Source organism: Leclercia sp. UBA7405, assembly GCF_037152215.1.
Classification (GTDB): domain Bacteria; phylum Pseudomonadota; class Gammaproteobacteria; order Enterobacterales; family Enterobacteriaceae; genus Enterobacter; species Enterobacter pneumoniae.
Genome location: NZ_JBBCMR010000005.1, coordinates 1 through 57,671, shown reverse-complemented (window position 1 = coordinate 57,671; position 57,671 = coordinate 1). Strand labels below are relative to the sequence as shown.

Sequence of the window (57,671 nt, the reverse complement as noted above, 5' to 3'; positions counted from 1 at the left end):
TGCTGATCGCCCGCGATCACGGCCTGCTCTGGGATCAAAAAAACCCCTTCCCGATGATGCTGCTGCTGGACGACAAACGAATGGTGCAGGTAATTAACGGCCAGCCGCCGCAGACCGTCACCGCTGAAAATAACCCGCAGATGTTCCAGTTTAACCACCTGCTGCGCGCCCTGTTCCAGGCGGACCGCAAGGTGCTGGAAGAGAACTTCCGCATCGCTTTCAACGATCTCGGCAACGGGCGCTGGTCGCTGGTGTTAACCCCAACGACGACCCCGCTGGACAAAATTTTCAGCACGCTGGATCTGGGCGGTGCCACCTTTCTGGAGTCGATTCGTCTGAACGATAAGCAGGGCGATCGTACCGATATCACCCTTTCTCAACATCAACTGACGCCTGCCAGCCTGACCGATGACGAACGCCAACGCTTTGCCGCACCGTAAATCCCTGCGCCCGGCGCTGGCCTGGGCCGCACTCTGCCTGGTGCTGCTGGTCATGCTGTTGTCGCTGCTGCCCGGCGCGCGGCTCAACAGCAGCGTGCTGGCGATGCTGCCCAAACAGACGCTGGGGGCGATCCCGCCGGCGCTGAATGACGGCTTCATGCAGCGCCTCGACCGCCAACTGGTGTGGCTGGTCAGCCCCGGCAAACAGCCCGATCCCAGGGCTGCACAGCAGTGGCTGAACCTGCTGCAGCGGTCATCGGCGCTGAACGAGGTAAAAGGCCCCATGGACGCCGCCGGGCAGAAAGCCTGGGGGGCTTTTTTCTGGCAGCACCGTAATGGGCTGATAGACAGCGCCACCCGCGCCCGCCTGCAAAACGGCGGCGAGGCCCAGGCGCAGTGGATCCTCTCTCAGCTCTACTCGGCTTTTTCCGGCGTGAGCGGTAAAGAGTTGCAAAACGATCCGCTGATGCTGATGCGCGGCTCCCAGCTTGCGCTGGCGCAAAACAGCCAGAAGCTGCGCCTGATGGACGGCTGGCTAGTGACCCAGGACGCCGTCGGTAATTACTGGTATCTGCTGCATGGCGAGCTGGCCGGTTCGTCGTTTGATATGCAGCAGACCCACCAGCTGGTCACCACCCTGCATGACCTGGAAGAGAAGCTGAAAGGCCAGTATCCGCAGGCACAGTTGCTCTCGCGCGGCACGGTCTTTTACAGCGACTATGCCAGCCAGCAGGCCAAACGTGATGTCTCCACGCTCGGGGTAGCTACCCTCCTTGGCGTGATTCTGCTGATCGTGGCGGTGTTTCGCTCTCTGCGTCCGCTCTTGCTGTGCCTGATCTCCATTGGCGTCGGCGCGCTGGCAGGAACAGTGATCACGCTACTGCTCTTTGGCGAGCTGCATCTGATGACGCTGGTCATGAGTATGAGCATTATTGGTATCTCGGCGGATTACACCCTCTACTATCTGACCGAGCGGATGGTACACGGCGAGCATGACTCCCCCTGGCAGAGCCTGGCAAAAGTGCGTAACGCGCTGCTGCTGGCGCTGCTGACCACCGTGGCGGCTTACCTGATCATGATGTTGGCCCCCTTCCCGGCCATTCGCCAGATGGCGGTGTTCGCCGCCGTGGGGCTGAGCGCCTCCTGCCTGACGGTGATTTTCTGGCATCCGTGGCTTTGCCGCGGCCTGCCGGTATGTCCGGTTCCGGCGATGGTGTTGATGCTGCGCTGGCTGGCCGCGTGGCGCCGCAATAACAAACTCTCCGTAGGGCTGCCGATCGCGCTGGCGCTGGTCTCCGTCGTCGGTATAGCGACGCTTCACGTGGATGATGACATCTCCCAGCTGCAGGCGTTGCCACAGTCGATTCTGGCGCAGGAGAAAAGCATCACCGCGTTGACCGGACAGAGCGTGGATCAGAAATGGTTTGTGGTGCATGGCGCCACTGCACAGCAGACGCTGGAGCGTCTGGAAGCCTTTACGCCGGCGCTTGCGGCGGCGAAGACGGCGGGTGAGATTTCAGGCTACCGCACCCTTCCCCTCAACTCGCTGGCGCGACAGAAGCGCGATCTCGCGCTGTTGCAACAGGCCGCCCCGGCCGTCACCAACGTGCTGAATGGGGCGGGGCTGGCCACGGTTAGCCCGGATTTGAGCGCCATGCCCGTGCGGGTGGACGAGTGGCTTAACAGCCCGGCCAGCGAAGGCTGGCGCTTACTGTGGCTGACGCTGCCCAACGGTGAAAGCGGAGTGCTGGTGCCGGTGGATGGTGTGAAAGAGAGCGCCGCGCTGGACCAGCTCGCCAGCCAACATCCGGGCGTGGTGTGGGTCGACAGAAAAGCCAGTTTCGACACGCTTTTTGCGCTCTATCGCGCCGTGTTAACCGGGCTGCTGTTGGTGGCGCTGGGGGTGATTGCCTGCGGCGCGATGCTGCGTCTTGGCTGGCGTAAGGGGTTGATAAGCCTGGTGCCGTCGCTACTCTCGCTCGGCTGCGGCCTGGCGGCGCTTTCCGCGACGGGCCACCCGGTAAACCTCTTCTCGTTACTGGCGCTGGTGCTGGTGCTGGGAATCGGGGTTAACTACACCCTCTTCTTCAGTAATCCGCGCGGCACGCCGCTGACCTCCATGCTGGCGATTGTGCTGGCGATGATGACGACATTACTTACCCTCGGGATGCTGGTCTTTAGCGCCACGCAGGCGATCAGCAGCTTTGGCATTGTGCTGGTGAGCGGGATCTTTACCGCCTTCCTGCTTGCCCCGCTGGCGATGCCAACGAAAAAAGAGAGAAAACGATGATGACCTGGTTATTCCGCGCCGCCGCACTGGCCGCCGCGCTGCTGCTGGCGGGCTGTAGCCACTCCACAGACTCTGCCGAGGGTTCGCGCCCGCAGGCCTGGCTGCAACCCGGCACCAAAGTCACGCTGCCCGCGCCGGGCATTACGCCTGCGGTAAGCGCCCAACAGCTGCTAACCGGTACGTTCAACGGCCAGAGCCAGTCGTTGCTGGTGATGCTAAACGCCGATGCCCATAAGGTTACCCTCGCCGGGCTCTCGTCGGTAGGCATTCGTCTGTTCCTCGCCACCTACGACGAAAACGGGATCCACACCGAGCAGTCCATCGTGGTGCCACAGTTACCGCCCGCCAGCCAGGTGCTGGCCGACGTGATGCTGAGCCACTGGCCGCTCAGCGCCTGGCAGCCACAACTGCCAAAGGGCTGGACGCTACAGGACAAAGGCGATCGCCGTGAACTGCGCAATGCCAGCGGTAAGCTGGTGACGGAGATTGTCTACCTGCAACGTAAAGGTAAGCGCGAGCCAATCAGCATTGAGCAGCACGTGTTCAAATACCACATCACCATTCAATATCTGGGTGACTGAGATGATCTACATATCTGCCGTTGGCATGGTCAACGCGCTGGGTAATAACCCCGACGAGATTGCGGCTAACCTGATCCGCGGCATCGCTCCCGGCATGCACACCCGCGCAGGATGGCTTCAGGGACAGGATGCCATACTGGGCGGCGTGGAGGGCGAATTGCCCCCCATACCGGACGACTTTGCGCCGCACCGCACCCGTAATAATCAACTTCTGCTGGCGGCGCTGGCGCAAATCCAGCCTGCCGTCGACGATGCTATTGCCCGCGTCGGTCGTGACCGCGTGGCGGTGATCCTCGGCACCAGCACATCCGGGCTGGATGAGGGCGATGAGCATGTGCGTCTGTCACTCAACGGTGAGGCCAGCCTTCGCTGGCAGTACTCGCAGCAGGAGTTGGGCGATCCTTCCCGCTTTCTCGCAAACTGGCTGGCGCTGGAAGGGCCTGCCTATACCCTCTCTACTGCCTGCTCCTCCAGCGCCAGAGCTATCATCAGCGGGCGTCGCCTGATCGAGGCAGGACTGGTGGATGTTGCCATTGTCGGCGGGGCCGATACGCTAAGCCGCATGCCGGTGAATGGTTTTAACAGCCTGGAGTCGTTCTCGCCCACGCTGTGCGAGCCTTTTGGTCGCGATCGCCACGGCATCACCATTGGCGAAGCGGCTGGCCTGATGGTGCTCACCCGCGAGCCGCAGCCGGTGGCCCTGCTGGGGACGGGTGAATCGAGCGACGCGTACCATATTTCTGCGCCGCATCCGCAGGGTGAAGGCGCTATTCGCGCCATTCAGCAGGCGCTGAACGATGCCGGACTGACGACTGCAGACGTGGGCTACATCAACCTTCACGGTACCGCCACGCCGCTCAACGATCAGATTGAGTCGCAGGTGGTCCATGATCTCTTTTCCGACAGCGTGCCCTGCAGCTCAACGAAACATCTGACCGGGCACACCCTGGGCGCGGCGGGCATTACCGAAGCCGCCCTCAGCTGGCTGATCCTTACCCGCGACCTGCCGCTGCCGGCGCAAGACTTTAGCCGCTACGCCCCCGATCCCACCTTACCGGCGTGCGGCCTGCTGCACCATGCGGTCGCGCTCGAGAAACCGGTGATTTTGTCCAACTCGTTCGCCTTTGGCGGCAACAATGCCAGCATCCTGCTGGGGAGAGTGTCATGAGTTATCTATTGCCGGTGGACTATCTGCCGCACGACGCGCCCATGCTGCTGCTTGAAACGGTGGAACAGGTCACCGACGAGTCTGCCGTCTGCCGCGTCACGGTAAATCACACAGGGGTACTGGCCCCGTTTCTGAATGCCGATGGTGCCTTACCGGGCTGGTATGCCCTGGAGCTAATGGCGCAGACCGTTGGCGTCTGGTCCGGCTGGCATCGTCAGCAGCAGGGGCAAAGCACCATTTCGCTCGGTATGGTACTGGGCGCCCGTGAGCTGGTGTGCGCCGCGGGCCTGTTTGCCGCCGGTCAAGAGCTGGCTGTCACGGTCAAACTGCTGATGCTGGATGAGCGGTTCGGCAGTTTTGAATGCACCATCACTGCGGGCGAGGCGTTGCTGGCCACGGGCCGGGTCAATACCTTTCAGCCTACACAGGAAGAGTTAACATCACTATTCAGTCAGGGAGCACGCACATGAGTCGTTCCGTTCTGGTCACCGGAGCCAGTAAAGGCATTGGGCGGGCTATCGCCCTGAAACTTGCCGCCGATGGGTTTACCGTTGGCGTGCATTACCACCGCGACGATGCTGGCGCGCAGCAGACGCTGGAAGCCATCCAGCAGGCGGGCGGCAGTGGCCGTGTTCTCTCCTTTGACGTGGGTAATCGCGAACAGTGTCGCGACGTACTGGAACGCGAGATCGACACCTTTGGTGCCTGGTACGGCGTGGTCAGCAACGCCGGGATCACTCGTGATGGCGCCTTCCCGGCGCTAAGCGAAGATGACTGGGACAGCGTGATCCACACTAACCTCGACAGTTTTTACAACGTTATTCACCCCTGCATTATGCCGATGATTGGTACCCGCCGCGGAGGGCGCATTATCACGCTATCGTCAGTTTCCGGCGTGATGGGCAACCGTGGCCAGGTCAACTACAGCGCGGCCAAGGCGGGGATTATCGGGGCCACAAAAGCCCTGGCCATTGAGCTGGCGAAACGAAAAATCACCGTCAACTGCATTGCCCCTGGGCTGATTGATACCGGGATGATCGAGATGGAAGAGACCGCACTCAAAGAGGCGATGTCCCTCATCCCCATGAAACGTATGGGCCAGGCGGATGAAGTTGCCGGGCTGGCCAGTTATTTGATGTCAGACATTGCGGGCTATGTTACCCGCCAGGTCATTTCCATTAACGGAGGGATGCTATGACGCGTCGCGTAGTGATTACAGGCATGGGCGGCGTCACCGCCTTTGGTGAGACCTGGCAGTCGGTCTCGGCTCGCCTGCAGGCCTATGAGAATGCGGTACGCAAAATGCCGGAGTGGCAGGTTTACGCGGGTCTGCACACCCTGCTTGGCGCCCCCATTGACGATTTCACGCTACCGGAGCACTACACCCGTAAGCGTATCCGCGCCATGGGCCGCGTGTCGCTGATGTCGACCCGCGCCACCGAACTGGCGCTTGAGCAGGCAGGTCTGATTGGCGATGCGGTGCTGACCAACGGGGAGACCGGCATTGCCTATGGCTCCTCAACCGGCAGTACCGGTCCGGTGAGCGAGTTCGCCACCATGCTGACCGAAAAGCACACCAATAATATTACCGGCACCACCTACGTGCAGATGATGCCGCACACCACGGCGGTCAATACCGGGCTGTTCTTTGGCCTGCGCGGCCGCGTGATCCCCACCTCCAGCGCCTGCACCTCCGGCAGCCAGGCTATTGGCTACGCGTGGGAAGCGATTCGTCACGGTTACCAGACGGTGATGGTCGCAGGCGGCGCCGAAGAGTTGTGCCCCTCTGAGGCGGCGGTCTTCGACACCCTGTTCGCCACCAGCCAGCGCAACGACGCGCCCAAAACGACACCCTCCCCCTTTGATGCCTCGCGCGACGGTCTGGTGATCGGCGAAGGGGCAGGTACGCTGATTCTGGAGGAGCTGGAGCACGCCAAAGCGCGCGGAGCGACGATTTACGGCGAGATCGTTGGCTTTGCCACCAACTGCGACGCCGCGCATATCACCCAGCCGCAGAAAGAGACGATGCAGATTTGCATGGAGCAGTCGCTGAAAATGGCAGGCTTAAGCCCGCTGGATATGGGGTATATCTCAGCCCACGGCACCGCGACCGATCGGGGAGATATGGCTGAAAGTCTGGCAACGGCTGCTATTTATGGGGATAACGTGCCGATTTCGTCGTTAAAAAGCTATTTTGGCCACACGCTGGGGGCCTGCGGCGCGCTGGAAGCCTGGATGAGTTTGCAGATGATGCGTGAAGGTTGGTTCGCGCCGACGCTCAATTTAAGAGAACCGGATGAGCAATGCGGCGCATTAGATTATATTATGGGTGAAGCCCGTCATATTGATTGCGAGTATCTGCAAAGCAATAATTTCGCCTTTGGCGGCATTAATACTTCTCTTATCATCAAACGCTGGGCTTAACCTATGTACCAGTTTTTACTGGGAAAGATTTCAACACTAAGCGCCGATCCTCTGGCATCAGCGCTGTCAGACCAGGCGCCGCAAGGCGCACGTCATGCAGCCTGGCTGGCGGGCAGGACGCTGCTCACCCGGGCATTATCCCCTGCCCCATTACCGGAGATTGTCTTTGGCGAACAGGGAAAGCCTGCGTTCGTCGATGCCAAACCCTTCTGGTTCAATCTGAGCCACAGCGGTGATGATATCGCCTTGCTGCTGAGTGACGAAGGCGAAGTGGGCTGTGATATCGAAGTGGTGCGCCCACGCGATAACTGGCAGGCACTGGCCAATGCCGTCTTTAGCGTGGCCGAACACCGGGAGCTAGAAGAGGAAGCGCCAGAGGCAAAACTGTCTGCTTTCTGGCGCATCTGGACGCGCAAAGAGGCGATTGTGAAGCAGCGCGGCGGCAGCGCCTGGCAGATTGTCAGCGTGGATAGCACCTACCATTCCGCCCTGAGCGTTAGCCACTTCCAGTACGGTGCACTCAGTCTCGCCGTCTGTACGCCTACCCCCTTCCCCCTGCATGATGGAGCGCTACAGGTCGTATAGCGCGCTTTATTTCAGGTTCGCTGGAAAGTCTGCCGGCAGCTCGCTGGCAGCACAGGCGATCACCGCATCGTTATCCGCCCCGCAGTCGCGAACAAAGGTGATAGTCGCGAACTCATCGATCACTTCCGTCGGATAGGCCGGGCCCGCTTCACGGTATTCGGCCATCAGCGGCAGGTGGTCGTTCTGGAAGCAGACGGTTTTTTCCGGGTTATTCATCACCCAACGCGGGAAGAAGATCGTGCCGTGGAACAGTTTATCCCCGAGGTTCACTATCAGGCTTACGTCAGTACCGGTCGGTTCAGTCCAGGAAATTTTATAAATACTCTCGCCGACGCGGACAATGTAAGCATGTTGGTCTTTTACCCAGCGATTCGCCACGATCCCGCTATGAATACGGTAGTCGAGGGTATGGTCGTTTTTGACATAAATCTCGTAGTTCCAGCCGTTATCATAGGTATAAACCAGATGTTTACCGACGAAACCGCTCAAATCAAATTTATCAAACTGGCTCATAATGATTCTCCTCTGTTTCAATGAGGTCATCTTACGCCTGCAAAAATTGGATGAATAACGCTATGATTTAATCAAATTCATTCAAAAATTAGATAGGTTATGCATAAAACGACCCTTGAACAGTGGGCCCTGCTTGAACGCGTGATTGCGTTAGGCAGCTTTGCGCGGGCCGCCGAAGAGACTCACCGCAGCCAGTCTTCCGTCAGCTACAATCTAGCACTCTTACAAGAGCGGCTGGGCGTGGCTCTGCTGGTACAGGAGGGCCGTCGGGCCGTGCTGACGCCCGAAGGCGAACTGCTGCTAAAACAGGTGAAACCGTTGCTGAAGGCCTTCACCTGGCTGGAAAACCACGCCACAACGCTACGAAACGGGATGCGCACCCGGCTGGATCTGGTGGTAGACAGCATCTTCCCTCGCCGCCATCTTTTTGCCATTCTGCGTCAGTTTCAACAACGCTACCCGCAAACCCAGGTCCATCTGACCGAAATTCTCGAAAACGCCGGCGAGGCGATGGCCGAAAGCGAAGCCGACGTGATGGTCTTAACCCGTCGTCAGGATGTGACCGGGCGCGGCGAGTGGCTCATGAATATTGATTTTGTGGCCGTGGCGCATCGGGACCACCCACTGTTTGCCCTTGACGCGCCGCTCAATGATGAGATGCTGCGTCCGTGGCCTCTTATCCAGATAGCGGGACAGGACCATGCCGCCCCTGCGGGTGGTGAAGCCTGGACCTTCTCGACCATCGATGCCGCCATCGAAGCGGTGATGTACCAGGTGGGATATGGCTGGTTGCCAGAAGAGCGCATCCAGCCGCAGCTGGAAAGCGGCGTTTTGAAGGTACTCCCCCTGAGCCACGGCTTACGCCGCGCCACGCCGCTTCATCTGATCGTGAAACGCACCCTCACCCCGCTCGATGAACAGGTCGATACCTTACTGCGCCTCTTCAGCCAGCCGTCATAACGCTGAACTGCTACGCTTATGGGTCTGAACTTCAATCATGACAAGGAGCAGACCGTGAAAATTGATCTTACGGGGAAAGTGGCGCTGGTAACGGCTTCTACCGGTGGAATTGGCTTCGCCATTGCCAGAGGACTGGCCGAAAGCGGTGCCGAAGTGATCATCAATGGCCGCAGTACCGAATCAGTCAACAAGGGGATTCAGCAGTTACAGCAGGTGATACCCGGCGTAACGGTACGTGCGGCGGTTGCTGATCTGAGCACCCAGGAAGGGGTAGAGGCGGTTCTGCGGACGGCATCGAACGTTGATATTCTGGTCAATAACGCCGGCATTTACGGCCCGCAGGATTTCTATGCAACCGACGATGAAACCTGGGATCGCTACTGGCAGACCAACGTGATGTCTGGCGTGCGTCTTTCACGCGCCCTGCTGCCCGGCATGGTGCGCAAGGGCTGGGGCCGGGTGGTGTTTATCTCCTCCGAGTCCGCCTGCAATATTCCGGCAGATATGATCCATTACGGGGTGAGCAAAACGGCGCAGCTGTCGCTGGCGCGCGGGCTGGCGAAATTTGTGGCCGGTAGCGGCGTAACGGTCAACAGCGTGCTGCCAGGGCCGACGCTCTCTGACGGCTTTGCCGACATGATGAAAGATGAGATCGAGAAGACCGGCAAATCGCTCGAAACGCTGGCGAAAGAGTTTGTGATGGCCAACCGTCCCAGCTCCGTGATTCAGCGTGCCGCCACGGTAGAGGAAGTGGCGAACATGGTGGTGTATGTCTGCTCGCAGCAGGCTTCGGCCACCTCCGGCGCGGCGCTGCGCGTGGACGGCGGCGTAGTGGATGACATTATCTGATCCTGAGCGCAATCGGGCTGTAAAAAACGCCCGTCGGTTTAAGAAATAGTCGGTTAAAACAGGTAAACTGACGGGCAGAAACTTTTCTATCGCTAAGACGTAGTTATGACCAATATGATTGCCGACGAGACCACGGCAAAGTCCACCGTGCTCTCTGTCTTCGACTTTGATGGAACATTAACCCATCACGACAGCTTTATTCCCTTCCTGCGCTTTGCTTTTGGCAAACGCTATTTTGCGGGTCGCCTGGTGCGCATGGCGCTGCCCACGCTCCACTGTGTGCGCCGCAAACTGACCCGCGATGAACTGAAAGAGGTGTTAATCAAAACCTTCCTCACCGGGGTAGATGAACACTGGTTACGTCAGCAGGCGGAAGCATTTTGTGAAAAGTACTGGAAAAAGCTGATGCGTCCGCAGGGCGTGCTGGCGGTTGCCGCGGAAGTGAACGCTGGCGCTGAGGTGACGATCTGCTCTGCCTCTCCGGCGCTGGTATTGCAGCCGTGGGCCGACAAGCTCGGTATTAAACTGATTGGCACCCAGCTGGAAGTGAAAGAGGGCAAGCTGACCGGAAAGATTACCGGCCACAATTGCCGCTGTGCACAGAAGGTCGCCAGACTGGAGAAGGTATATGGCGATCTCACCCAGTACCATCTGCGCGCCTGGGGCGATACCCGTGGCGATCACGAGCTGCTGGCTGCGGCGCAAGATCCGCACTGGCGGCACTTCCATCCGGCGCGCGCGCGCAGGAATTCGCCCATCAAAAATTAAGCTCCTTTTGGGCAGAGACGAAAACGGCAACCCAGAGGTTGCCGTTTTGCGTTTAACTTGCGTTCCGTTTCCCGGGGAACAACAGACTCGCCACAATACCGAGCGCCAGTACCCCCAGTACCACAAACAGGCTGGCGGTTGCCCCAATGCCATAGCCGTGATGCCAGAAATGGTCGGTGGCGTTAAGTCCCAGCTTAAAGGCCACGAAGAACAGCAGCAGCACCACCGCTTTTTCCAGGTGCACCAGATACTGCTTCAACGCTTCCAGCACAAAGTAGAGCGTACGCAGGCCGAGGATGGCAAACATCATGGCGCTGTAAATAATCAGCGGTTCGCGGCTTACGGCGATAATGGCCGGCACCGAATCGAACGCAAACATCACATCGGAAAGCTCAACAACTGCCACACAAAGCAGCAGCGGCGTGGCATAGCGCTTCGCCTTCTTCACGCGTCCGACCATCACCTCCTGGTTTTCCGGTTTTTCCAGTTCAGCATCCACCTCTTTCTGCGTCAGAAGAAACTTGTGGCTGCTGATCTTTGGCCAGACGGGATAGAAGCGTTTCACCAGACGGTAGGCCAGATGGTTGGAATAATCTTCCACTTCATCCTGCTCTTCGCCACGTTTAAGCATCATTACCGCCGTCCAGGCAACGATGAGTGCAAAAACCACCTCCACGTAGGGCCCCAGGCTCAACAGGCTGGTGCCGATTGCCACGAAGATCCCACGGAACACGATCGCCCCTAACACGCCCCAGTAGAGCACGCGGTGGCGATACTTATCCGGCACGCCGAACCAGGCGAAGATTGCCATCATCACAAACAGGTTATCGACCGAGAGAACCTCCTCGAGGGCATAACCGGTGAGGAACAGACTGGCCATTTCCGCGCCGTGGTGAACATAGAGAAAACCGGCGAAGGCCATCGCCATCATGACCCAGAAGATGGACCACATCGCGGCGCTTTTTAACGAGATCGGTTTGTCGTGACGGTGCATGAAGAGGTCGATAAACATCGCCCCGACAGCCATCACAACAAAGACAACAACGGTTTCCGTAGGGAAACCGAGATGAGCAGATGCCATATACAACCCTTTTTGAGAACCAGACACACCATGCAGCAAAGAAAAGGGCGGACCGTTAAATGGTCTCTTTACCCTTAATAAAATAAAAATCCCGCTCGGGGGCGGGAATTCACTACCCTGCATCATTCAAGCTGCAGACTAAAACGCTTGTGCTGGCCTTAAAAGACAAGCTCCGGGGAGGAGCCGGGTAACAAAGCCAACGCAGCTGCAGCTTGAAGGATAACGGGTATATTTTATCTCACAACGGGGCGTCTGGCAGGTTTTACTTTTCCGCCAGCGCCTGCGCGCAGGCCCAGGCGCTGGCCCATGCCCACTGGAAATTGTAACCGCCCAGCCAGCCGGTAACGTCCATCACTTCGCCAATAAAGTAGAGGCCTGGCACATTACGGGCTTCCATCGTTCTGGAAGAGAGTTCATGGGTGTCTACGCCGCCGAGGGTAACTTCTGCGGTGCGATAGCCTTCGGTGCCGTTAGGCTGCACTCGCCACTGCGTAAGGGTATCGACAAGCGTTTGTTGATCGCGGCTGTTGAGCTGTTTTAACGTGGTATCAGGAATCTGGCCCAACAAGATCAGGCACTCCACCAGCCGTTTCGGCAAGTGAATGGCAAGGGTATTTTTGAGGCTCTGATTCGGATGCGCCGCACGCTGCTCATCGAGAAACGCCGCCAGGTCGCACTCCGGCAGCAGGTTCACCGTTACGAACTCTCCGGGCAGCCAGTAGCTGGAAATTTGTAATACCGCCGGACCGGAAAGACCACGGTGGGTAAAGAGCAGATTTTCACGAAAAACGGTGCCGTCTTCGGCGGTGATCACCGACGGCACCGAAACGCCAGAGAGGGTTTGCAACTGCTCGAGCAGCGGCTTATGGAGAGTAAACGGCACCAGCCCGGCGCGGGTCGGTAAAACTTTCAGGCCAAACTGCTCAGCGATTTTGTAACCAAATGGCGACGCCCCCAGCCCCGGCATCGACAGGCCGCCGCTGGCAATGACCAGACTCGCCGCCTGAACGGTTTCACCGTTCAGTTGCAGGGTGTAGCCCTGCTCATCGCGGGTTACTTCTAACACTTCGGTACGTAAACGGAGAGTAACGCCGCCTTTATTACACTCAGCGACTAACATATCGACAATCTGCTGCGCAGAATCGTCGCAAAACAGCTGACCGAGCGTTTTTTCATGCCAGGCGATATTATGTTTACCTACAAGGTCGATAAAGTCCCATTGGGTGTAGCGCGCCAGGGCAGATTTGCAAAAATGACGGTTCTGGCTGAGATAGGCAGCAGGCTCAACATAAAGGTTAGTAAAATTGCAGCGGCCACCGCCTGACATCAGGATTTTACGCCCAGGTTTTTTGCCATTGTCCAGCAGCAAAATGCGACGCCCTGCCTGTCCGGCCATTGCCGCACAGAACATTCCCGCCGCACCGGCACCAATAATGATGGCATCAAACCTTTCCACGTCTTAATCCTCCAGATTCACAGGGCGCGAATTGTAAAGTTTCGTCGGTGGCCCTACCAGCGTTAATAACCTGATTTTTATTCATTTCGTTGAAATGTAATAAAATATTGTTTTAGTGCTACGCTTAATTCAGTCAGTAAATCAAAAAAAAGCTATATTTCACTTTGCCCGTTGCGCATTTGTCCTGGATAATGCGCCGCGTTCATGTCCCCAAGATGGCGTAACGTCCTATGCTACATTTGTTTGCTGGCCTGGATCTGCATACCGGGCTTTTATTATTGCTTGCTCTGGCATTTGTTTTGTTCTACGAAGCGATTAACGGCTTCCATGACACGGCGAACGCAGTGGCAACGGTTATCTATACACGTGCTATGCGCTCGCAGGTTGCGGTTGTCATGGCGGCGGTGGCTAACTTCTTTGGCGTTCTGCTTGGAGGTCTGAGTGTAGCTTACGCAATCGTGCATATGCTGCCAACGGATCTCCTGTTGAACGTCAGCTCCGGCCATGGCCTTGCCATGGTATTCTCCCTGCTGTTTGCCGCAATTATCTGGAACCTCGGTACCTGGTATTTTGGCCTGCCAGCCTCCAGTTCACATACCCTGATTGGCGCGATTATCGGTATTGGTTTAACCAATGCACTGATGACGGGCACCTCGGTGGTGGACGCGCTGAACATCCCCAAAGTCGTGGGTATTTTCGGCTCCCTGATTATCTCTCCTATCGTTGGTCTGGTGGTCGCAGGTGGCTTGATTTTCCTGCTGCGTCGTTACTGGAGCGGCACCAAAAAACGGGCCCGTATCCACCTGACGCCGGCCGAGCGTGAAAAGAAAGATGGCAAGAAAAAGCCACCATTCTGGACACGTATCGCCCTGATCATTTCTGCCATCGGCGTTGCGTTCTCTCACGGCGCTAACGACGGTCAGAAAGGTATTGGTCTGGTGATGCTGGTCCTGATTGGCGTGGCACCGGCGGGCTTTGTGGTGAATATGAACGCCACGGGCTACGAAATCACCCGTACGCGCGATGCGGTCAACAACGTGGAAACCTTCTTCCAGCAGCGTCCTGAGCTGCTGAAACAAGCGACCGGCGTGGATCAGTTAATCCCTTCTCCGGACGCGGGGGCAACTACGGCACCGGGTGAGTTCCACTGCCACCCGGCTAACGCGGTAAGCGCGCTGGAACGGGCGAAAGGCATGCTGACGGATGTCGAAAGCTACGACAAACTCTCTGTCGAGCAACGTAGCCAGCTGCGCCGCATTATGCTGTGCATCTCCGACGTGACCGACAAAGTGGGCAAGCTGCCTGACGTGAACGCTGACGATAAACGTCTGCTGAAGAAACTGAAAGGCGACATGCTGAACACTATCGAATACGCGCCAATCTGGATCATCATGGCGGTCGCGTTAGCGTTGGGCGTGGGTACGATGATTGGCTGGCGCCGCGTGGCGACCACAATCGGCGAGAAGATCGGTAAGAAAGGCATGACCTATGCGCAAGGGATGTCCGCGCAGATGACCGCCGCCGTTTCTATCGGTCTGGCGAGTTATACCGGTATGCCGGTCTCTACAACCCACGTACTCTCTTCGTCCGTGGCAGGTACCATGATCGTTGATGGCGGCGGTTTGCAGCGCAAAACCGTGACCAACATCCTGATGGCCTGGGTGTTTACCCTTCCGGCGTCTATCCTGCTCTCTGGCGGTCTGTACTGGATCTCTCTGCAGTTCCTCTAATCGCAGGCAGAGACAAAAAAAGCGGGTCAGGAAACTGACCCGCTTTTTTTATGGCTGTCGGTTTACAGAAAACCTTACAACCCTAAGAAAATCCTGAACATTTTTTGTACATCATTGCCCATGAAGAGTATTTATCATTCCGGTCAGGATATCTTGTTGATGGGTGCGGGATGGGCTCAGGGAAGAGCAGGAACCTCAAAACCCGAATGGGGAAAATGGTACGAAAAACCACCTTACGGTGACGATCCGACAGACCAGCGTAATATTCGAGAAGGGATAAATTATGCCATTCAGAGCGGCTATTAGATGGCTTCATCGATTTACCACACTGGCGCTGCTCATTATGGTTATCGGATTCGCATGGCTAAACCAGAAGCCCAATCCGCGAACCAGCGATAAACTTCTCCGTACATATGAGATTTCAAATAGCGTCTGGCTTTATATGACTGTGAACAACCAGGGAGGCGCAACCGTACCTACGATTTATCGATATTATTTGTCGCAGCCGTTACAGGGTAAAAACGCTGACATTGTCCAGGAGCTAGCGACAAAATCGCCAGTTCTGGAAGGGACAGGCAGCATTTCTGAAGCGCGGATAAACGATAAAGGTGAGGTAGCCATTACCTACAGTGGCCACGTGTTTTCTTTGCATGAAAACGTATCTGAACTTCGGTTCACGATAAAACCATCATCTTAGGAATAAAGGCGAGGTCACCCCCGCCTTTCCTGCGTTCAGTGCCAGATCATCAACGCAATCATACTCACCACCACCAGGCCACACAGCGCACTGGTTAAAATGAACTGACGACGCAGGCGCTCGCAGCGCCGGATAAACTCTTCATCATGATGATCGCGGTAACGCTGGTAGTAGATATACCCCACCAGACGCATCTGTTTGCTGGGCTGTCCATGCGAGGTGAAGAACCCTCCACCGTCCACATACTGATAAAGCAATGGATCGCAACCACGAAGAACGACCAGTAGCGCGCGTAGCGATGAGAAGTAGCGCGCCATATTTACGATGCAAACTACACATAACGCCCAAAATAATGCGACGGTGCTAATCATACCTCCTCCCCGGCGACACGCCCACGAAGCAACGCTTCGGGACTACCGCTCCCCGATACCCTGACAGACCGCTCAGTGAAAGAGTCACACGAAACCGGACGGGTTAACGTTTTAATATCCGACCGGCTTAATCAATAGTGTAGGAGATCCGTTAATTTTTTTGCCACAAGGTTAATCGTTATCAACACCAATGCTTGAAAAATTTGTTCAACTGGGCCGTAATGAGAGCAGGTAGACAGCGGCTGAATGCGCTGGTCATCGATCACTTAAGGAAGGAGTAACACTATGGCTTACAAACATATTCTTATCGCAGTCGATCTCTCCCCGGAGAGCAAAGTGCTGGTCGATAAAGCCGTATCCATGGCACGTCCGTATAATGCGAAAGTTTCCCTGATTCACGTCGACGTTAACTACTCCGATCTCTATACCGGCCTTATCGATGTCAATCTCGGGGATATGCAGAAGCGTATTTCTGAAGAGACTCACCACGCCCTGAGCGAGCTTTCAACGAATGCGGGTTACCCGATTACCGAGACCCTGAGCGGTAGCGGCGACCTCGGTCAGGTGCTGGTTGATGCGATTAAGAAATACGATATGGACCTGGTGGTTTGCGGTCATCATCAGGACTTCTGGAGCAAGCTGATGTCTTCCGCGCGCCAGCTGATCAATACCGTGCACGTGGATATGCTGATTGTTCCGCTGCGTGACGAAGAAGACGAGTAAATAAAACGTTTGCCCCTCTCCCACAGGAGAGGGAATGATCGAGCCCCTCTCCCCGTGGGAGAGGGGTTGAGGTGAGGCCATCAGACCGCACTATACGTCCGGCGTACCAGAATAAATATCAAACCGATGCCCTTTCGTGGTCACCGCGTTGGTGGTCGCCACATCCGCCAGCGGCGGTGCGTAGTCCGGGCGTTTCACCACCACACGCTTTGTCGCCAGCAGCCGGGCAGGTGCCAACAGCCCATCCGCATCCAGATCCGGTCCCACCAGCGACTGAAACACCCGCATCTCTTTCTTCACCAGCGCACTTTTCTGCTTATGCGGGAACATTGGGTCGAGATAGACCACCTGCGGGCGTGGTGCGATATCAGTCAGCGCCGTCAGGCTGGAGGCGTGGATCAATTGCAGGCGCTCTTGCAGCCATGGGCCAATCTCCGGGTCCGCATAGCCGCGCGCTAATCCGTCGTCCAGCAATGCTGCCACTACCGGGTTACGCTCCAGCATTCGCACTCGACAGCCCACCGAGGCCAGCACAAACGCATCGCGTCCTAGCCCTGCCGTGGCATCCACCACGTCCGGCAGATAACTGCCTTTGATGCCGACCGCTTTGGCAACCGCTTCGCCGCGACCGCCGCCAAATTTGCGCCGGTGCGCCATCGCCCCGCCGACAAAATCGACAAATATGCCGCCGAGCTTCGGTTCGTCGCGCTTGCGCAGTTCCAGATGCGTTGTCGTCATTACCAGCGCCATCGGGTTTTCATCATCGTGCTCCAGCCCCCAGCGGGCGGCCAGAACAGATAAGGCGCCGTCTCCGGCGCCTGTTTCATCGAGCAAACAAATTTTCACTGCGGCAATTAACCCTTAATACCGTAATGCTCCAACATCGCATCCAGCTGCGGCTCACGGCCACGGAAGCGTTTGAACAGCTCCATCGGCTCTTCGGAACCGCCACGGGTCAGGATGTTGTCGAGGAACGACTGCCCGGTTTCGCGGTTGAAAATCCCCTCTTCTTCAAAGCGGGAGTAGGCATCCGCCGCCAGCACGTCGGCCCACAGGTAGCTGTAGTAACCCGCTGCGTAGCCGCCCGCAAAGATGTGGCTGAACGCGTGCGGGAAGCGACCCCAGGTTGGCCCCGGAATAACGGCGACCTGCTTTTTAATCTCGGCCAGCGTTTCAAGGATTTTCGCCCCCTGCTCCGGGCTGAACTCGGCGTGCAGACGGAAATCGAACAGGCCGAACTCCAGCTGGCGCAGAATAAACATCGCCGCCTGGTAGTTTTTCGCCGCCAGCATTTTATCCAGCAGTTCTTTCGGCAGCGGTTCGCCGGTCTCATAATGGCCGGAGATAAATGCCAGCGCGTCCGGCTCCCAGCACCAGTTTTCCATAAACTGGCTCGGCAGCTCGACCGCATCCCACGGCACACCGCTGATACCGGCGACACCCGCGGTTTCGATGCGGGTCAGCATGTGGTGCAGACCGTGACCGAACTCGTGGAACAGGGTGATCACTTCATCGTGGGTAAAGAGCGCCGGTTTGCCGCTCACCGGACGGTTGAAGTTACAGGTCAGGTAGGCAACCGGCTTCTGCAGAGTACCGTCCGCTTTACGCATCTGGCCCACGCAGTCATCCATCCACGCCCCGCCGCGCTTGTTTTCACGCGCATAGAGATCGAGGTAGAAGCTGCCGCGCAGTTCATTTTTCTCGTCATACAGCTCGAAGAAACGCACATCCGGATGCCAGACGTCGATATCTTTGCGCTCTTTGGCCGTGATGCCGTAGATACGCTGCACCACTTCGAACAGGCCATTGACGGCTTTGTTTTCCGGGAAGTACGGGCGCAGCTGCTCATCGCTGATGCTGTAGAGATGCTGTTTCTGTTTTTCGCTGTAGTAAGCGATGTCCCACGGCTGCAGTTCGTCCACGCCGAACTCCGCTTTCGCGAAGGCGCGCAGCTGGGCCAGCTCTTTCTCACCCTGCGGACGGGCGCGTTTGGCGAGATCGGTCAGGAAGTCCAGCACCTGCTGCGGGTTCTCCGCCATTTTGGTGGCGAGAGATTTGTCGGCATAGCTTTCAAAGCCCAGCAGCTGCGCCAGCTCGTGACGCAGGGCAAGGATTTCGGCCATCACCGGGCTGTTATCCCATTTACCGGCATTCGGCCCCTGATCGGACGCACGCGTGCTGTAGGCGCGGTACATCTCTTCACGCAGAGCCTGGTTGTCGCAGTAGGTCATCACTGGCAGGTAGCTCGGGATATCCAGCGTCAGCAGGAACCCTTCCTGCTCTTTCGCTTCGGCCTGGGCTTTTGCTGCGGCCAGCGCGCTTTCCGGCATCCCCGCCAGCTCCGCTTCGTCGGTAATCAGCTTCGTCCAGCCCATGGTGGCATCGAGCACGTTGTTGCTGTACTGGTTACCCAGCTCGGACAGACGGGCGGCGATTTCGCCATAGCGTTGTTGTTTCTCTTTTGGCAACCCGATACCGGACAGTTCAAAATCACGCAGGGCATTATCGACCGATTTTTTCTGGGCGGTATTCATGGCGGCGTAATGGTCGCCGTCGCGCAGGTCGCGGTAGGCTTTATACAGCCCTTCGTGCTGACCGACCCAGGTGCTGTACTCGGAGAGCAGCGGCAGGGTTTGTTCATAGGCTTCGCGCAGTTCCGGGCTGTTTTTCACCGAGTTCAGGTGGCTCACCGGCGAGAAAATGCGCCCCAGCACGTCGTCCACCTCGGCCAGCGGCTGACACAGATTTTCCCAGGTGTACGGCCCGCCCTGCGCCACCACGCTCTCTACCGCTGCGCGGCAGTTGCCCAGCGCTTCGGTAACGGCAGGCACCACATGCTCAGGGAGAATTTTAGAAAATGGCGGCAGGGAAAAAGGCGTCAGTAATGGATTGGTCATAAACGCTGTCCTGTTAAATAGAGTAAGTGAAGCGCGCATCCGGCGCTGTGCATATGGGTCAGTAATGGGGGTAAGTGTAGAGGATTTCAATACCGGGCGTTGCGCTTTCGCGGCGGTGGCGACTTTTCTGTATACTGTGGCGATACGCTTTTTTTTACCTGATGGAACACCTTTACCCATGCTCAGTTATCGCCATAGCTTCCACGCGGGCAACCACGCCGACGTCCTTAAACACACTGTTCAGAGCTTGATCATTGAAGCGCTGAAAGAGAAAGACAAACCCTTTCTCTATCTGGACACCCATGCCGGCGCGGGCCGCTATCAACTGAGCGGCGAACATGCCGAGCGCACCGGTGAATATCTGGAAGGTATTGCCCGCATCTGGCAGCAGGACGACCTGCCTGCCGAGCTGGAGCCCTATATCGGCGTGGTTAATCATTTCAACCGCAACGGCCAGCTGCGCTACTACCCCGGTTCCCCGCTGATTGCCCGCCAGTTGCTGCGCGAGCAGGACAGCCTGCAGTTGACTGAGCTGCACCCGAGCGACTTCCCGCTGCTGCGCTCTGAATTCCAGAAAGACAACCGCGCCCGGGTAGATAAGGCTGATGGCTATCAGCAACTGAAGGCTAAACTGCCGCCGGTCTCCCGTCGCGGTCTGGTGCTGATCGACCCGCCGTACGAAATTAAAACCGATTATCAGGCGGTGGTAACCGGCATCAACGAAGGTTACAAACGCTTTGCCACCGGCACCTACGCCCTGTGGTATCCGGTGGTATTGCGCGCGCAAATCAAGCGCATGATCAAAGACCTCGAAGCGACCGGCATCCGCAAAATCCTGCAAATTGAGCTGGCCGTCCGTCCGGACAGCGATCAACGCGGTATGACTGCCTCCGGCATGATTGTCATTAACCCGCCGTGGAAGCTCGAAGCGCAGATGAATAACGTGCTGCCGTGGCTGCACAAAACCCTGGTGCCAGCGGGAACCGGCCACGCCACCGTCAGTTGGATCGTGCCGGAGTAATTGCAGGCATCGGTGGAAACTATTGATTTCAGGTATACAATCGCGCCAACCAGATATTAAGGATAAGACTCATGAGCAAGCATTATGACTACATCGCCATTGGCGGCGGCAGCGGCGGCATCGCCTCTATTAACCGTGCGGCCATGTATGGCCAGAAGTGTGCGCTGATTGAAGCCAAAGAGTTAGGCGGCACCTGCGTAAACGTGGGTTGTGTACCGAAGAAAGTGATGTGGCACGCGGCGCAGATCCGCGAAGCTATCCATATGTATGGCCCGGATTATGGCTTTGACACGACCCTTAACCATTTCGACTGGGATAAGTTGATCGCCAGCCGTACCGCCTACATCGACCGTATTCACACCTCGTACGATAACGTGCTGGGCAAGAACAACGTTGACGTGATCCGCGGTTTCGCCCGCTTTGTGGATGCAAAAACGATTGAAGTGAACGGCGAGACGATCACCGCCGATCATATCCTGATCGCCACCGGCGGCCGTCCGAGCCACCCGAACATTCCGGGCGTGGAGTACGGTATCGACTCTGACGGCTTCTTCGAACTGCCTGCTCTGCCTAAGCGCGTTGCCGTTGTCGGTGCGGGCTACATCGCCGTTGAGTTGGCTGGCGTAATTAACGGCCTGGGCGCAGAAGCGCACCTGTTCGTGCGTAAACATGCGCCGCTGCGCAGCTTCGACCCGCTGATCGTTGAGACCCTGGTCGAAGTGATGAACGCGGAAGGGCCAACCCTGCACACCAATGCCGTACCGAAAGCGGTAGTGAAAAATGCCGACGGTAGCCTGACGCTGGAGCTTGAAGATGGCCGTAGCCAGACCGTAGATTGCCTGATCTGGGCAATTGGTCGCGAACCCGCCAATGACAACTTCAATCTGGCGGTAACCGGCGTTAAAACCGATGAAAGAGGTTACATCGTTGTCGATAAATTCCAGAACACCAGCGTATCGGGCATCTACGCCGTTGGCGATAACACCGGCGCGGTTGAGCTGACGCCGGTTGCCGTTGCGGCGGGCCGTCGCCTCTCCGAGCGTCTGTTTAACAACAAGCCGGACGAGCATCTGGATTACAGCAATATCCCGACCGTGGTCTTCAGCCATCCGCCTATCGGCACCGTTGGCTTAACCGAGCCGCAGGCGCGCGAGCAGTATGGTGACGAGCAGGTCAAAGTCTACAAATCGTCGTTTACTGCCATGTACACGGCGGTCACCTCTCATCGCCAGCCTTGCCGTATGAAGCTGGTTTGTGTTGGTCCGGAAGAGAAAATCGTCGGCATTCACGGTATTGGTTTCGGCATGGACGAGATCCTGCAGGGCTTCGCGGTGGCGCTGAAGATGGGCGCAACCAAGAAAGACTTTGATAACACCGTTGCGATTCACCCGACGGCGGCGGAAGAGTTCGTTACCATGCGCTGATTGTTTGCGCAGGAGAGTGCTTTACCCAAACTGGCCGCGCAACGGCCAGTTTTTTTTTTGGCGTGATGAAATAAAAGATAACGCATCATCCTTGTGGGCTGCCACAGGGGATGGGGAGATCACGTCCCCTCCTTTGCCCCGTCTTCTCCACCTGCTGCCAGGTTGCTAACAGCGTTAATCCACTTTCCCTCCGGGTAAAGCGGGTGACGTTAGCGGCAAAGGCACGCCTCATGGACTTATGTACAAACGGTAACAAAATAGCCCGTTGTCGGCCAGGGAGTTGGCTAATCTTAAAAGGCGCTAAGCCGTACCCTTCAGAAAATAATTTAAGACTGAGTAGAGAACATGCATCTGAAAATTACCGCGACGTTTATGTCGAAGATACACCTCGTCCTGGCCCTCGCCTGGACCATACTGACGATACCTACCCTGCTGTGGTGGAAAAACAGCATCCTGTGGGTGTCACTAATGAGTATCTATGCGATTGTGATTTCGCATCTCGCCGCGTACAGTGCCGCACATGCAGAAAAAGCGGCCAGTAAGGCGCTGGGCGAGAGCGCTAACGCGAACCAGAAAGCCAGTCATACCGCAGCCACGGTTCATGAGAATGCGCGACAACGAATGCTCTGATTTTTCATTCCCCGCTTAACGTCCTTAAAATACCTTTTAACGTTGTAAATTCATTGGGTTAATATGTTTTTTGCGCGTCGTTAGCGGGGAAAAAAGCGTGATCAACCGCACACTTCGCACCGCATTCACCGAAGCGAATGTCTACGCTTAAAAGACGACCGGGAAAAACCCGTATTTGTTACGACAAAACCGGAGGTCCACACCACCATGTTCAACCAGAAATTACAGGCAGCAGAGGTTATCGAGTTCGAGATTGCGGAAGAGATTCGCTACGAAACCGATCCCTGCGAGTTAAAACTGGATGAGATGATTGAGGCGGAGCCGGAACCGGAAATGATCGAGGGGTTGCCCGCATCTGATGCGCTGACCCCGGCCGATCGTTACCTTGAATTGTTTGAGCACGTTCAGTCGACGCGACTCTTTGCAGACAGCAAAACGTTCCCCGACTGCGCGCCAAAGATGGATCCGCTGGATATCCTTATCCGCTACCGTAAAGTCAGACGCCACCGGGACTTTAACCTGCGCCAGTTTGTGGAGAACCACTTCTGGCTGCCGGAAGACTACAGCAAAGAGTACATCTCTGACCCTGGTCTGTCCCTGAAAGAGCACATTGATAACCTGTGGCCGGTGCTGACGCGCGAGCCGCAGGATCATATCCCGTGGTCATCACTACTGGTATTGCCGCAGGCCTATATCGTGCCTGGCGGCCGTTTCAGCGAAACCTACTACTGGGACTCCTATTTCTCCATGCTGGGGCTGGCCGAGAGCGGCCGCAACGATCTGCTGAAATGTATGGCGGATAACTTTGCGTGGTTGATTGAGCGCTACGGTCACATTCCGAACGGCAACCGTACCTACTACTTGAGCCGCTCCCAGCCGCCGGTCTTCGCCCTGATGGTCGAGCTGTTCGAAGAGGACGGCGTGCGCGGCGCGAAGCGCTATCTGGACCACCTGAAGATGGAATACGCGTTCTGGATGGACGGCGCCGAGTCGCTGCTGCTCAACCAGGCTTATCGTAGCGCAGTGCGTATGCCGGACGGCTCTCTGCTCAACCGCTACTGGGATGACCGTGACACTCCGCGCGATGAATCCTGGATCGAAGACGTGGAAACGGCCCGCCACTCTGGCCGTCCGCCGAACGAAGTTTATCGCGACTTGCGCGCCGGGGCGGCTTCGGGCTGGGACTACTCCTCCCGCTGGCTGCGCGATCCGTCACGGCTGGCGAGCATCCGCACGACGCAGTTTATCCCTATCGACCTGAACGCGTTCCTCTTCAAGCTGGAGAGCGCCATCGCCAATATTTCGGCGTCGAAAGGGGATAAAGAGACCGCAGAGATTTTCCATCAGAAGGCGAGCGATCGTCGCGCGGCGGTGAACCGTTATCTGTGGGATGAAGAGACGGGCTGCTACCGTGACTACGACTGGCGACGCGAGGAGATGGCCCTGTTCTCTGCAGCCAGCATCGTGCCGCTGTACGTAGGAATGTCGACGCATGAGCAGGCCGAACGTTTGTCCGATGCCGTAAAAGCGCGTCTGCTGACGCCAGGCGGCATCATGGCCACGGAGTATGAGACCGGCGAACAGTGGGACAAACCCAACGGCTGGGCCCCGCTGCAGTGGATGGCGATCCAGGGGTTCAAACAGTACGGCAACGACTCGCTCGGCGATGAAATTGCCTGGAGCTGGCTGCAAACGGTGAACCACTATTACAAGGAGCACCACAAGCTGATTGAGAAGTACCACATCGCCAGCAGTACGCCCCGTGAAGGTGGCGGGGGGGAGTACCCGCTGCAGGATGGCTTTGGCTGGACAAACGGCGTGATTCGTCGCCTGATTGGGCTATATGGGGAGCCGTAGCTCCCCTCAGCGCGCTAGCGAATCACTTCATAAATTTCCGTCTGGATACCCTGCCACTTTTTGCTGCTGGCATCCGGCTGCGCCTGCGCCCGGCGGGTGGCCTGCTCAACCTCGTAACGTTGACGCGCCACTACCGCCGGCACGGTGCAAAAGGCCTGTAGCCAGGTTTTGCGCGTGCTCGTGAGCTTCTCGCCGGATGACATGGCATGGCTCAGGGTAGTGATAAATCGCCGACAGGGCTTCTGCTCCGTCATTTGCAGGCGATAGCGCATCAACATCTCCAGTACGGCAACGTTACCCGCCGAGTGCGCCTGCTCAGTCCAGGAGACTTTCCAGTCCATCCCCCCTTTCAGAAAGAGCTGCACCACGCGGGCATCATTACGATCGATGGCCGAACGGAAGTTGTTCTCATCCCAGGTGATGCCCATCCGCGTCAGCGTGTCCCGCGATGAAGGGGTGTCACGCATATCTTCGGGCTGCTGGGTCTGAACGACCACTTCCGCGGCCCGGGGCTGCGAATCGCCAACGAAGAGCCAGACGCCCCCTGCCAGCATCGCCAGCACCATGACCCCTACAGCCCCCCAGAGCAGCCCGGAGATAAGCTGATCGCGCTGCTCCGGCGTGCGCTCTGCCCGTCGCTGCGGTTTATCGATATTCTCACCAATTTCATCGCTATCGCCGCCGGCCGCCTTGTTTTTCTGCTGCGCATGCTCCCAGAAGCGGTGCAGGTCGTTGGTCTCCACCGCCAGCAAGGCTGCCGGATTAACCCGGGTACGCCCCTGCTCAAAGGCACGCTGCACCGGGCTGGCAATCTGGTCGTAGTAGCTGTCCATTAAGACAATCTGTGCCGGGGTCAAGGCCTCTCCGGCCAGCAGCATATTACGGATCTGGCGTATATCGTCGAGGAAGGTTTGCAGCGTTTTTCGCGGCTCCACCAGCAGGGTGAGATGGTGCTGATCGCTGAAAAGCGCAGCGTAATAGCGGGAAAACTCCTTTTTATCCACGACCATCAGCGCCAGCTCGCTGAATTTCATGCCGCTCAGCACATCGTTGCGTTCGCCCTGTCGTAGCCAGCGTCGAACCTGATCGGCGCTGAACAGGGTTTTCAGGTGATTGTTCAGACGCGTAGGATCGGGCCAGGCTTTCAGCACCAGCGCTTTCAGCATCATCTCGACTGCGCGCACCTGCTTTTGCGCCTGCAGCTGTTGCGCCTCATCCGCCGGGGCAAGCTCGGTACTGTAGGTCAGCAGGGGCTGTTGCTGGCGCACATGCTCAAGGGCCGTGACAAAACGCGTCGCCGCAATCAGCTGGTTGTCGCTGACATCCTGTCCACTCTCATACTGTGGTACACGCTGTTGCAGCAGACGCAGCTGGAGCGTGAAGTTCGACATTTCAGCGTCGTTCAGGTGTAGCCGCTTCGCCACCGCCGCCCAACCGCCCAGGCCGAGGCGCGCGTTATCCAGCTGTTCCAGAAACCAGCGGGGATCCTTGCCTTCCGATACATGCACTTTCAGGAGCAGCAGGATCTCCACCGACGCCTGACGAATGATACCCAGACAGTGTTCAAACTGTTCCCGGACGTGATGCGTTTTGCTGAGGGTCATCATTTTCCTTTCCGTAAAATGAAAACAGATATGAGGTCGTCTCTGTGCGACTTTTTTCTTTTATTTATACAGGTTTAACCATACCTGAGAATCTATGGTATTACAGTGACAGCCGTATAATCATTAACACAATTTATGGGATAAGCCTGATGCCGGTACTGCATACCCCGCGTTTAACCTGCTCGCCGCTGGGCGAAGCGGATTGGTCCTTTTTCCTGGCGCTTCAGCAAGACCCGGACGTGATGCGCTACGTTGCAGATAACCGCCCGGAAACGGCGATCCGGGAGGCCTTTGAATCCCGCCTGCCCGAGTGGACGCCTGGCAGCGCGCACTGGTTATGCTTGCTGGTTCGGGACACCCTCAGCCAGACGCCACTGGGCGTAACGGGATATCTGCATCATGAAGAGGATATTGCCGAGGTGGGATTCTTATTCGCCCCGCAGGCGCAGGGTCTGGGATATGGCTTTGAATCGTTAAAAGCGGTGTGTGATTTTGCCTTTAACGAGGGGGGAATTCGCCGGTTAACTGCCACCGTGACGGCCGGAAACCTGCCCTCCAGGCGGCTGCTGGAGAAGCAGGGTTTTGTGCTGGAAGGCGAGCTGCGAGAAAATTATCATTTGGCTGGCCGGTGGCATAATGACTGGCTGTTTGGCCTGCTGAAAAAAGAGTATCAGCAGGCGTAACCGGCTTACAGGAACATACCGCCCGAGACTTCAATGCGCTGGGCGTTCATCCAGCCCAGCTCATCGCTGAGCAGCGCGGCGATAGCGTCACCAATATCATCCGGCAGACCTACGCGCCCCAACGCGGTTTGCGCGGCGATCTGCTGATTAAGCTCGGCATTATCACGTACCATGCCGCCACCGAAATCAGTTTCAATCGCCCCTGGCGCGATGATATTGGCGCTAATGCCGCGTTCCCCCAGCTCTTTCGCCTGATAGCGGGTTAACACCTCCATCGCCCCTTTCATCGCTGCATAGATGCTGGACCCGGGGAGCGCAAAGCGTGCCAGCCCGGAAGAGACGTTCAAAATTCGTCCCCCGTCTCTCATCAGTGGCAGGAGACGCTGCGTCAGGAAAAACGGACCTTTTAAATGGATGTTCATGACGTTATCAAATTGCGCTTCGCTGGTTTCAACATAGGGGGCATATAAACCCACCCCAGCATTGTTCAATAAATAGTCGAAGCTGTCGCGCTGCCAGTGCTGCCTGAGGGTCTCCCCGACCTGCTGAGCAAAATGTTCGAAGCCGGCAACTTCGCCGACGTTCAGCTGTAACGCTGCGGCTTTCACCCCTTTTTGCTCAATTTCGCGAACAACATCGAGCGCTTCCTGTTGGCTGCTATTCCAGGTGAGGATAATTCCGACACCTTTCGCAGCCAGCTTCAGCGCCGCGTTTTTTCCCAATCCCCGGCTGCCGCCAGTCACAATGGCTATACGTTCACTCATAAGAAACCTCGTTTCGGCTGTTGTGGTCGTTGAGAAAGAGCTTATTAGGTGATAGAAAATCAATAAAGGTAGCCAGTAACGCTTTACTGTTTCAATTTGAACAACAATGAGCGCAACCTATGGATAAAATTCACGCAATGCAGCTCTTCATCCGCGTCGCGGAACTGGAGAGTTTTTCTCGCGCAGCGGACTCTTTAGGCCTGCCTAAAGGGAGCGTATCTCGGCAAATCCAGGCGCTGGAGAACGGGCTTGGTACGCAATTGCTGCACCGGACAACCCGCCGCGTCAGCCTTACGCAGGACGGAATGGTCTATTACGAGCGGGCAAAAGATCTGCTGGCAAACCTCGACGAACTGGATGGTCTTTTTTTGCTCGACCCTGCCAGCATCAGCGGACGACTGCGGGTAGATATGCCGGTGGCCATTGCACGAAATTTAGTCATCCCGCGACTGCCCCAGTTTTTACAGCAGTATCCCGGTATCGAACTGGAGTTGAGCAGTAGTGACCGTCTGGTGGATGTGATTCGGGAAGGATTCGACTGCGTGGTGCGCGTCGGCACTCTGAAAGATTCTGGTCTTATTGCACGCCCGCTGGGCAAACTGTCAGTCATCAACTGCGCCAGCCCCGATTATCTGACGCGTTTTGGCTATCCCGAGACGCTGGACGATTTAGCCTCTCACGCGGTGGTGCATTATGCGCTCAATCTGGGGAGTCGGCCGCAGGGCTTTGAATATTATGACGGTGAGAGCACCCGCTGGGTTAAAACTGGCGGCATCCTGACGGTGAACAGTACCGAAACCTATCACGCCTCCGCTCTGGCGGGTCTGGGGATTATTCAGGTGCCACGCGTCGGGGCTCGCGACGCGCTGCGCGCCAAAAAGCTGCTGGAGATCCTGCCACAATATCGTCCTAGCCCGATGCCGGTTTCGCTAATTTATCCCCACCGCCGCAACCTCTCCCGCCGGGTTCGCCTGTTTATGGAGTGGCTAACAGAATTAATGAAGGCGTACGTAGACTAGACTGAATCTGTACCCGTGATACTTCACGCGGCCCAGGCATTGGCCTTTGATTCGCTCTCCCGAACCTTAGCCGCCGGGGCCGTGGCAAGCAGCATGAATTATTTAGGGTATATAATTTCAGGAACATCCTGCGTACCGAAAAGGAAAACGTCACCGATGCCGGACAACAACCAGCAACGCCCTGTACAGGAACTGGATTACGAACCAGTCAAAAAAATGGACACCACCCCGCCTTCCGCGGCATCAGAAAACGTGGAAGTGACAAGCCACGATGTAAGCAGTGCGGGAAGCCTGGTCGAAAAAGCGAAGCTGCTGGTTCAGCTCGTACAGCAGCGCCCAATGATTGCCCACATCCTGCGGGCCACCGAGCGATTTAACGATCGGCTGGGTAATCAGTTTGGCGCCGCCATTACCTACTTCTCGTTTTTATCGATGATTCCCATCCTGATGGTCTCCTTTGCGGCAGCAGGCTTTGTGCTCGCGTCGCATCCGACCCTGCTGCAGGATATCTTCGGTAAAATCTTGATGAACGTTAGCGATCCGACGCTCGCCTCCACCCTGAAAAGCACCATTAATACTGCGATCCAGCAGCGCACCACGGTAGGGATTGTCGGGCTATTGATTGCACTCTACTCGGGTATTAACTGGATGGGGAACCTGCGCGAGGCGATCCGCGCTCAGTCGCGTGACGTCTGGGAGCGCACGCCGCAGGACCAGGAGAAAATCTGGCTGAAATACTTCCGCGATTTTATCTCGCTGATTGGCCTGCTGGTGGCGCTGATTGTCACTCTCTCTATCACCTCGGTGGCCGGTTCGGCACAGCAGATGATTATCTCAGCGCTCTATCTTGATAATATCGAGTGGCTAAAACCCGCGTGGCGACTGATTGGATTAGCTATTTCAATCCTGGCGAACTATCTGCTCTTCTTCTGGATCTTCTGGCGCCTGCCACGCCATCGGCCCCGTCGTAAGGCGTTGATGCGGGGTACGCTGATTGCCGCTATCGGTTTTGAGATCATCAAAATCGTGATGACCTATACGCTGCCTTCGCTGGTGAAATCCCCCTCTGGCGCCGCCTTTGGTTCGGTGCTGGGGCTGATGGCATTCTTCTACTTCTTTGCGCGTCTGACCCTGTTCTGCGCAGCGTGGATCGCCACCGCCGAGTACAAAGATGACCGGCGAATGCCGGGCAAAACCCACCGCTAATGACATCATCGGGCTGAATAAAAACGCAAAATTTCAGCCCGATTCATCATTTCAGCATATAAATCCAGCCTGTAACTTTTATTTAACCAAAAACCAGTTTTTTCCACCAAGTTTAAATTTATGTGAAGCATTTCATAGAAGCTATTTTAGCAGGCTGAACATTATCCCCTTTTTGCTGCTTTTTTGCCCTTCCGCCGGGTTTGTTACAGATTGAAATGTCGCTTTTGCTGTGCGTAATATGGCCGTTCGTTCGCCAAAAATAAGAAAAGTTTATGCAGGCCACAACCACAACTCTCGATTCACAACAGGAAAACGCCCCGGTTAACTCACGTAACAAAGTCGTTGTCGCCTCTCTGATTGGCACCGCCATCGAGTTTTTCGACTTCTACATTTACGCGACCGCTGCGGTTATCGTCTTTCCACATATCTTCTTCCCGCAGGGCGACCCGACCGCCGCGACGCTGCAGTCCCTGGCGACCTTTGCCATCGCCTTTGTGGCGCGGCCGATTGGTTCCGCGCTCTTTGGTCACTTTGGTGACCGTATTGGCCGCAAAGTCACGCTGGTTGCTTCGCTGCTGACCATGGGGATCTCTACCGTCGCCATCGGCCTGCTGCCCACTTACGAGACCATCGGCATTCTGGCGCCGGTGTTGCTGGCGCTGGCGCGTTTTGGCCAGGGTTTGGGTCTGGGCGGTGAATGGGGCGGCGCGGCGCTGCTGGCCACCGAGAACGCCCCCGCGCGTAAACGTGCACTGTACGGCTCCTTCCCGCAGCTGGGTGCCCCCATTGGCTTCTTCTTTGCTAACGGGACCTTCCTGCTGCTCTCCTGGCTGCTGAATGATGAGCAGTTTATGAGCTGGGGCTGGCGTATTCCGTTTATTTTCTCTGCCGTGCTGGTGCTGATTGGCCTGTATGTGCGTGTCTCGCTGCACGAGACGCCGGTATTCGCCAAAGTCGCAGCGGCCAAAAAGCAGGTAAAAGTGCCGATGGGTACCCTGCTGACCAAACACGTCCGCGTGACCGTGCTCGGCACCTTTATCATGCTGGCAACTTATACCCTGTTCTATATCATGACCGTCTACTCCATGACCTACAGCACCGCGCCTGCGCCGGTCGGCCTGGGGCTGCCGCGTAATGAAGTGCTGTGGATGTTGATGATGGCGGTGATTGGCTTTGGCGTGATGGTGCCTATCGCCGGCCTGCTGGCGGATAAATTTGGCCGCCGCGCGAGCATGATCACCATCACCTCGCTGATTATCCTGTTTGCGCTGTTCGTCTTCCCGCCGCTGCTGGGTTCCGGTAGCCCGGCGCTGGTGATGGCCTACCTGCTGATTGGCCTGAGCCTGATGGGGTTGACCTTTGGCCCGATGGGTGCGCTTCTGCCTGAGTTGTTCCCGACTGAAGTGCGTTATACCGGTGCCTCGTTCTCCTATAACGTCTCGTCGATTCTGGGGGCTTCCGTGGCGCCCTACATCGCCACCTGGTTACAGGCAAACTACGGTCTGTTCTACGTGGGTGTCTACCTGGCCGCGATGGCAGCTCTGACGCTGATTGCCTTGCTGCTGACGCACGAAACGCGGCATCAGTCGCTGTAAACGTAAAACGGCAACCTGTGGGTTGCCGTTTTTTTTACGTCCTGCGCCTTACTTTTTCATCTGTGCCAGTATATTCCGACACTGATTCGCATCCCCTTCAGACGGCGAAATCAACGCCAGCAGCGCCGCCGCCGGCGTTACCAGCGTTGCCAGCGCCGCGGCCACCGCACCACGGGCAATCAACGGCCCGGCTTTCACCCCCGCATCCGGATTTTTAAAGGTTCCGCGTACGTACAGCGGCGAGCGCAGCGTAACGATACGGATGCCCTTACTTTCCGGATTGATGGTGAGGTCGAGCTGCTCAGAGGCCATGCTGGCGGTGCCCGTCACATTGATGACCGCATTCTCCGTATCGAAGGCGAAGATCTGCGGTCGGGCAACGCCGTTGGCCAGATCGATATTGGCCGCCGCGCAGTTCACCCGCACTTCATCATCGCCAAAAATCTGACCAATGATAAAGTTGCCCACATTCAGGCCGAGGATCTCCATCAGGTTACGGCTGATCAGTCCATCGTTCATCAGCAGCTTCAGGTTACCGTTGCCGTTACCCAGCAGAGCAGCCACGGAATTACCGGTACCGCGGATCTCAGCATCACCGTTCATTTCACCGAGGGTTTTCTGCATTAATTCGACGTCAGGCATCAGCTCTTTTAACTTCAGCCGCCGCGCCTGAATATCTGCCCGCCCACGCATAGGGCTCTTATCCCCTTCCAGATGAATATTTGATGAGATGGTTCCGCCCGCCATGCCGAACTTCAGCGGCTGCAGGCGCAGGTCGGCATTTTTCAACAGGATATGGGTCGAGAGATCGCTAATGGGCAGGCTGCTGCCATGTTCAATACGGCGGCCTTTGAAACGCACATCGGCATCCATCACATCCCATTTATCTGTTTCAAAACGATCGTTTGGTAGCACCTTGCCGGCAGGCTGAGCGCTTTTCTCACCCTTTTTCTGCTCGGCGCGTTTCGCGCGCTCGGCACCCTTGCCCGAATCCACCCCGATCAGCGGGCCCAGGTCGGCGAGGCGCAGCTGCCGGGACTCCAGATCCCCTTCAAGCTTCGGCCGCGGCTTGCCGGTGGTGTAGGTTAGCGAGCCGTGGATATCACTGTCGCCGATGCGGCCATTAAAGTCGCGATAGTCATAGACCGACGACTTTTCGGTATCAATTTTCGCGACCAGATGACCGTCGGTTTCAAACGGTGGAGTATCGGGCAGCAGCACGCCAGTCAGCTCATAGAGCTCGCCCAGCGAATCCCCGGCAAATTTCAGCTGGAGATCAACACCACCCATTTTCATCGGGTCGTTTACCGTGCCAACGAAGGCCACCCGCGTATTGCCAGAGCGGAAATCAGCCTGTACCGGGAACGGCGTGCCTTCGCTTCGCAGGGCCAGCATACCGCCAATTTTACCCTTGCCGCTTAAAGGCTGGTCGTTGTAGCGCCCTTCCGCCTTCAGGCCAAAGACGTAATCACCGACCTTATCTTTTTTGCCTTTGTTCCCCGTCACTTCGCTAAAGGGCAACGGTTTACCCAGCGGATCGACAAAGATCTCAATATCTGCCTTCGTCACCGCATCGTTGATATCGATCCGTCCGCGATCGAAGAGGATATTATCCAGGCGGAAAGACCAGGAGGACGGTTTGGCGTTGGGATCTTTTTCTTCGTCACTCCCCGCCAGATCAAAGGTCCAGTTGTTCTTTTTTTCCGACAGACGGATCAGCCGGGCATCCGGCTGTTGCAACTTGATCCACGGTAGATAGACCGTTTTAGTGAACAGCGCCAGCGGCGCCAGCGTGGCCTCTACGCGCGGCAGATGCACCATGGTAATTTCGGGGATATCCGGCGGGTTGCCGAGGATGATGTCGTTAGCATGGATGTGTGGCCATGGAACCCAGCTGCGCCAGCCGGTTTCCTCTTTCTGGCGCTCCCACACTACGCCCAAATCACCACGAATGGCGAAGGGCCGGTTTAACTCAGTCGAGACTTTCTGGTTGATGGTCGGTTTGAGGCGATTCCAGTCAAACGTCGCAATAATGACGATTATCACCACAATCAACAACAAGAAGATCCCTAGCGACCAGGTGATTATCTTTGTTGTCTTGGTCATTCCGCACTCCCTTTTTCGCTTGCCTTTCTAGAATATAGCGCAGGCAACGGGAAAGCGGCGGCTGCGTCCGGTAATAGCGCGTCATTCACGCACTATTATGGGAAGCAGCCAAAACCTACAGAGTAAGGATGACGTTTTCGAGCGTGTCCATCGGGACGGGGCGGGAGAGGAAGTAACCCTGCGCAGCAGCGGCCGGAGAGCTTTGCACGTCTCGCCACTCTTCCAGCGTCTCGATGCCCTCGACAATGACCCCCTGGCAGTAGCGGTTCATCAGCTGAAGCAACAGGGTGAACAGGTTTCGCCCTTCCGGTGTTTGGCGCAGCATGATGAAGAGATCGCGCGCCACTTTGATGTAGTCATAGCGCACTTCGCTCAGAGCCGAGAAGTTGGCCATACCGGTACCGAAGTCGTCCAGCCACAGCGGAGCAAACTCGCACATTGCAGCGAAGGTCGAATCTTGCGGTAAGCGTATATGCTCAACCAGCTCAAAGCGGATCCACGGCAGCGTAGCGATGAGCTGCTTTAACGTCTCATCCTGACGCACCGCCATCAGCGTAGGGCCATCGACGTTTACCGAGGCGAGGATCTTATGCTGCATGAAAAAGGGCTGCTTTTCCGCCAGCATGGTGAGCTGTTCTTCCAGCACATCCAGACGTTTGCGCACCGGAATTTCCGCAAAGTAGCGATCCGGCGCGATACGCTGATCGGGCGTTGACGGATGCGTCACGATGGTCAGGATCTCAACGGCCATCAGCGTGCCATCAATGCGATAGATGGGCTGCCAGGTGTAAGCGCGCTCACATTGCAGCCAGTAGCGATGCTCCTGCAAGTTCTCAATACTTGCCTGAGGAACAACTAGCCGCTGGATATCCTGCTGTAACTTCATTTCAGATGTCCTGTTGAATGGGAGATGAGCTGACGGGACTCGTCAAAGGTTATCGGCGCAGGAGATAAGAACTTTAAGGCTGGTTGCAGGCGAAAATGAAATTCTGATGACAGAAACTGAAGCGGAACCTGTTCCAGTTCAAAAAAATAATGGAACGTCGTTTTAATATGGTTGACCACTAAACGGTGCCAGAGCACACTACCTCTAATTTCACTCTTCAGGTTCAAGATTATGTCCAAAAAGATTGCCGTCATTGGCGAATGCATGATTGAACTCTCCCAAAAAGGCGCGGAAGTGAGCCGCGGCTTTGGTGGCGATACATTGAACACATCGGTCTACATTGCCCGTCAGGTCTCTCCTGATGCGCTGTCAGTGAACTATGTCACGGCACTGGGTACCGATAATTTCAGCCAGCAGATGCTGGAGAGCTGGCAGGCGGAGAACGTCGATACCTCCCTGACTCAGCGCATGGAAAATCGTCTGCCTGGCCTCTACTACATCGAAACCGACAGCACTGGCGAGCGTACCTTTTACTACTGGCGCAATGAAGCGGCGGCGAAATTCTGGCTGGAGAGCGAGGACGCGGCGCGCATTTGCGAAGAGCTGGCTACGTTCGACTATCTCTATCTGAGCGGCATCAGCCTCGCCATCCTGAGCCAGGGCAGCCGTGATAAGCTGCTCTCTCTGCTGCGTGAATGTCGTGCTAATGGTGGCAAAGTGATCTTCGATAACAACTACCGTCCACGTCTGTGGGCCAGCCGCGAAGAGACGCAGCAGGTCTACTCCCAGATGCTGCAATGTACCGATATCGCCTTCTTAACCCTCGACGACGAAGATGCGTTGTGGGGCGAAAAGCCGGTGGATGAGGTGATTGCCCGGACGCAGGCGGCAGGCGTCTCTGAGGTGGTGATCAAGCGCGGTGCCGATTCCTGTCTGGTCGCGGTTGCCGGCCAGCCGGTTATCGACGTTCCGGCAGTGAAGCTGGCGAAGGAAAAAGTAATTGATACCACGGCCGCGGGCGATTCATTCAGCGCCGGTTATCTGGCCGTACGCCTGACAGGCGGCACGCCGGAAGCGGCAGCCCAGCGCGGCCACCTCACCGCCAGTACGGTGATTCAGTATCGCGGGGCGATTATTCCCCGTGAGGCGATGCCGCACTAAAAAACGGCTACCCTGGGTTGTAATGCCGATCGGTTAAGCAATCCGGTATTTCTATGTCACTGAAGTAGAAAGGTTCCGTTCACTAAGGCATCTCTGCTTTTTGTCGGCCACTCTGCGGCCTGACCGGGGCACGGGTGTTGACTCCCCGCTGAAATCGGCGAACCGGAGACCGGATGACAAGGGCTGGACGCCAGGGATGGCGGCCAGAGGCGAAGCGAGACAGGGATGTCGAGTTGAGCCGACCGCAGGCAAGAGGTCGGGAGGTGAGCGCAGTGCGAAGCACCGATTTCGTTGCGGGGCCGCGGGGATTGACAAGGGGGACCCGGCGGTCCCCCTTGTCACGTTCACGGGTGGTGTAATGCCATATTCTGCTGAACATGAGGTGAACGGAACAATTCCACCGCGCTTAACCGATCGGCATTACCACCGTTTATCTTTGCGCGAACGCGCCCACCTTACTGCGCCTGCGGAATATCCGTCACGTCCTGATGATCGCCAGAAACAACGGGAGCCGCACTCTGCGCAGGCACCATAATATTACTCCAGGTTTCTTGCAGCTCTTTCATGTTGTACTCAGGCTCGCCCTTCGGCTGCAGCAGAATCAGTGCCATATCCTGTGAAAGCTGCGAACGCAGATCCTGGTTTAGCATCTCCACCGTCAGGCCGCTCAGGAAGTCCTGGCGCAGTTTCTGATACTGCTCCGGCGCGATATCCACCACCTGGTTTTGCAGGGAGCGAATACGCTGACTGATAAGGATATCGGTATCTGTGCGCGCATAGGTGGCAAACAGCTTTTGCAGCTCAAGGCCCTTTTGCGCCACCAGCGCGTTAAACTCTTCTACCGGCAGCCCGTTGTCACGTACCTTCGCCAGCTCTTTCGCCACCACCGCCATATTCGCGTTCAGCTTATCGTTCGGCGACTCAACGTTAATGGCGCACTGCGCACGCTGGAACAGTACCCGGCAATCAAAGCCCAGACCGATATCTTTAGTGTTGTTCTTGCTAAGCGTCTGCTGAACATGCCAGAACAGCGCTTCACGGGCTAAATCTGCACGCCAGTAACGCAGCAGGGCTGCGGATTCCCGAATAGGCTGCCACGGGCCATCCCACATGATTGAGAGACGATCCTGACGCACTGTGTCGGTCATGATGCTGACAGGTTCGGCACGCAGCGGCGACAAGGTCGGCACTGGCGCCGGCGTATGGCGTTTACCTTTCAGTTCGCCGAAGGTTTTATTGATCTGCTCTACTACCGCACGGGCGTCGACGTTACCCACCACAATCAGGGTCATCGCATCCGGGGTGTACCAGTTCTGGTAGAAAGATTTAACCTGTTCAATATCAACCGGCTGCTTCAGCGGCTCCGCCGGATCGTGGCCGAGCAGCGTTGATCCCTTGAGGCGATAGCGCCACCAGCCCTCTTTGGTATCCGCCGGCCAGGTGGCAACCATGTCACTGTTGCTCAGCGCATAGTTAACGGTTTCAGGGGTAATGGAGACGTTGCCTGCGGTATCAGAGAGCCAGGTGAGCGCCTCTTTGAGCAAATCATTACGGTTGTTCGGCAAGCTGAGGTTAAACATGGTGTAGTCATAAGAGACCACGGCAGGCGGGAGTGGGCGTTTCGGGTCGATGCCCTGTTGCCACAGTGAACGCACCTGCACAGCCTGCAGGCTGCCGCTTTGGGTCAGCGCCAGCCGGGGGATAAAGTGGCTAAAGCCGGTCTGCTGCGTGCTTTCCGTCAGGGAGCCCGTATTTACCGAGAGGCGGATTTCAATCCGATCGCTGGGACGCTGAGGCGTCGAGAGGACCTGCCACTGGAAGCCGTTCGCCAGCGTCCCCTGTTGCCATGCAGGATCGGGCTGGAGCGCATCAGCGTGCACGTAACTGGCTGCTGCCATCATCAGCAAACCGCCGGTTAAGAGTCGAATTTTTGTGCCCTGCATGTGAACCCCTGATCAACATTCCTGGTTAAAAAGAGTGCTACACGCCCTGGAGCACTCTAAAGACGATATTCAAAACACTCCGATTAGACCGCGCGTTAAGCGAAACGTCACGGCATGAAGTGAAATATACCCGAAAAAAATCTTGTCGAATTATGACAGGTATGAGGGGCCATTATGCGCAGGAGCCCGCACTCCGACAAGGGAATGCGGGCCTGAGAGCAGATTTTAGGAGGATAAACCGTGCGTTTTGCCGTCTGGCGCACGATTATTGAGGGTATCGTCGAGCTTTTTATGATCCAGCTCTTTCACCCACTTCGCGACCACGATGGTCGCTACCCCGTTACCGACCAGGTTAGTCAGCGCACGAGCTTCAGACATAAAGCGGTCAATACCGAGGATCAGCGCCAGCCCCGCCACCGGCAGATGACCCACCGCTGAAATGGTCGCCGCCAGGACGATGAAGCCGCTTCCCGTCACCCCGGCCGCCCCTTTCGAAGAGAGCAGCAACACGACCAGCAGCGTGATTTGATGGAAAATATCCATGTGGCTGTTGGTCGCCTGAGCGATAAATACCGCGGCCATGGTCAGGTAAATCGAGGTGCCATCCAGGTTAAAAGAGTAGCCCGTCGGAATGACCAGCCCCACCACCGATTTGCGGCAGCCCAGCTTCTCCATTTTATCGAGCATACGTGGCAGCGCCGACTCGGACGAGGAGGTACCCAGCACGATGAGCAGCTCTTCGCGGATATAGCGGATGAACTTAAAGATATTGAAGCCGGTGGCCTTTGCAATACTCCCCAGCACCACCACTACAAACAGAATACAGGTGATATAGAAGCAGATGATCAGCTGGCCCAACTGTACCAGGGTGCCCACGCCATATTTACCGATGGTAAACGCCATCGCCCCGAAGGCCCCGATAGGTGCCAGACGCATAATCATATTGATAATGCCGAAGATGACCTGAGAGAAGCTTTCAATCACATTAAAAATCAGCTGCCCTTTGCTTCCCAGGCGATGCAACGCAAAGCCAAACATCACGGCAAACAGCAGTACCTGCAAAATGTTACCGCTGGCAAAAGCGCCAATGACGCTGCCGGGAATTACATCCAGAAGGAAGGCCACCACACCCTGATCTTTTGCCTGATCGGCGTAGACGGCGACCGCTTTGGCATCGAGCGTAGAGGGGTCTACGTTCATGCCGGCGCCGGGCTGCACCACGTTCACGATAATCAGGCCGATAATCAGCGCCAGGGTGCTGACCACCTCAAAATAGAGCAGCGCGACCGCGCCAGTGCGACCGACCGCCTTCATGCTTTCCATGCCCGCGATACCGGTCACCACGGTACAGAAGATAACCGGGGCAATAACCATCTTGATGAGCTTAACAAACGCATCGCCTAGCGGTTTCATCTGCGCGCCCAGTTCAGGGTAGTAATGGCCCAGCAGAATGCCGATAGCAATCGCAGTCAGCACCTGAAAGTAGAGACTTTTGAAGAGTGAGGTTTTCATATGATGTCCTTGGGAAGAAAAACCACAGGCACTATAGGGGTAATAATTACCTGCGGATTTAAAATACCACCCGGCTCTCAGGACAGATACAGACTCAGATCAGAAATGAAACACAAATGTTAAAAAGTTTGAGCTGGCTCGCACAAGCCAGCAACATTTTAATTCAACGCGGGGGTGTCATGGGGAGAAAGGTAATGCGCTTCAAAGAGATCGCGTGGAACGGCACGGGCGAAGAGATAACCCTGCCCATACTTCACGCCAGCCTCTGCCAGCCAGTCGCGCTGAGCCTCGGTTTCGACCCCTTCGGCAATCACGTCCAGCGTCAGGCTTTGCGCCATCTGAATAATGGCCTGCACCATGCTGCTGTCGTCCGGTAAACCTTCCACAAAGGTCTTGTCGATCTTCAGCACGTCCACCGGCAGCGTTTTCATATGCTGCAGCTGACGCAGCCCCGCATACCCCATACCGAAATCATCAAGCGCGATACGTACCCCGGCATTGCGCAGCGGACGCAGAATCGCCACCGCTTCGTTCGGGTCGTCGATACGGCGACTTTCCGTTACCTCAAGAATCAGGGTGTCAGGCTGGATTTGATAGCGATGAATCAACTCCAGCAGCTCTGAAACCATCGTCGGGTGCATCAATTGCAGCGCAGAGAGATTGACCGACAGCGGCAGGGTAATACCACGAGCCTGCCAGGCTGAGAGCAGCCGGCAAGACTCCTCCAGCACCCAGTGGCCCACCGTCACCATCAGCCCACAGTTTTCAATACGTTCGATTAACCCTTCCGGCAGCTCCCAGGAGCCGTCCGGTTGCTGCATACGCAGTAGCGCTTCGGCGCTTTTTACCCGGCCCGTACTCAGTTCAACCTGCGGCTGCAGCCAGATGGCAAACTGATGATTATCCAGCGCGTTAAGGATATCGCTCTCTTCCGTCAGGCGCTGCTGCGCCTTTTCCATCTCTTCGGGTTCGAAGAACTGGATTTGGTTTTTACCCTTGCGACGCGCAGCAAAGGCGGCGGAGAAGGCCCGGCTGTAAAGTTGCTCGGCGCTCTGATCGCCGTAATACATGGCAATGCCAATGCTGGCGCTGGGGCGCAGCTGGATGCTCTGAACCGGCAACCGCTCGTTAATGACAGTGAGCACTTGCTGACCTAACGTGATGGCATGCCATGGCTCCTTCACGCCATGGGCGATAATCACGAAGTCGTACCCCGTGACCTGAGAGAGCACCATCCGCGGGGAGAGGACGGATTTCATCTTTTCCACCAGCGTGAGCAGCAACATCTCGCGCTGACTCTCTTTCAACACCCCGGCGGTGTCCTGCAAGGTTTCACAGGCCACGACCATCAACGCCGTCGTCTGCTGGCGGGCGACCGTCTGCTCCAGCAGACCCATCAGGAACGCTTTGTTCGGTAAATCCGATACCGGGAAGCGGGTCGCATTGCAGTTCATCTCGTCATACTGACGCAAAATCCGCTGTTGATTGATGTTGTAGCTGCGGACCAGCATGCCGATCTCGTCGTCATGATGCAGGCGCGGCAACGGCAGCTGGTGACCCACCTGATACTCTCCCGGTAGATCATTGAGTTCCCGGGCCAGACGGCGTAGCGGATGCACAATCAGTCGGTTAATACACCAGGTCAATGCCACCGTCAGCATCAGCGTCAACAGTAAGTAAGCAGTCACTAACGTTGATAGCCAGCTCATCACAAATTTAAACATGCGATAAGAGTCTGACTGGAGCACCAGATAAGCCAGCGGCTGCGGATTTGCCGGGCGTTCCAGCGAATAGATGGGGAGCGAGATTTGCACCGGCAGTTCGACCATTCGCATTACCATCATCGGCACCGGACGCTCAGGGATAAAGCGCATACGCAGCGCCTGGAACTGATTAGGCAACACCACATCCGCCCGGCTGACGACGCCGGCCGGCTGGATCCCTTTAAGGATGGTTTCTGCTTCCGGGATATCCCCTTTCAGGATGGCCGCAGAGAGCGGTTCACGAACCGAACGGGCAATGCTTTCAAGTTGCGTAGCCGTGTTGTAGCGATTCTGCTGAATGGAATGAACCAACAGAATGACGCAAAAGATGAAAACAAACACCATAGTGACGGCGGAAACCATCGCCATTTGTTTGATAGTTAATGAACGGCTGACACGCAAAATGACTCTCCAGAGAACACGACACGCGGGGTAATCAGATGTGACCCCGCTGCCGCCTGAGTATACCCCATCGCAATCGATTTAAGAGAGGCTAACAAAACGATTAAGGTTATTCTGGTTACCATTCCGCATAAGGCATAAGCGGCTGCGGTGGTATGTCCATGTCACCCTGCCAACCTGCGGCGGAGTAGCGTACATACATCAGCGCATGGCTTGGGGTGTAATCCTTCGCCTCCTGAATATCGACCCCCAGCCCAACAAACCAGTTGGAGGTGACACGACGTTCAATAATAGCCCGGGCGGTATAACCGGTACCGCTGCTGCTGCTTCCCTCTTCCGGCTCACTGCGATCACCGTATCTGCCTGGTTCAACCGGGATCAGGCTCTGAATCGGGTAGCGCTTACCGTCATTGCTTTTCGAGTGTGACCAGGAGACCGAGCCACCCAGCTCCCAGGACCAGTTCTCGGTACGCTTACGCCAGTTGATGGGCAGCGCGAAGGAGACATACTGTTGTGGGCTGTAGTAGCCGCCCTGTCCCAGCGTGTACTCGCTCAGGTCTTTATCGTAATGCCAGAGCATATTGCTAAGGCCGACGGTCAGGCGCTCGTTATTGGCATTGATGAGTTTGTAGTAGTAGCCGGTCATCCAGCGCACGCGCCAGTTGTCCGCCACGTTCTCGCCGGTCAGGGAATCGGCATTCAGACTAGACCAGATCCCATTCGCCTCACCCTTGTCGTAGCTGACGCTGACCCCGCCCCCGGTAGAACGTACACCGCCCCAGGTTTTATGGGTATTGGGATCAACCTGTCCGGCAAAGGCCAGCATGGAGCTGGAGACCGGGCGACGGTGCGCGTTAACCGTATAGCCCAGCGGACCGATATCGCTGCTATAGCTGATACCGCCAACAACATCGACGACCTCGAAGCCCATCGGTGTGGTACCGATGTCCATCGCCCATGTACTGTTTTCCCAGCCCACCGCGACGCTGGCGCCATCCGCCGTCTGGCTGGTGTGACCATAGCATGGCGTACTGGCACAGGTGCCCCACTTCGGATTAAAAGATCCATTGCTTGCGGTAGAGAACGAGCCTGCGTCCATATTGACCATGTCCGTACGGAAGAACATCCGGCCGTCGGAAAGCGGTGCGTCGACGTGCAGCATGGTGGTATGGGCTTTAAGGTCAGAGTAGCCCCCCGTACCGCTGGAGCCCCAGTACTCGTGCTGCAGGGTGACGTTAACATCCTGCTGACGATAGAGATCGCCCGCGTCGCTACGTACGCCGCGCTTCAGCCAGTCATCGCGCTCATCATTGCGCGTCAGGCGGGTGAAAGTGTCGTTATCCCCCGGACGAGTCGGGGTGATCCCCGAGGCCACCATCGTATCTTTGTAAGTCTCAAGCGCCGCCTTTGGCTGACCGTTCGCCGCCTGGAAACGGGCCGCGTCACGCAGTACCAGCGCACTCTCCATCGACGGCGGCTGCGATTTCGCCTGCGGAATGAGGCGGCTAAAAGTCTGTTGCGCCGTGTCGGTATTACCCAGCCCTGCCTGGGCCAGCGCGATACGACGCTGCATATTGATAGAAGGGGGCTCGCCCTGCGGCGTGGCAGGCAGCGTCGCCAGCGTGGCCTGGGCTGCAGACTTGTCGCCCGCGGCGATGTGCGCTTCCGTCAGGCCAAGTATCGCATCGGCATTTTGCGGCTCGCGTTTTAGCACCGTTTCATAGGCTGCTTTTGCCGCCGCCGTATCGCCGCGCTGCTGTGCCCAGTCGGCCAGGATCAGATCAATACGCGTCGAAGGTGGCTGCTGACGTAGCAACTCCTCCGCCTCCCGCTCCTTGCCACTGTCACGCAGGCGGTTCGCGGTCTCCAGCACCTGGTTGCCCTGCAGACGATCGCCCAGTTCGCGGATGTTATCGTTCCACTGACTCTGGGGCAGCGTATTCAGGTGTGCCAGCGCGGCACGATCCTGATCGTTGCCCGAGAGATAAAGTCCGTAGGCGTAAACCTGCTCCGGATCGCCCGGCTTCTGCGAGGCCAGGTTGCGCATCAGCGTATCGGCCTGGCTTCGCTGACCGCTGCTGTAAAGATCGCGTGACAGCCGGTAGGTGATCCAGACATTGCCCGGATCCATCGCCAGTCGGCGGCGCTGGATCTCCGCCGCCTGAGCATAATTACCCTGATTTTCGAGTTGCTCGGCCTGCTGGGCCAGCTTCTCGTTGCTCAGGCTGCGTTCAATATCATCGATACTGCGGCGCTGGCTGGCAGAGAGCGATTGTATAAACTGGGTCGCTTTTTCCGGTGATTCGGCGCGATAGAGGTTGGCCAGCCCACGCACCGCGTTGCTGTTGCCGCTGTCCATGCGCAGCGCCTGACGGTAGTAGCGCTCGGCGCTGGCACTGTCTTTACGCGCCATGGCCGCATCCCCCAGCCCTAATATGGCATAGCTGTCGGTATTATCCGTGTTGCGCGCTTGCTGGTAATAGCGTTCGGCCTGGCCTGGGTTATTGGCTTTCAGCGCCGCGTCGCCCTGCTGGATCAGCAGCCAGTAGCGGTTAACCTTGAGCAAACTGTCCCACTTGTCGCGGTTTTCACTTTGCGGATCGAGCGCGATCGCTTTCTCGAACTGCGCCACCGCCCTGGCACGATCGCCTTTCTGGGAGTAAGCCTGGCCGAGAGCGCCTACCGCTTCACTGTCCGCATGATTCGCGCTGACCGCCTGCTGCAACTCTGACACAGCCCGCTCGCCCTGACCCGCCTCAACGGCGGCCAGCCCCTGCGCCTTCGCACGGAACGCCGGGTCGGAAAGCTGTTGCTGCTGCTGCGCCAGTTGGGTACGCGCTAACTCCACGCTATCCCCTTCACTGAACACCTGCAGATAATCCTGTAAGGCTTTTACGCTGGCATCACTGACCGGCGTGTCTTTAATTTGTTGATACCAGATAGACGACGCGGCGTTACGCCCGCTGTTGGAGTTCGCCATCTGACGCAGCACGGCGAAGCCCTCATCACGACGCCCACTCTGAAAAAGAAGCTGGGCCAGTGAGTTCTGTAGCTGGCTATCGCCGGGGCGGCTGGCATTGATGCTCTTAAGCTGGTTGATCGCCTCATTGCGACGGGCAGGCACCTTCGCCACCAGCGTCCAGTACTCGGTGGCGATATCGCCATCCGGCGGGCTGCCAGCAAACAGCTTGTCGTAGGCGGCAATCCCTTCGGCGGTATGGCCGGTAGTGGCCAGCAGACGGGCCTGCTGCAGCGCCTGACGTCCGTCAGGGCTGGAGAGAGACATGCTGCTGCGCGACGATTTATAAGCTTCTGAGGTTGGCGCCATCGTCTTCAGGCGGTCCAGCTCTTTTTGCGCGCCGGTGGTGTCGCCCTGGCGCAGCAAATAGCGGAAGCGTGCGGCCATCACGTCCGGGTTGTTCGGGTCAATCAGTTCGAGGCGATCCAGCGACTGGCGAACCAGGTCTTCGCGCTGCGTGGACTCGCCCAGCCGTACCTGCTCAAGCAGCTGTTTTTGCTGTGGGGAGTTCACCGCCTGCGCGGCCGGCAGTAAGGCCAGACCGAGCGATAAACTGAGTAAACTTATTGTGAACTTGCGCATTCCTGGCCCCAGTCAGGTAGTAATTCACCTTTCACGGTGAAACGAAAACGATGCTGATCCCAGCCTTGTCCAAAGAGGGTCAGTACGTAGCTGTAATAAGCGTCATCGCCAGGAAAGTTGTCTGCTACACGCTGACGCTGCGCGGCTTGTGCATCGCGATTTTGCAAGAAAGGCAGCAGCGCAGCGGAGAAGCCCACCGGGCCCTGTCCGGTCAGTTTACCCGTGGCGACATCCACTTTTTCCGGCGGTATCCCTTTTTTAGCGGTAAGGGTTGCCATCGGTTTCAGCCGTGCCAACAACCGCGCTTTTTGCGGATCGCTGTCGTGCATCATGCCCACCCACAGCCAGACGCGAATAGCGTCATAGCTGCTGACGAGCGTTTTCTCTGGCTTGAGCTGCCAGCCGCCGTTTTTTTGATAACGTACCCAGTCGGGTGAAAATCCTTTCGGCGCAGTTTCCAGGAGCAGGCGCAGGTTGGTCTCCCGCAGCGTGCTCCAGGGCGCGCCAAAGCGAGTAAAATATTGTGCCAGCTGAGGCGGCAGATAACTTGGGTTGAAGCGCCACAGATTCTGTTCCGCAAAACCCACTTTGCCCGGCAGCAGCATGTAGCCCAGACCCGGCACCTTCACCACCTCTTCACGAACGATGAGCTTTAATAGCGCCCGCCCGGTATCGGTGTAAGTTTGCTCCTTCCACAGACGACCGGCCTCCAGCAGCGACCAGGCGATCCAGATATCAGCGTCCGAGGCGGAGTTGGGGTCGAGCACCTGCCAGCTGTCGGGGGCTTTTTTACCCCATAGCCAGGCAGGAAGCTGCGTATTTAGCGCGCCCTTCGCCAGGTTATCCTGCGTCCAGCGCAGGATTTGGTCGAAGGTTTTACGGTCATTGGCGGCTAGGGCAAAGAACAGCGCGTAGCTTTGACCCTCCGACGTGGTAATGCTACGGGCATCGCTGGGATCGATAACCCGTCCATCTTCGCTGATATAAGCCTGTTTGAACCGATCCCAGGCCGGCCAGTTGCAGGCGGCCTGAAGATTCCACGCGGTCAGCATAAACAGCGCCAACAAACCGTAGCGAAATCCCTTCATCACGGTTTACTCATGATCCGGATCGAGACGACGACGGCTGAAGATGCGCAGCAGACGCCACAACACCCAGGCCAGCAGCACGACGCTTATCGCGGCGAAGATCGCCAGCAACACCGGATGGTTTGACAGGGCATACCAGACGCGCTCAAACCACGGCAGATGACCGACGTAGTAGATATCCCCCACGCGCAGGCTATTGACGCCAGACTCACGGATGATCGATACCGAGCCAAACATCGCCGCACGTTTGCCGCTGTCGTTCATGGCCTGGTTCAGCAGTTCATAGCCGCGCGGGCTGTCTGCCAGCAGGGCAATCACGCTGCGTTGGTCGTTATACGGCGACTGGAACCCCACAACGGCGGCCATTGGGCCGGTGGAAGAGACTTCCGCGCGGGCGTTAGCCTGACGGTCGCTCTCATCCGGCATAATGCTCGGTAAAGAACTTTCGCGCAGCGGGGTGTTCACCCAGGCTTCTGTCGCTTGCACCAGCAGATCAACGCGCTTGTCATCTTTTAACGCATCCGGAATCGCCCCTACCAGCAGGATATCGGCATCTTTACCCTGCAACTGGCTGGCATCGCTGGTTAGCGTGAAGTTTAGCGCCGGGAACCCGGTTTGCGCACCGACGGAGCCCATGGCATCCAGCAGCGTCGTCAGTTGGCCTTCGTTCGGATCTTTCGGCGTTACCACGATCGATTCCGAGAGGTCAGCCATACGGCTGAACGGGAAGCTGGCGTTGGCGAATGCGCGCAGATCCGGCATGGCAAGGAAGTGGTAATACTTCGAGAAGTCGATGGTGGAGTCATCGCCAATGACCACATGGTTCTGTACTGGCTGGAAGGTAATACAGTTTTCAACCGTACCACCCGGCATCGGGTTCATGTACTGGAAATCAAAGCGCAACTGGTTTACCGCACCCAGCTTCAGCGCCGGAATCGAAACATCCGTTTTACCGTCCAGCAGCCCTTGCAGAACCGGCAGACGCAGCAGAAGACGATTCGCATCCTGCGTACTGGTCAGCGCGAAGGATTGCAGGAACTGGTTGTTCAGGCTGATATCCATCCGCGAACTGTCTTTCACCGGCGGCGCGGTGTAGCGGTAGTTCAGATTCATGTCGATGCCGTTGCTGCGCAGCAGATAGAGATCCGGCGGCAGATTTAACGACAGACTAATGGATGAGGGCTGCAAACCGGTGGCCTGCAGCTGCTCTTCATAGGTTTTCAGTTCGCCAAAGGTGACCGCGCGATCGGTACGCACCCAGTTTGGCGCATCGTATGGCTTACGCGGCAGCAGCGGTTTCACATCGTTAATCACCACGCTATTACCACGGAACAGCACGTTGCCTTGCGCCAGCCCTTTCGCCGCCTGCAGCAGGTCTTTGTCATCACGACCCATTACCACCAGCAGCTTCACGTACGGGTTGTTGGGATGGCTCATCATCTCGATGGTCGGCGCTTTCACCTCCGGATGATCGCGCAGGAACGCCGGACGGCTGGCGTTCGTGGCGAAGACGATCGCGTTGGTGTCTGGCAGTTTGTCATAGATGACCGGGAAACTTTGGCCGCGCCAGCCGCTGCGAGAGCCGAACCAGGAGGCGACAATCGATGCCGCTTTTTGCTGTTCGATTTCCGGCGCACCGGCAAAGACCATCGGTAAGTTCAGCGGGCGATTGTCGCGCGGGTCAAAGAACGGCACCGGGAAGCGCGAAAGATCGTTAGCCACCGCCAGCGACTGATAGGTCAGATCCAGCGAGCTACTACGCCCCACGTCCATCCACAGCGTACTGCTGGCCGGGTTTTCACAGACGTCACGATAGTGGCCAACAAATTCCAGCCGCACGCGGTTGAAGTCACTGATAAACAGCGGGTTGATCGGCAACTGCGCCAGGGTTTTCTTGCCTAGCTGCTCTTTGGTCACCGGCAGGACGCCCATCAGTTCATCGTTCAGATAAACCTTCAGCTGTGACTGTACCGGCAACAGCGAGGGAGAGGGGGTGTATTCAAGGTTCAACAACGCTTTAGAAACGACTTCGTCGCTGCGCATGCCGAACTCGATACCGCCGTTCGGGTTAATACCGCGCAACACCATGCTACCCGGCGGTGGCGCGATCTGAGCGAAGGAGAGCTTCACATCGCGTGACGGGGCGCTGTCGGCGACAATCGGCGCATCGGCACCCTGCACGCCAGGCATGACCCGGCCTACTGGCGCGTCCGACGGCGGTAGCGTCTGGCCCGTTGTAGGTTGATTCGGGATCACCGCTTCCGTTTGCCCCGGCGCGGCGGTGGCTGCCGGCTCAGCGGGGGCTGCGACAACAGGTACCGTTGGCGCAGGAGTCGTCTCCGGTGCCGCCGAGACCATAAAGGAGGGGAGCGCACTCATCCCGACCGCCACTGCACTAATCCATGATAGTTTTCTTTTCATCGCATTATCATCATTGTTGAGCCATAACCGGGTCTGCTTGCTGTACCGCCTCGCCACGCTCAGGACGGCGAGGAACAAACGACACAACCCAGGAAACCAGCGAAGTAATTGACCGGAAAATCACTTTCACGGACGATGGAGCAAATTCGGCAAGGTGGCGATAGCCACGGAAACCCAGTTTCAGAATATCCAGCAGGCTCTCCAGCGGTTTATCTTCCGGGAAGCTGTCCTGCCAGAGCGCCCAGGTATCGGCACGGGCGAAGGTACACTGCACAAAATCGATATGCTGCTTTTTCGTCAGCGGCATCAACTGCAGACCCACTTCGTTGCCCAGTACGCGCACCACCTGGGTTGGGAAAACATACTCTTGCTGGCCACGCTTAAGCAGAAGATTAGCCTTCTGCCCTTCCAGCACCTGCGCCTGGCCGTGGATCTTGATGCCCAGGCCGCCGTCAGAGAAGTCGTGTACGGTACAGGAGAAGAGGTGACCGTCTTCACGGGCGATAGCAGCCGGCATGGCGATTTCGACGCGATGGGCGCGACGCACCTGCTTACTTTCCACCGAAACCGCCACCGCGCCGCCGAGAATGATCAGGTTGTAGAAGACCCACGCCATACTCACAAACACGGTCAGCACTTCGTTCTCAGGCCCGGTGTAATAGCGCCAGACACCGGCGATGATACCGACAATGTTAAGCAGCACCAGGAAGATGTAAGGCCGGGAGATCACCCAGTCCACATACTCCTCTTCCACCAGCCCGCCTTTCGCCGTAACGTTGAATTTCCCTTTATGCGGGTTGATCAGTGCCACCATGGTTGGCGGGGCGATATACCAGGCGAGTACGGTCTCGTAGATTTCACTCCAGAACGAGTGGCGATACTTGCCCTGAATGCGCGAGTTGGTCAGGCTGGCGTGAATCATGTGCGGCAGTACAAACAGCGCGATCATGATCGCCGGGGCGTAAATGATGTAGGCATGCAGCAGCAGGAAGGCCAGCGGCGCCGTCAGGAAGATAAGGCGCGGGATCCCCGATAAGAAGTGGAACATGGCGTTTAAATAGCAAAGACGCTGCCCCCACTTAAGCCCTTTGCCAAACAACGGGTTATCAAGACGGAAGATCTGTACCATGCCGCGCGCCCAGCGAATACGCTGACCGATATGCGCAGAGAGCGACTCTGTCGCCAGCCCGGCAGCCTGCGGAATACGCATATAGGCGGAGGTGTAACCCCGACGGTGCAAGCGCAGGGAGGTGTGCGCATCTTCGGTTACCGTTTCTACCGCAATGCCGCCAATTTCATCCAGCGGTTTACGGCGAATCACCGCACACGAGCCGCAGAAGAAGGTGGCATCCCACATGTCGTTACCGTCTTGCACCAGCCCGTAAAACAGCGTGCCCTCATTCGGCGTCTTGCGGAACCGGCCAAGGTTGCGCTCGAACGGATCGGGTGAGAAGAAGTGGTGCGGCGTCTGCATCATCGCCAGTTTGGTATCCTTCAGGAACCAGCCCATGGTCATCTGCAGGAATGAGCGTGTGGGGACATGGTCGCAGTCGAAAATCGAAACAAATTCGCCTTTGGCATACTTAAGCGCGTTATTGATGTTGCCCGCTTTCGCATGTTCGTGGGTGGTACGAGCGATATAATTCACCCCTACGCTGTCGGCAAACTGTTTGAACTCTTCGCGCCCGCCATCATCCAGGATCCAGATCTGGAGCTTGTCTTTCGGCCAGTCGATACCCAGCGATGCGTAAATGGTGTTTTTCACCACGCTCAAATCTTCGTTATAGGTCGGCACAAAGATATCTACGCTCGGCCAGACGCGGGTATCTTTTGGCAGCGGTACCGGCTGACGGTTTAGTGGCCAGATTACCTGGAAATAGCCCAGCACCAGTACTACCCAGGCATAGGTTTCAGCAAACAGCAGGATCAGGCCGCACACCAGACTGACCGGGTCGTTCCAGTTGAGGGTGGAGGTGTAACGCCACCAGATGTAACGGCAGGAGACGGTCAGCGACAGCACAATCAGCATTAACGCAGAGAAGCGCCCAGGAATGCGGCGCACCAGCAACGCTACGCCCCATAGCAGGATCAGGAAGATAAACTGCGCCATCGGGTTAAAGGGCTGGGTAATGCAAACCAGGGCCAAAATCAGCGAGAAGAAGACCACCACACCGAGAATAAAGCGACGCAGCCGCGGGTGCAGATGTCCCAGCTCCTTTTGGGAATCAAGATGGCTGGTGTTGTTATGCAGGCGAGTGGGTAGATGGTCCAGCCACTGGTGATAACGCCCGCGCAGGGTTTTAAAGCGCGACATGCTGCCCCAGCGCGACGACGCTTTCTCTTTGCGTCCCGAGGTCGCCAGCAACCAGATGGCCTGAAGGGCATAACGCGCCGGGTCCAGCGGACGCGGACGGTCAGGGTCGATATGCGGATACAGTTCATTATGCCGGGCACGAATACGCTGCCAGCGCGGGTGTTCAAGAGGAATAAAAAGCCAGGCCAAAATCATCCACAAACAGCCAAGAGCAGCACTGAAGGGAGAGGCGCCGTGCAGACGGTAATTACGGTAACGCTCGCTCAGACGCGCTCGTACCGGCGGAATAAGCAGTAAGGCGCCCAGGCGATTCATGGGGTGCTCCCGGTGGCGATTTTGTCACCGTTAAAGTTCAGCAGACACCAGTTCGCCAGGATCATCATCTCTTCGGCGGCCAGCGAGTCGCTACGGTATTCCCCGAGCGGCTGCTTCGACGCCATGCACTCAACCATCGCTTCATCGCGATGCAGCACCATCGGCAGCAGACGACGTTGACTCTGCAGCCACACCTGGTAGAGATCGTCCTGCAGCTGGCTGCCGATGCGCAGATCGTTGATCAGAATACGCGCGCCAACCGGCAAAGATTGCTGGTGCAGGCGGATATGGCAGTTAGTGTCTGGCTTGACGATAGCCAGCGTGTGATCGCAAAGCTCCACCAGCGCGCGCGTCAGCGGCGAGTGACCATGAGGCAAGTCGATCAAAATCCATTGATAATGGCTATGCGCTTTTAAAGTCTGTAACGCAGTGGTGAACTGCCCCAGCGTCTCATACAGGCTATATTCATTTTCCCGTTCGCTGTCGGTCAGTTGACCGAAAGGCAGCACGTCCAGCTGCGACGTGTAGCGTTGCCCGGCATCACGCCAGTCCGTACCATCCAGCAGTGCTCTACCCCAACCGCCGGTATGGCTGAAATCGACATTAAACGACATGCGCAACAAATTATCGGCGCAGGCGTCTACCACCAGCACCGATTCACCTAATAACTGTAATGACCAGCCAAGCGCCGCCGTAATTGATGTGGTACCCACACCACCGCGCACGCCTTGCAATCCAACTATGGCCATTCACGGCTCCCTTATTTTTGTTGAGCAAATTCGGCCAATAACGGCCAACGTCGAATCGCTGCAGCCAATTGTTCACGTTGCGAAATATCGGTGTAGTCAATTTCTGGCAATGAAAAAGCCTGGCTGAGTGCCAGAAAGTCATTTTGAAAGGTGTATCCGAGGCCGGAGTCCAGCGTCGTATTTACGGGTTCATTGTTAGACATTCACGTCTCATCCCATTGAGGAAATTCTAATGCTCAGATGTAGCCAGGCGTCCTGCCAGAGAAATTTCATTTACATGCTAAATCTGATGTTCTTTAATTTCAATGTTAGGTTTATTTCTTCGCTTTCGCTAGTAAACTGAATACAGACAAATTAGTGGCAAAGAGGGACATCGTGAACCCCATTTTTTCTATTGGCATCCAGTCATTATGGGATGAATTGCGGCATATGCCAGCAGGCGGTGTCTGGTGGATCAACACCGATCGCGACGAAGACGCAATACATCTCCTTAATCAAACAGTTTCTGCTCAGGATGCGCGCGCCAAAGTCGCGGTTATTACGATGGGCGACGATCCTAAATCGATTGTCAGGCTGGAGGAAAATGGCGGCCCGGATACGGTTCGTCTATTTTCCATGCCGGAAACAGAGAAGGGTCTCTACTTTTTGCCGCGTGACATCCAGTGCAACCTAGATCCCGATCACTATTTAATAGTCCTTAAATGTACAAATAACGCCTGGTTAAATATTCCGGTTGATAAATTGCGCGGCTGGCTGGAAAAAATGAATAAATGGGCGCGCTTTTACAATTGTACCCTTTTGGTTCTGAGTCCGGGTACGAATAATGACAAGCAATTCTCATTATTAATGGGGGAATACCGTTCGCTGTTCGGCCTTGCCAGTCTGCGCTATCAAACCGACATTCATCTTTACGATGTTGCGTTCTGGTGCAATGAAAAAGGGGTCAGTGCTCGTCAGCAATTAACGCTTTCCCGTCAGGGTAATGCCTGGCACCTTACGCAGCAGGAAGAGGCGGTAGTGCAGCCTCGCAGCGATGAGAAACGGATCCTCAGTAACGTCTCGGTACTGGAAGGCGCACCGCCGCTGTCAGAACACTGGTCGTTATTTGAGAACAACGAAGCGTTATTCAACGAAGCCCGCTCCACCCAGGCGGCAACCATCATCTTTTCGCTGACTCAGAACAACCAAATTGATGCCATTGCGCGGCAGATCCACACGCTACGCCGCCAACGTGGTAGCGCCCTGAAAATCGTAGTGCGTGAAAATCTCACCAGCCTGCGCGCCACCGATGAGCGCCTGCTGCTGGGCTGCGGTGCGAATATGGTTATTCCGTGGAATGCCCCGCTCTCCCGTTGCCTGACGCTTATTGAAAGTATTCAGGGCCAGCAGTTCAGCCGCCACGTGCCGGAAGATATTTCAACACTGCTCTCCATGACCCAGCCTATGAAGCTACGCGGCTTCCAGAAATGGGATACCTTCTGCGACGCGGTAGGCAATATGATGAGCAACACGCTGCTGCCTGCTGATAATAAAGGGGTGATGGTGGCGCTGCGTCCGGTTCCAGGCATTCGCGTCGAGCAGGCGCTGACGTTGTGCCGTCCAAATCGTACCGGGGATATCATGACCATCGGTGATAACCGGCTGGTCCTGTTCTTATCATTCTGCCGGATAAACGATCTTGATACTGCCCTGAACCATATCTTCCCGCTGCCTACCGGCGATATCTTCTCTAACCGGGTGGTCTGGTTTGAAGATAACCAGATCGCCGCGGAGATTATGCAGATGCGCGCCGTTAAACCTGAACAGTGGAACAAACCGCTGCCGCTGGAGACCGATATCAAACCGATCCTTAACGCCACGCACGATGGTCATGCCTGGCGGCGCATTCCGCATCCGCTACGCTTACTGGATGATGCCGTGGAGAACCCATCATGATGAACGTCAGCGATATCATCCAGCTCGTGGTGCTCTGTGCGCTCATCTTCTTCCCGCTAGGGTATTACACGCGCCATTATTCACGACGGATCCGTGATGCGGCGCGAATTGTTTTTAGTAAGCCTCGCTATGTTAAACCCGCCGGTACGCTGAACAGAGCGTCGCAACAGGGCAAACCGAAAAAATGACAAATTCTTCTTATACGACTTCGGCGCCTTCGCCGCTCTGGCAGTACTGGCGCGGCCTTTCTGGCTGGAACTTTTACTTTTTGGTGAAGTTCGCTCTGCTATGGGCGGGATACCTGAATTTCCATCCCCTGCCGAACCTGGTCTTTATGGCCTTCCTGCTGATGCCGATCCCGAAGTATCGTCTGCATCGCCTGCGCCACTGGGTGGCGATCCCCATCGGCTTCGCCCTCTTCTGGCATGACACCTGGCTGCCGGGTCCACAGAGTATTATGAGCCAGGGTTCTCAGGTTGCAGGCTTTAGCGCTGACTATATGCTCGACCTGGTGACACGTTTTATTAACCTGCAGATGATTGGCGCGCTGTTTGTGCTCTTTATCGCATGGCTGTTCTTGTCACAGTGGATCCGCGTTACGGTGTTTGTTGTCGCCATCATGATCTGGCTGAACGTGCTGACCATTGCCGGCCCAGCCCTTACCCTGTGGCCAGGCGGCCAACCCACTACCACCGTCACCACCGACGGCGCTTCGGTAGCCCCAACGGTAGCGGCAGCAGGTAACACCGCCGTGGTGGGTGATATACCGGCTCAGACGGCACCGCCGACGACGGCCAATCTCAATGCCTGGCTGTCTACGTTCTATAATGCCGAAGAAAAACGCCAGACCAAATTCCCGGACGCACTGCCAGCCGATGCCCAGCCGTTTGAACTGCTGGTTATCAATATCTGCTCCCTGTCGTGGGCAGATGTGGAAGCCGCAGGGCTAATGTCGCATCCGTTGTGGTCGCACTTTGATATCCAGTTCAAGGATTTCAACTCCGCCACCTCTTACAGCGGCCCGGCGGCCATTCGTCTGCTGCGTGCCAGCTGCGGTCAGCCGTCGCATAAAAATCTCTACCAGCCAGCCGGTAACCAGTGCTATCTCTTCGATAATCTGGAGAAACTGGGCTTCACGCAGCATCTGATGCTGGGCCACAACGGCGTGTTCGGTGGATTCCTGAAAGAAGTGCAGGAAAACGGCGGCATGCACGCGCCGCTGATGGATCAGAAAGGGCTGCCGGTGACCTTGCTGGGCTTCGACGGTTCGCCAGTGTATGACGACACCGCGGTGCTTGAGCGCTGGATGCAGACCATTGAGAAAGACCAGAACCCGCGCAGTGCGACTTTCTATAACACCCTGCCGCTGCATGATGGGAACCACTTCCCTGGCGTGAGCAAAGTGGCGGATTACAAGCTGCGTGCCCAGAAATTGTTTGATGAACTGGATGCCTTCTTCACTCAACTGGAGAAGTCCGGGCGCAAAGTGATGGTGGTAGTGGTACCCGAGCACGGCGGTGCGCTGAAGGGCGATAAGATGCAGGTTTCTGGCCTGCGCGATATCCCGAGCCCCTCAATTACTAACGTGCCGGCCGGGGTGAAATTCTTCGGTATGAAAGCCCCACATCAGGGTGGAGCGATTGAGATCACCCAGCCTACAAGCTACCTGGCCATCTCTGAACTGGTAGCCCGCGCGGTGGACGGCAAAATCTTCGTTGAAGATAACGTTAACTGGGATCAGTACATCAAGGATCTGCCGCAAACGGCAAAAGTGTCTGAAAACGCCAATGCGGTGGTCATTCAGTATCAGAACAAGCCGTATGTCCGTCTGAATGCCGGTGACTGGGTGCCTTACCCGCAGTAATCTACGGTTTCCCCTCTCTTACGAGAGAGGGGAAGTGCATTGCCTTACTACTCCGCGCTACGAAGCGAGATTTCGCCGCCCATCCAGGGTTTGATCACCCCATCCTGTTCAAGCAGCAGTGCCCCCTGTGCATCGATACCGCGGGAGGTGCCAAACACCTCTTTATCGCCAATAATCAATTTCACCGGTCGATTAATAAAGTTATCCAGCTTTTCCCAGCGCGCCAGGAACGGTGTCAAACCATCCTGTTCAAAGCTGAGCAGCGATGTCCGCAACTCTTTGATCATCTGCACCGCCAGGGTATTGCGATCAATATTCACTCCCGCCTCATGCAGGTTGATCCAGCCCTGATTTACCACATCGCTCTGTACCGTACGCATAATCATGTTAATGCCAGCGCCAATCACGATGTGGGCCGCATCGCCGGTTTTGGCGGTCATTTCCACTAAAATACCCGCCAGTTTCCGATCGTTCAGGTAGAGATCGTTTGGCCATTTAACACGCACTTTATCTGCGCCCAGCGACTGCAGAACCTCGGCCATCACGATACCGATGACCAGACTTAGTCCCATGGCGGCAGCCGGTCCTTGCTCCAGACGCCAGTACATAGAGAGATAGAGATTAGCGCCAAAGGGTGAAAACCATTTACGCCCGCGACGACCGCGGCCCGCCTGCTGGTATTCAGCCACACAGCTATCGCCAGAGTTCAGCTCGCCAATTCTGTCCAGCAGATATTGGTTAGTGGAGTCGATGACCGGCAGTACGGCAACCTTCCCCTCCTCTAACTGACCCTGGATGAGATTCTGATCCAGTAACTGGATGGGCTCCGGCAGACTATAGCCTTTACCCGGAACAGTGAAGACATCCACGCCCCAGTCGCGTAAGGTCTGAACATGCTTGTTAATCGCCGCCCGGCTCATACCCAGGCGCTCGCCAAGTTGCTCGCCAGAGTGAAAATCGCCATCGGCCAGAATAGAGATTAACGTCAAGGGAATTGTATTGTCTTTCACGCGATCGTCTCCACCGCATTTACTTCGCCGTGGGCGCCAATGAAGCGAACTTCAGGCTCCAGCCAGACGTTAAATTTTTCGCCAACGCGCAGACGAACCTGATGTGCCAGTTGCACAACATCGTCGCTGGTCGCTCTGTTTTCGTTGATCAATACCAGTGCCTGCTGGCGATGGACTGCGGCTCCGCCGTAAGTGGTACCCTTAAGCTGACATTGATCGATCAGCCAGCCCGCGGCCAGCTTCACGCTACCATCCGCCTGGGGATAGTGCGGTGCAGCGGGCCACTGTGCGAGCAGTGCGTTTGCCACCTCAGCGGTGACAACCGGATTTTTGAAGAAGCTACCGGCATTGCCCTGCTGTTTAGGATCGGGAAGTTTGCTCATGCGCATATGACAAACCGCATCAAAAATTTGCCGCGGGGTGACGGTCGCAGGATCGAGACGGGTTAAGTCGCCATAAGAGAGTACCGGCTGCCAGTGTTTCGTCAGCTGAAGTCCCACCGCCACGATCACAAACTTGTCCTGATACTCATGTTTGAAAATACTGTCACGGTAACCAAAGCGACACTGCTCTGCGGTTAAACGCAGCGCTTTCCCGGTCGCCAGTTCAATGCAGTCCACGTATTCGCAGACATGCTTAAGCTCGATGCCATAAGCACCGATATTCTGAATAGGAGATGAACCCGCACAGCCAGGGATCAGGGCCAGATTTTCCAGACCAGCCATGCCGTTATCAAGGGTAAATTGCACCAGATTGTGCCAGTTTTCGCCGGCGCCCACGTGCAGACGCCAACGCTCTGGCGTCTCTTCAACGTCAATCCCGGAAATGCGATTAATAATTACCGTACCTGAATAATCTTCCAGGAACAGTACGTTACTGCCTTCGCCCAGAATGAGAACAGGTTGGTTTTGTTGCGTTGCGTGATTCCATGCCGCCAGCAGTTGTTGAGAGTCAGTGGCCTGCACGATCTGTAAGGCATTTCGGTCAATACCGAAGGTATTCCAGGGCTTAAGGGAGTGATTCATAGAGGCTATCCAGATGCAAAAACCGGGATAGTTTACCGTATCTGCGATGGGTTAGGGGGATATCTTTGTGTGCAGGTTCGTAGATGCAAAAACGCAAAAAGCCCATCCTTCCGGATGGGCTCTTCACTTATTTGATGCCTGGCAGTTCCCTACTCTCGCATGGGGAGACCCCACACTACCATCGGCGCTACGGCGTTTCACTTCTGAGTTCGGCATGGGGTCAGGTGGGACCACCGCGCT

At 56.6% G+C, this 57,671-nt stretch carries 44 protein-coding genes, 1 rRNA gene and 2 pseudogenes (1 of these 47 running past the window's edge); 25 read left to right on the top strand and 22 right to left on the bottom strand.

What is annotated here, in order from left to right; all coding sequences use genetic code 11:
- The 8 genes in view from WFN75_RS19350 to acpT are tightly spaced (at most 3 nt apart) and all read left to right on the top strand, a layout consistent with a single transcriptional unit that may run on beyond the window.
- Window positions 1-440: the 3' portion of a LolA family protein gene (locus WFN75_RS19350; RefSeq protein ID WP_263617421.1), read on the top strand. 166 nt of this gene lie to the left of the window's left edge; only the last 440 of its 606 coding nucleotides appear in the window; its start codon lies off the left edge, out of view; it ends in the stop codon at window positions 438-440.
- Complete coding sequence (locus tag WFN75_RS19345; RefSeq protein WP_336996680.1) at window positions 409-2,730, top strand: MMPL family transporter; 2,322 nt, start codon at window positions 409-411, stop codon at window positions 2,728-2,730. The genes WFN75_RS19350 and WFN75_RS19345 overlap by 32 nt, the downstream gene beginning before the upstream one ends.
- Window positions 2,730-3,311, top strand: a complete 582-nt coding sequence (locus WFN75_RS19340; RefSeq protein ID WP_286767815.1) for a DUF3261 domain-containing protein — start codon at window positions 2,730-2,732, stop codon at window positions 3,309-3,311. The genes WFN75_RS19345 and WFN75_RS19340 overlap by 1 nt, the downstream gene beginning before the upstream one ends.
- A gap of 1 nt (window position 3,312) precedes the next feature.
- Window positions 3,313-4,479 (top strand): beta-ketoacyl-[acyl-carrier-protein] synthase family protein, encoded by a 1,167-nt coding sequence (locus tag WFN75_RS19335; protein ID WP_336996679.1) that lies wholly within the window; start codon window positions 3,313-3,315, stop codon window positions 4,477-4,479.
- Window positions 4,476-4,949 carry an ApeP family dehydratase gene (locus WFN75_RS19330; RefSeq protein ID WP_336996678.1) on the top strand — a complete coding sequence of 158 codons (474 nt, stop codon included), beginning with the start codon at window positions 4,476-4,478 and terminating at the stop codon, window positions 4,947-4,949. The genes WFN75_RS19335 and WFN75_RS19330 overlap by 4 nt, the downstream gene beginning before the upstream one ends.
- Window positions 4,946-5,677 (top strand): 3-ketoacyl-ACP reductase FabG2, encoded by a 732-nt coding sequence (locus tag WFN75_RS19325; RefSeq protein ID WP_207292566.1) that lies wholly within the window; start codon window positions 4,946-4,948, stop codon window positions 5,675-5,677. The genes WFN75_RS19330 and WFN75_RS19325 overlap by 4 nt, the downstream gene beginning before the upstream one ends.
- Window positions 5,674-6,903, top strand: coding sequence for a beta-ketoacyl-ACP synthase (locus WFN75_RS19320; protein ID WP_207292567.1), 1,230 nt, complete (start codon window positions 5,674-5,676; stop codon window positions 6,901-6,903). The genes WFN75_RS19325 and WFN75_RS19320 overlap by 4 nt, the downstream gene beginning before the upstream one ends.
- A gap of 3 nt (window positions 6,904-6,906) precedes the next feature.
- Window positions 6,907-7,488: a 4'-phosphopantetheinyl transferase AcpT gene (gene acpT / locus WFN75_RS19315; RefSeq protein ID WP_207292568.1), complete on the top strand. Its 582-nt coding sequence runs from the start codon at window positions 6,907-6,909 to the stop codon at window positions 7,486-7,488.
- A 6-nt stretch (window positions 7,489-7,494) separates the two neighbouring features.
- Here acpT and WFN75_RS19310 read toward each other — a convergent pair whose 3' ends face one another.
- The gene (locus WFN75_RS19310; protein WP_288822079.1) at window positions 7,495-8,004 is read right to left on the bottom strand and encodes a phenolic acid decarboxylase; all 510 of its coding nucleotides are present in this window, start codon (window positions 8,002-8,004) and stop codon (window positions 7,495-7,497) included.
- A 96-nt stretch (window positions 8,005-8,100) separates the two neighbouring features.
- Between WFN75_RS19310 and WFN75_RS19305 the strand changes: the two genes are divergently transcribed.
- From WFN75_RS19305 to WFN75_RS19295, 3 genes are all read left to right on the top strand, one after another.
- Window positions 8,101-8,961 (top strand): LysR family transcriptional regulator, encoded by an 861-nt coding sequence (locus WFN75_RS19305; protein WP_207292569.1) that lies wholly within the window; start codon window positions 8,101-8,103, stop codon window positions 8,959-8,961.
- A gap of 54 nt (window positions 8,962-9,015) precedes the next feature.
- Complete coding sequence (locus WFN75_RS19300) at window positions 9,016-9,810, top strand: SDR family NAD(P)-dependent oxidoreductase (protein ID WP_046886837.1); 795 nt, start codon at window positions 9,016-9,018, stop codon at window positions 9,808-9,810.
- 105 nt (window positions 9,811-9,915) lie between these two features.
- Complete coding sequence (locus tag WFN75_RS19295) at window positions 9,916-10,578, top strand: HAD family hydrolase (RefSeq protein WP_080346650.1); 663 nt, start codon at window positions 9,916-9,918, stop codon at window positions 10,576-10,578.
- A gap of 52 nt (window positions 10,579-10,630) precedes the next feature.
- Here the strand turns inward: WFN75_RS19295 and WFN75_RS19290 are convergent, their stop codons facing one another.
- On the bottom strand, window positions 10,631-11,659 hold the full coding sequence (locus tag WFN75_RS19290) for a TerC/Alx family metal homeostasis membrane protein (RefSeq protein WP_040078198.1): 1,029 nt from the start codon (window positions 11,657-11,659) through the stop codon (window positions 10,631-10,633).
- Between the two features lie 262 nt (window positions 11,660-11,921).
- Window positions 11,922-13,115, bottom strand: coding sequence for an NAD(P)/FAD-dependent oxidoreductase (locus WFN75_RS19285; protein WP_336996677.1), 1,194 nt, complete (start codon window positions 13,113-13,115; stop codon window positions 11,922-11,924).
- Window positions 13,116-13,345: 230 nt separating this feature from the next.
- Between WFN75_RS19285 and pitA the strand changes: the two genes are divergently transcribed.
- Window positions 13,346-14,845: an inorganic phosphate transporter PitA gene (pitA, locus tag WFN75_RS19280; RefSeq protein ID WP_040078196.1), complete on the top strand. Its 1,500-nt coding sequence runs from the start codon at window positions 13,346-13,348 to the stop codon at window positions 14,843-14,845.
- A gap of 732 nt (window positions 14,846-15,577) precedes the next feature.
- On the opposite strand, the gene uspB is transcribed toward pitA, so the two are convergent.
- Window positions 15,578-15,913, bottom strand: a complete 336-nt coding sequence (gene uspB, locus WFN75_RS19275; RefSeq protein WP_003861224.1) for a universal stress protein UspB — start codon at window positions 15,911-15,913, stop codon at window positions 15,578-15,580.
- Window positions 15,914-16,198: 285 nt separating this feature from the next.
- Here uspB and uspA point away from each other — a divergent pair, with 285 nt between their 5' ends.
- The gene (gene uspA, locus WFN75_RS19270; RefSeq protein ID WP_003861223.1) at window positions 16,199-16,636 is read left to right on the top strand and encodes a universal stress protein UspA; all 438 of its coding nucleotides are present in this window, start codon (window positions 16,199-16,201) and stop codon (window positions 16,634-16,636) included.
- 90 nt (window positions 16,637-16,726) lie between these two features.
- Here uspA and rsmJ read toward each other — a convergent pair whose 3' ends face one another.
- Together rsmJ and prlC are read right to left on the bottom strand one after the other, a co-directional pair.
- Window positions 16,727-17,482, bottom strand: coding sequence for a 16S rRNA (guanine(1516)-N(2))-methyltransferase RsmJ (gene rsmJ, locus WFN75_RS19265; RefSeq protein WP_263616885.1), 756 nt, complete (start codon window positions 17,480-17,482; stop codon window positions 16,727-16,729).
- Between the two features lie 8 nt (window positions 17,483-17,490).
- Window positions 17,491-19,533 (bottom strand): oligopeptidase A, encoded by a 2,043-nt coding sequence (gene prlC, locus WFN75_RS19260; protein WP_212478373.1) that lies wholly within the window; start codon window positions 19,531-19,533, stop codon window positions 17,491-17,493.
- Between the two features lie 178 nt (window positions 19,534-19,711).
- On the opposite strand from prlC, the gene WFN75_RS19255 reads away from it, so the two are divergent.
- From WFN75_RS19255 to WFN75_RS19240, 4 genes and pseudogenes are all read left to right on the top strand, one after another.
- Entirely contained in the window at window positions 19,712-20,554 is an 843-nt protein-coding gene (locus WFN75_RS19255) for a 23S rRNA (adenine(2030)-N(6))-methyltransferase RlmJ (protein ID WP_040078190.1), read from the top strand.
- A 71-nt stretch (window positions 20,555-20,625) separates the two neighbouring features.
- On the top strand, window positions 20,626-21,978 hold the full coding sequence (gene gorA / locus WFN75_RS19250; RefSeq protein ID WP_263616884.1) for a glutathione-disulfide reductase: 1,353 nt from the start codon (window positions 20,626-20,628) through the stop codon (window positions 21,976-21,978).
- 351 nt (window positions 21,979-22,329) lie between these two features.
- Window positions 22,330-22,524 (top strand): annotated as a pseudogene (locus WFN75_RS19245) (monooxygenase); the annotation flags it as partial.
- 291 nt (window positions 22,525-22,815) lie between these two features.
- The gene (locus tag WFN75_RS19240) at window positions 22,816-24,465 is read left to right on the top strand and encodes an alpha,alpha-trehalase (RefSeq protein ID WP_040078186.1); all 1,650 of its coding nucleotides are present in this window, start codon (window positions 22,816-22,818) and stop codon (window positions 24,463-24,465) included.
- Between the two features lie 14 nt (window positions 24,466-24,479).
- Here WFN75_RS19240 and WFN75_RS19235 read toward each other — a convergent pair whose 3' ends face one another.
- On the bottom strand, window positions 24,480-26,069 hold the full coding sequence (locus WFN75_RS19235) for an STY4199 family HEPN domain-containing protein (protein WP_263616891.1): 1,590 nt from the start codon (window positions 26,067-26,069) through the stop codon (window positions 24,480-24,482).
- 149 nt (window positions 26,070-26,218) lie between these two features.
- Between WFN75_RS19235 and WFN75_RS19230 the strand changes: the two genes are divergently transcribed.
- Complete coding sequence (locus WFN75_RS19230; protein ID WP_263616883.1) at window positions 26,219-26,752, top strand: GNAT family N-acetyltransferase; 534 nt, start codon at window positions 26,219-26,221, stop codon at window positions 26,750-26,752.
- A gap of 5 nt (window positions 26,753-26,757) precedes the next feature.
- On the opposite strand, the gene WFN75_RS19225 is transcribed toward WFN75_RS19230, so the two are convergent.
- A complete protein-coding gene (locus tag WFN75_RS19225; RefSeq protein ID WP_263616882.1) occupies window positions 26,758-27,516 on the bottom strand; it encodes an SDR family NAD(P)-dependent oxidoreductase in 759 nt (252 codons plus the stop codon).
- A 119-nt stretch (window positions 27,517-27,635) separates the two neighbouring features.
- Here WFN75_RS19225 and WFN75_RS19220 point away from each other — a divergent pair, with 119 nt between their 5' ends.
- From WFN75_RS19220 to WFN75_RS19210, 3 genes and pseudogenes are all read left to right on the top strand, one after another.
- Entirely contained in the window at window positions 27,636-28,535 is a 900-nt protein-coding gene (locus tag WFN75_RS19220) for a LysR family transcriptional regulator (protein WP_233802643.1), read from the top strand.
- Window positions 28,536-28,862: 327 nt separating this feature from the next.
- Window positions 28,863-29,741: pseudogene (gene yhjD / locus WFN75_RS19215) on the top strand (inner membrane protein YhjD); the annotation flags it as partial.
- A gap of 272 nt (window positions 29,742-30,013) precedes the next feature.
- Window positions 30,014-31,336, top strand: coding sequence for an MFS transporter (locus tag WFN75_RS19210; RefSeq protein WP_212478370.1), 1,323 nt, complete (start codon window positions 30,014-30,016; stop codon window positions 31,334-31,336).
- 48 nt (window positions 31,337-31,384) lie between these two features.
- Here the strand turns inward: WFN75_RS19210 and WFN75_RS19205 are convergent, their stop codons facing one another.
- Window positions 31,385-33,442 (bottom strand): AsmA family protein, encoded by a 2,058-nt coding sequence (locus WFN75_RS19205; RefSeq protein WP_207292574.1) that lies wholly within the window; start codon window positions 33,440-33,442, stop codon window positions 31,385-31,387.
- 115 nt (window positions 33,443-33,557) lie between these two features.
- Window positions 33,558-34,328 carry a cyclic-guanylate-specific phosphodiesterase gene (pdeH, locus tag WFN75_RS19200; RefSeq protein ID WP_046886820.1) on the bottom strand — a complete coding sequence of 257 codons (771 nt, stop codon included), beginning with the start codon at window positions 34,326-34,328 and terminating at the stop codon, window positions 33,558-33,560.
- Between the two features lie 231 nt (window positions 34,329-34,559).
- Between pdeH and WFN75_RS19195 the strand changes: the two genes are divergently transcribed.
- Entirely contained in the window at window positions 34,560-35,489 is a 930-nt protein-coding gene (locus tag WFN75_RS19195; protein ID WP_212478368.1) for a sugar kinase, read from the top strand.
- A 455-nt stretch (window positions 35,490-35,944) separates the two neighbouring features.
- Here WFN75_RS19195 and WFN75_RS19190 read toward each other — a convergent pair whose 3' ends face one another.
- From WFN75_RS19190 to bcsR, 9 genes are all read right to left on the bottom strand, one after another.
- Window positions 35,945-37,432 carry a M16 family metallopeptidase gene (locus tag WFN75_RS19190; RefSeq protein ID WP_040078172.1) on the bottom strand — a complete coding sequence of 496 codons (1,488 nt, stop codon included), beginning with the start codon at window positions 37,430-37,432 and terminating at the stop codon, window positions 35,945-35,947.
- A gap of 225 nt (window positions 37,433-37,657) precedes the next feature.
- Window positions 37,658-38,944 carry a C4-dicarboxylate transporter DctC gene (gene dctA, locus WFN75_RS19185; protein ID WP_046886823.1) on the bottom strand — a complete coding sequence of 429 codons (1,287 nt, stop codon included), beginning with the start codon at window positions 38,942-38,944 and terminating at the stop codon, window positions 37,658-37,660.
- Window positions 38,945-39,102: 158 nt separating this feature from the next.
- On the bottom strand, window positions 39,103-41,109 hold the full coding sequence (gene hmsP / locus WFN75_RS19180; protein ID WP_046886824.1) for a biofilm formation regulator HmsP: 2,007 nt from the start codon (window positions 41,107-41,109) through the stop codon (window positions 39,103-39,105).
- A gap of 118 nt (window positions 41,110-41,227) precedes the next feature.
- Window positions 41,228-44,710, bottom strand: a complete 3,483-nt coding sequence (gene bcsC, locus WFN75_RS19175) for a cellulose synthase complex outer membrane protein BcsC (RefSeq protein ID WP_336996675.1) — start codon at window positions 44,708-44,710, stop codon at window positions 41,228-41,230.
- Window positions 44,692-45,798: a cellulose synthase complex periplasmic endoglucanase BcsZ gene (gene bcsZ, locus WFN75_RS19170; protein WP_336996710.1), complete on the bottom strand. Its 1,107-nt coding sequence runs from the start codon at window positions 45,796-45,798 to the stop codon at window positions 44,692-44,694. The genes bcsC and bcsZ overlap by 19 nt, the downstream gene beginning before the upstream one ends.
- A 6-nt stretch (window positions 45,799-45,804) precedes the next feature.
- On the bottom strand, window positions 45,805-48,219 hold the full coding sequence (gene bcsB / locus WFN75_RS19165; RefSeq protein WP_212478365.1) for a cellulose biosynthesis cyclic di-GMP-binding regulatory protein BcsB: 2,415 nt from the start codon (window positions 48,217-48,219) through the stop codon (window positions 45,805-45,807).
- A 10-nt stretch (window positions 48,220-48,229) separates the two neighbouring features.
- The gene (gene bcsA / locus WFN75_RS19160; protein ID WP_233802656.1) at window positions 48,230-50,848 is read right to left on the bottom strand and encodes a UDP-forming cellulose synthase catalytic subunit; all 2,619 of its coding nucleotides are present in this window, start codon (window positions 50,846-50,848) and stop codon (window positions 48,230-48,232) included.
- Entirely contained in the window at window positions 50,845-51,597 is a 753-nt protein-coding gene (gene bcsQ / locus WFN75_RS19155; protein WP_212478363.1) for a cellulose biosynthesis protein BcsQ, read from the bottom strand. The genes bcsA and bcsQ overlap by 4 nt, the downstream gene beginning before the upstream one ends.
- A gap of 11 nt (window positions 51,598-51,608) precedes the next feature.
- Complete coding sequence (gene bcsR / locus WFN75_RS19150) at window positions 51,609-51,800, bottom strand: cellulose biosynthesis protein BcsR (RefSeq protein WP_040078162.1); 192 nt, start codon at window positions 51,798-51,800, stop codon at window positions 51,609-51,611.
- A 172-nt stretch (window positions 51,801-51,972) separates the two neighbouring features.
- On the opposite strand from bcsR, the gene bcsE reads away from it, so the two are divergent.
- The 3 genes from bcsE to bcsG are packed head-to-tail and all read left to right on the top strand — an operon-like array spanning window position 51,973 to window position 55,396.
- On the top strand, window positions 51,973-53,532 hold the full coding sequence (bcsE, locus tag WFN75_RS19145; protein ID WP_040078161.1) for a cellulose biosynthesis c-di-GMP-binding protein BcsE: 1,560 nt from the start codon (window positions 51,973-51,975) through the stop codon (window positions 53,530-53,532).
- Window positions 53,529-53,720: a cellulose biosynthesis protein BcsF gene (gene bcsF, locus WFN75_RS19140; RefSeq protein ID WP_040078159.1), complete on the top strand. Its 192-nt coding sequence runs from the start codon at window positions 53,529-53,531 to the stop codon at window positions 53,718-53,720. Before bcsE ends, bcsF begins: the two co-directional genes overlap by 4 nt.
- Window positions 53,717-55,396 (top strand): cellulose biosynthesis protein BcsG, encoded by a 1,680-nt coding sequence (gene bcsG, locus WFN75_RS19135; protein WP_046886830.1) that lies wholly within the window; start codon window positions 53,717-53,719, stop codon window positions 55,394-55,396. Before bcsF ends, bcsG begins: the two co-directional genes overlap by 4 nt.
- A 47-nt stretch (window positions 55,397-55,443) precedes the next feature.
- Here bcsG and birA read toward each other — a convergent pair whose 3' ends face one another.
- The 3 genes from birA to rrf form a co-directional block, all read right to left on the bottom strand.
- Entirely contained in the window at window positions 55,444-56,406 is a 963-nt protein-coding gene (gene birA, locus WFN75_RS19130; RefSeq protein ID WP_207292582.1) for a bifunctional biotin--[acetyl-CoA-carboxylase] ligase/biotin operon repressor BirA, read from the bottom strand.
- The gene (gene murB, locus WFN75_RS19125; protein WP_286758326.1) at window positions 56,403-57,431 is read right to left on the bottom strand and encodes a UDP-N-acetylmuramate dehydrogenase; all 1,029 of its coding nucleotides are present in this window, start codon (window positions 57,429-57,431) and stop codon (window positions 56,403-56,405) included. The genes birA and murB overlap by 4 nt, the downstream gene beginning before the upstream one ends.
- Before the next feature lie 136 nt (window positions 57,432-57,567).
- Window positions 57,568-57,671: ribosomal RNA gene (gene rrf / locus WFN75_RS19120) — 5S ribosomal RNA — on the bottom strand; the annotation flags it as partial.

Bases quoted from the DNA above. Each gene is read 5' to 3' on its own strand.
- WFN75_RS19325 (WP_207292566.1), top strand. From the start codon at position 4,946: ATGAGTCGTTCCGTTCTGGTCACCGGAGCCAGTAAAGGCATTGGGCGG.
- WFN75_RS19225 (WP_263616882.1), bottom strand. From the start codon at position 27,516: ATGAGTGAACGTATAGCCATTGTGACTGGCGGCAGCCGGGGATTGGGA.
- WFN75_RS19330 (WP_336996678.1), top strand. From the start codon at position 4,476: ATGAGTTATCTATTGCCGGTGGACTATCTGCCGCACGACGCGCCCATG.
- WFN75_RS19235 (WP_263616891.1), bottom strand. From the start codon at position 26,069: ATGACCCTCAGCAAAACGCATCACGTCCGGGAACAGTTTGAACACTGT.
- bcsZ (WP_336996710.1), bottom strand. From the start codon at position 45,798: ATGAAGGGATTTCGCTACGGTTTGTTGGCGCTGTTTATGCTGACCGCG.
- WFN75_RS19305 (WP_207292569.1), top strand. From the start codon at position 8,101: ATGCATAAAACGACCCTTGAACAGTGGGCCCTGCTTGAACGCGTGATT.
- WFN75_RS19255 (WP_040078190.1), top strand. From the start codon at position 19,712: ATGCTCAGTTATCGCCATAGCTTCCACGCGGGCAACCACGCCGACGTC.
- prlC (WP_212478373.1), bottom strand. From the start codon at position 19,533: ATGACCAATCCATTACTGACGCCTTTTTCCCTGCCGCCATTTTCTAAA.
- bcsF (WP_040078159.1), top strand. From the start codon at position 53,529: ATGATGAACGTCAGCGATATCATCCAGCTCGTGGTGCTCTGTGCGCTC.
- WFN75_RS19320 (WP_207292567.1), top strand. From the start codon at position 5,674: ATGACGCGTCGCGTAGTGATTACAGGCATGGGCGGCGTCACCGCCTTT.
- acpT (WP_207292568.1), top strand. From the start codon at position 6,907: ATGTACCAGTTTTTACTGGGAAAGATTTCAACACTAAGCGCCGATCCT.
- WFN75_RS19335 (WP_336996679.1), top strand. From the start codon at position 3,313: ATGATCTACATATCTGCCGTTGGCATGGTCAACGCGCTGGGTAATAAC.
- uspA (WP_003861223.1), top strand. From the start codon at position 16,199: ATGGCTTACAAACATATTCTTATCGCAGTCGATCTCTCCCCGGAGAGC.
- WFN75_RS19290 (WP_040078198.1), bottom strand. From the start codon at position 11,659: ATGGCATCTGCTCATCTCGGTTTCCCTACGGAAACCGTTGTTGTCTTT.
- WFN75_RS19230 (WP_263616883.1), top strand. From the start codon at position 26,219: ATGCCGGTACTGCATACCCCGCGTTTAACCTGCTCGCCGCTGGGCGAA.
- bcsQ (WP_212478363.1), bottom strand. From the start codon at position 51,597: ATGGCCATAGTTGGATTGCAAGGCGTGCGCGGTGGTGTGGGTACCACA.
- WFN75_RS19295 (WP_080346650.1), top strand. From the start codon at position 9,916: ATGACCAATATGATTGCCGACGAGACCACGGCAAAGTCCACCGTGCTC.
- bcsR (WP_040078162.1), bottom strand. From the start codon at position 51,800: ATGTCTAACAATGAACCCGTAAATACGACGCTGGACTCCGGCCTCGGA.
- WFN75_RS19210 (WP_212478370.1), top strand. From the start codon at position 30,014: ATGCAGGCCACAACCACAACTCTCGATTCACAACAGGAAAACGCCCCG.
- WFN75_RS19220 (WP_233802643.1), top strand. From the start codon at position 27,636: ATGGATAAAATTCACGCAATGCAGCTCTTCATCCGCGTCGCGGAACTG.
- WFN75_RS19205 (WP_207292574.1), bottom strand. From the start codon at position 33,442: ATGACCAAGACAACAAAGATAATCACCTGGTCGCTAGGGATCTTCTTG.
- pdeH (WP_046886820.1), bottom strand. From the start codon at position 34,328: ATGAAGTTACAGCAGGATATCCAGCGGCTAGTTGTTCCTCAGGCAAGT.
- WFN75_RS19345 (WP_336996680.1), top strand. From the start codon at position 409: ATGACGAACGCCAACGCTTTGCCGCACCGTAAATCCCTGCGCCCGGCG.
- uspB (WP_003861224.1), bottom strand. From the start codon at position 15,913: ATGATTAGCACCGTCGCATTATTTTGGGCGTTATGTGTAGTTTGCATC.
- murB (WP_286758326.1), bottom strand. From the start codon at position 57,431: ATGAATCACTCCCTTAAGCCCTGGAATACCTTCGGTATTGACCGAAAT.
- WFN75_RS19340 (WP_286767815.1), top strand. From the start codon at position 2,730: ATGACCTGGTTATTCCGCGCCGCCGCACTGGCCGCCGCGCTGCTGCTG.
- gorA (WP_263616884.1), top strand. From the start codon at position 20,626: ATGAGCAAGCATTATGACTACATCGCCATTGGCGGCGGCAGCGGCGGC.
- bcsG (WP_046886830.1), top strand. From the start codon at position 53,717: ATGACAAATTCTTCTTATACGACTTCGGCGCCTTCGCCGCTCTGGCAG.
- dctA (WP_046886823.1), bottom strand. From the start codon at position 38,944: ATGAAAACCTCACTCTTCAAAAGTCTCTACTTTCAGGTGCTGACTGCG.
- WFN75_RS19240 (WP_040078186.1), top strand. From the start codon at position 22,816: ATGTTCAACCAGAAATTACAGGCAGCAGAGGTTATCGAGTTCGAGATT.
- pitA (WP_040078196.1), top strand. From the start codon at position 13,346: ATGCTACATTTGTTTGCTGGCCTGGATCTGCATACCGGGCTTTTATTA.
- WFN75_RS19195 (WP_212478368.1), top strand. From the start codon at position 34,560: ATGTCCAAAAAGATTGCCGTCATTGGCGAATGCATGATTGAACTCTCC.
- bcsA (WP_233802656.1), bottom strand. From the start codon at position 50,848: ATGAATCGCCTGGGCGCCTTACTGCTTATTCCGCCGGTACGAGCGCGT.
- bcsC (WP_336996675.1), bottom strand. From the start codon at position 44,710: ATGCGCAAGTTCACAATAAGTTTACTCAGTTTATCGCTCGGTCTGGCC.
- bcsB (WP_212478365.1), bottom strand. From the start codon at position 48,219: ATGAAAAGAAAACTATCATGGATTAGTGCAGTGGCGGTCGGGATGAGT.
- WFN75_RS19190 (WP_040078172.1), bottom strand. From the start codon at position 37,432: ATGCAGGGCACAAAAATTCGACTCTTAACCGGCGGTTTGCTGATGATG.